Source organism: Ruegeria alba (assembly GCF_022321465.1).
Lineage (GTDB): Bacteria > Pseudomonadota > Alphaproteobacteria > Rhodobacterales > Rhodobacteraceae > Ruegeria_B > Ruegeria_B alba.
Window position 1 is genome coordinate 169314 of sequence record NZ_JAKOEM010000002.1, and the last position, 55485, is coordinate 224798.

Consider the following 55485-nt stretch of genomic DNA (forward strand, 5'->3'; position numbering starts at 1 on the left):
AGCTATCTTGAATATACGGTCAAAGCGACACCCAGCGGCCTGCGCAAGATTCTCTACATGAACTGGCCCCTGACGCTGCTGTTGATCTCGGTGGCCTCGGTCGGGTTCCTGATGCTTTATTCCGTTGCTGGCGGCTCGTTCAGCCCTTGGGCCGAACCGCAGATCAAGCGGTTCGTGGCCGGGCTGGTGGTGATGACCACGGTCGCAATGGTGCCGATCTGGTTCTGGCGCAACATGGCCGCCGTCGCCTATGGCGGATCGCTGGTGTTGCTGATCATGGTCGAGCTGTTCGGCGCCGTCGGCATGGGCGCCCAGCGCTGGATCGACCTGGGTTTCATGCGGCTGCAACCCTCGGAGCTGACCAAGATCACCCTGGTGATGGTACTGGCGGCCTATTATGATTGGCTGCCGGGCAAGAAGACCTCGCGCCCGCTCTGGGTGCTGGTGCCGGTGCTGATCATCCTGGTCCCCACCGCGCTGGTGCTGAAACAGCCCGATCTCGGCACCGCCATCCTGCTGCTGTCGGCGGGGGGCGCGCTGATGTTCCTGGCCGGGGTGCACTGGGCCTATTTCGCCGCCGTCATCGCGGCGGGCGTAGGACTGATCACAGCGGTGTTCAAAAGCCGTGGAACCGATTGGCAGTTGCTCAAGGATTATCAGTTCCGCCGCATCGACACCTTTCTGGACCCGTCCTCGGATCCGCTGGGCGCCGGCTATCACATCACCCAGTCCAAGATCGCGCTGGGTTCGGGCGGCTGGTCGGGGCGCGGTTTCATGCAGGGCACCCAGTCGCGGCTGAACTTCCTGCCCGAAAAGCATACCGACTTCATCTTTACCACGCTGGCCGAGGAATTCGGCTTTATCGGCGGCATCTCGCTGTTGTCGCTCTATGCGCTGATCATCGCGTTTTGCGTGGTCACTGCGCTCGCCACCCGCGACCGGTTCTCGTCACTGGTCACGATGGGGATCGCGGTGAACTTCTTTCTGTTTTTTGCTGTCAACATGTCGATGGTCATGGGCTTGGCCCCGGTTGTTGGCGTGCCGCTGCCGATGGTCAGCTATGGTGGCTCGGCCATGCTGGTACTGATGGTGGCCTTTGGCCTTGTGCACAGTGCCCATATCCACCGCCCCCGCTAACCCCCTGAAAGGATCCACCATGCCCGTCAATGTGCTCTTTTCCGCGCGCCCCGAGCTTTGGCCGATCTATCGACCGTTGATCGAAGGATACCTCTCAGACATGGGAGTCACCTTTGACCTGCGCAACGCATTCGCGCCGGAGGAGGTAGACTATGTCGTCTACGCGCCCAATGGCGGTCTGCACGATTTCACCCCGTTCACCCGGCTCAAGGCAGTGCTGAGCCTCTGGGCCGGAGTAGAGAGCATCGCCGACAATCCGACACTGACGGCACCCTTGGCCCGGATGGTCGATCACGGACTGACCCAGGGCATGACCGAATGGGTGGTGGGACACGTGCTGCGCTACCATCTCGGGATGGATGCCCATATCCACGGTCTGAAAGGCGACTGGCGTCAGGACGTGCCGCCACTGGCCAGCCAGCGGCAGGTGACCATCCTAGGCCTCGGCGCGCTGGGAGAGGCCGCCGCCCGCGCTCTGACTGCGCTGGGCTTCCAAGTCACGGGGTGGAGCAGATCGCCCAAGGACCTGCCCGGCATCACCTGCCTGCATGGGCCAGAGGGGCTGGACCAAGCGCTGTCGGGCGCCGAAATCCTGGTGCTGCTGCTGCCCAGCACCGCCGCAACCGAAAACACGCTCAATGCCCAAACGCTGTCCCGCCTGCCCCGGGGCGCCCGCATCATCAATCCCGGGCGCGGGCCGCTGATCGACGACGACGCTCTGCTTGCCGCGCTTGACAGCGGGCAGGTGGGCCATGCGACGCTCGATGTATTCCGCATCGAACCGCTGCCCCGGGATCATCCCTATTGGGCACATCCCAACGTCACCGTCACCCCGCATATCGCCTCGGAAACCCGCCCCGAAACGGCGGCGCAGGTGATCTGCGAGAACATCCGCCGAGGCGAAAGCAGCGAACTGTTCCTGCACCTGGTCGACCGCACTCTCGGCTACTGACACTGCGCCCCTTCATTTCGCCGAAAATACTCCCGCCGGAGGCGAGATTTTTCGTCGAAAAATCTCAGGCCGCGATCAATCCGCGGCCTTTGAGCAGGGCCTCGACCCCCGGCAGACGGCCCCGGAAGGCCAGATAAAGGTCCTCGGCCTCGCGCGACCCGCCGGTCGACAGGATATGCCGCTCCAGCGCCTCGGCCCGCTCAGGATCAAAGGCCCCGCCCGCCTCCTCGAACGCGGCAAAGGCGTCGGCATCCATCACTTCGGACCACATGTAGCTGTAATAGCCCGAGCTATAGCCGTCGCCGGCAAAGACATGGGCGAAATGCGGGGTAGCGTGCCGCATGCCGATGGCATGGGGCATGCCGAGTTCCGCCAGCACCTCGGCCTGTTTCGCCATCGGGTCAGGCGGCGCCGCCCCGTCGTGAAACGCCAGGTCCACCAGGGCCGAGGCGACATATTCCACCGTCTGGCACCCCTGATCGAAATTGGCCGCGCCCAGTACCTTTTCCAGCATCTCGGCGGACATCGGTTCCCCCGTCTCGGCATGGGTGGCAAACTCTGCCAGCACCTCGGGCACCTCCAGCCAGTGCTCGTAAAGCTGGCTGGGCAGTTCCACGAAATCGCGCGCGACGGATGTACCCGACACGCTTTCATAGGTCACATCGGACAGCATCTGGTGCAGGGCGTGACCGAATTCATGAAACAGCGTGCGCGCATCATCATAGCTCAGCAACGCCGGATCGCCCTTTGCGAAGTTGCAGACATTGATCACCACCGGCGCCTGGGGTCGCGGGAACTTCGCCTGCGCCCGCATCGCCGAACACCAGGCGCCCGAACGTTTCGAGCCACGCGCGAAATAGTCACCGATAAAGACGGCCACATGCCGACCATCCCGGGTCACCTCCCAGGCCCGGCAATCGGGGTGATAAAGCGCGATGTCGAGCGGGCGGAACTCCAGCCCGAACAGCCGGTTGGCGCAGGCAAAGGACGCCTCGATCATGCGGTCCAGTTGCAGATAAGGTTTCAGCGCCGCCTCATCCAGATCATGCTCGGCCTTGCGCCGCCGCGCCGCGTAATAGTGCCAGTCCCAGGGCTCCAGCGGCCCGTTGATCCCGTCTTCCTGCATCATCGCCGTCAGCACCTCGGCATCCTCCTCGGCCCGCGCGCGGGCGGGCGCCCAGACCTGCATCAGCAGGTCGCGCACCCTGTCGGGGCTGCGGGCCATCTCGGTCTCCAACTTGTAGGTGGCAAAACTGTCATAACCCAGGAGCGCGGCGCGCTCCTCGCGCAGCGCCAGGATCTCGGTCGCGATGGCGCGGTTGTCGGTCTTGCCGCCATTGGCCCCACGCGCCACCCAGGCGCGATAGGCCCGCTCGCGCAGATCGCGGCGCGGCGAGAATTGCAGGAAGGGCACGATCAGCGAGCGCGACAGGGTCATCACCGGCCCGGCGGCCTGTTTCTCTTGCCCTGCCGCGCGGGCGGCGGCGGTGACGAAACCGGGCAGCCCCTCCAGATCCTCCTCGGACAGGTCCATGAACCAGTCGCGCTCGTCCGCCAGCAGGTTCTGGGTGAATTCGGTACCCAGCACCGCCAACCGCGCCTTGATCTCCTTCATCCGCGCCTCGGCCTCGCCGCTGAGCGCCGCGCCCGAACGAACAAAGCCACGATGGGTCAGCATCAGTACCCGCTGCTGTTCGTCGGTCAGTTCCAGATCCTCGCGCGCATCCCACACGGCGGCGACGCGGGCGAACAGCGCCTTGTTGGCCGAAATCTCGGAGAAATGCGCCGCCAACTGGGGCGAGAACGCGCGCTGCAACTCTTCTCGCGCCGGATTGCTGTCCGCCCCCGCCACGGTAAAGAACACGCCCAAAACCCGGTCCAGTGCACCGCCCGCCGCCTCGAGCGCCTCGACAACATTGGCAAAGGTCGGCGCCTCGGGGCTGTCGGCGATGGCAGCGATCTCGGCCCTGTGTTCGGCAAGCGCCGCCTCCAGCGCCGGGGCGAAATCGCTGTCCGCGATCCGGTCGAACGGGGCGATGTCGAACGGGGTCTGCCAATCGGCAAGGATGGGGTTGGTCATGCGGCTCTCCTTTGTCCGACAAGCTAGGAGCGCGCGCGGGAATGGTCCAGAGGTGCCGGACCGAAACCGGGTTGCATCTGCGCGCCCTCCCCCTCAGGGTCGGGCGCAAGGAGGAGACACGATGAAAAAGACCAACCGCCCCGCAGGCCCGATGACCACCGCCATTCACGCCGGAGAGTCCCCGGACCCGGCAACGCTGGCCTCGGCGCCGCCGATCCACATGTCCTCGACCTATGTGTCCGAGGATGTGTTGGGCTTTTCCGCCCATGACCTGACTCCGGAAAGCCCCTATGCCTATTCACGCTGGGCCAATCCCACCGTCGCGATGCTCGAGGCCAAGATCGCCGCGATGCAGGGGACCGAGGCCTGCCTGTGTACCGCATCCGGCATGGCGGCGGCGGCGGCGATCTTCTTCACCTTCCTGTCGGCGGGCGATCATGTGATCGTGTCGGATGTCTCTTATGCGGGCGTGGCCGAACTGGCGCGCGACACGCTGCCCCGGATGGGAATCGCGGTCAGCACCGTGGACATGTCCGACCTGGCCGCAGTGTCGGCGGCGATCCGGCCCGAGACCAGGCTTATCCATACCGAGACCCCGGTGAACCCGATCGGGCGGCTGACCGATCTGGCTGCGATTTCCGCGCTGGCACGGCAGGCAGGCGCGCTGCTGAGCTGTGATGCTACCTTTGCCTCGCCGCTGGGAATGGACACCGTCGCGCTGGGTGTCGATCTGACCATGCATTCGGTGACCAAGTATATCTGCGGCCATGGTGACGCGGTGGCAGGTGCGGTCTGTGGCCGGGCCGATCTGGTCTCGCAAATGCGGGTCGAGGCGGCGATCCATCACGGCGGGGTGCTGTCGCCCTTCAACGCCTGGCTGATCGCACGCGGGGCCGCCACGCTGCCCCTGCGGATGAAGGCGCATGCGGCGGGCGCCCAGGCGGTGGCCGAATGGCTGGAGGCCGATCCGCGCGTCGGTCGGGTGATCTATCCGGGCCTCGCTTCGCATCCGCAGGCAGAGCTGGCCGCGCGGCAGATGTCGAACATGTCGGCGATGATCTCGTTCCAGGTGGGCGATGCCGCCAAGGGCGAACGTCTGGCCCGGCAGATGATCGAGCGGCTAGAGGTGATCCATTATGCCGTGTCGCTGGGCCATCACCGCAGCTTGATCTTCTGGATGGGGACCGAGGGGCTGATGGAGACCTCGTTCCGGCTGGAAGGCACCCAGCTGGAGGCCTATCGCGCCTATGCGGGCGATGGGATTTTCCGTCTGTCGGTCGGGCTCGAGGACCCCGAGGACCTGATCGCCGATCTGGATCGGGCGCTGGCCTAGACCCACGTCCCCGGTCAAAGGCGAAAACCGGCCAAATTGATCTGGGTTAAGGCAGACCCCCAACGGGTCTGCCAGACTCGGTTTGGCAACCGTGACCGGGAGAAAAAACATGGCCAAGACAGAGACGACCAAGATCACACCCGCCTCGTTCACCGAGGTGTTGAAATCCATGCAGGGGCCGGTGTCGATGACATCGCTGGTTCAGCCGCAGCTGGAACAGTTCTGGGACGCGCAGGAAAAGCTGCTGGCCGAATCCGAGCGCTTCACCCGGCACTGGTTCGAGCGCCGACACGAAGCGATCCGCACCGCGCTGGACGCCGCCCGCAGCGCCACCGCCGCTGATCCGTCCAATCCGGCCGAGGCGATGGAAACGGTAATGGACTGGCAGCGCCATTCGGTCGAACGCATGGTCGAGGATGCGCGCGAATGGTTCGACACGGTCTCGCGCTGCGCCGATTACGTGACCAAGACCGAGGCCGAAGCGGTCGAGGAAACGCTGGACGAGGCCCGCGACATCGCCCGCAAGGCGACCAAATCGGCGAAATCCGAACCGGTCTGATCCAGTCAGGGGCGGCTCCCGCCCCCGCGCAGGCATCAAGGATGCCCGCTGGTGGCGTTGGGCCCGGCGCCGGGCGCCCGATGGGTCCCCGGCGCGGTTGCGCGTTCAACCGATATCCTTGCCCACCCGCGCTGCATGGCGGTACAGCAGCATCCGGCCGCGAAATCCCAGCAGCCGGAGCAGGTATTCGTGCAGGATATCCTTGCCGCGATCGTGGTGGTCGCGAAGCGACTCGTAGGGTCGGCGGGACAGGCCGAAATGCACGATCTCGTTGCGTAGGGTGACAAGGCGGCGCAGACCGGGGCGCATCCCCATCTCGGCAAACATTTCGCGCAGCAGCGCCTCGAACCCCAGGACACGCGAGGGCTGAGCCGGGTCACGATAGCGCCCACGCCGGAACGGATAGCCGCACGCCTTGGCATGGGTCGATTTGAGGTTTTCCATGACGATGAAAAGCTGGGCCAGTTTCACCTCAAGCGGCTGCACCGGCAATTCGGCGATCAGTAGCATGTCGATCACTTCGGCCAGCTTGCGCCGCCGCCTGAGCAACCGATAGCGCGGCCAGACCGTTTCCAGATAGGTCCGCATCGCGGCGCCGTCACGAATGGGCAGGAGAGGGCGAAAATAGAGTGCCTGCCCCATTGGATGCAGAGGCTGGCGTCCGCGGCCGCCGAACCGATAGCTGAGCGGCACCACCTGCGACTGTGAGGCCAATGACAACAGGCGGCAGAGATCGTCGGTCACCCGCTCTCCCTCGCCAAAGCTGCGCACACCGGTAATGGCAAGTTGGGTGGACGGGATCAGGCCGCCGCCACGCGGGCGCTGCGCGACGATCTGGCGGTCCTGCGTCAACGCCACCCGGTAGCGGCCCAGTGTCAAACTGTGGCGGTTCCACGACCAGCCGCCATCGGGATCGTCGCTGCGCAGGTCCCCGACGCCGAGGTAATTGGCCAGTTCGGCGTAAAACAGGTTCGTGCTCATCTCGTGCTGGCTACCCCGGGTCCGGGTCACCCCTTGCCGCAGATCGGGCAATCGGCCCGGCGGCTGAGCCGGATCTTGCGGCTTTCGCCATAAAGCGCGTCATAGATCAGCATTTCACCCTTGAGCGGTGCCCCGGCGCCGGTGATCAGCTTGATCGCCTCGACCGCCATCATCGCACCCACCACACCGGGCAGGGGGCCGATCACCCCGGCCTCGGCGCATGACGGTGCCAAGCCGGGCGCGGGCGCTTCGGGAAAGATGCACTGGTAACAGGGTGTACCATCGGCAGGATGAAAGACACTCAGCTGCCCCTCCCATTGCGACAACGCCCCCGAGATCAGAGGCTTGCCCTGCGCTACCGCCACTTGGTTGGCCAGGTAGCGGGTGGTGAAATTATCGGTGCCGTCCAGGATCAGATCGTAATCGGCAAACAGGTCGGCCGCGATCTCTTTGGTCAGGCGCCGGTGATAGGGGCGCACGGTCACGGCGGGGTTCTGCGCCAGCATCGCGGCCTCGGCAGAAAACACCTTGGGCTTGCCAATATCGGCATCGCGATGGATCACCTGCCGTTGCAGATTGGCGTTCTCGACCACGTCATCGTCGATAACACCGATGGTGCCGACCCCCGCCGCCGCAAGATATTGCAACGCGGGCGCGCCCAGCCCCCCTGCGCCGATCACCAGCACCCGCGCCTGTTTCAGCCGCTTCTGCCCCGGTCCGCCCAACTCGCGCAGGACGATATGGCGGGCGTAACGGTCCAGCTCGGTCTCGGTGAAACTGCCGGGTTTTGCCGTAGCCTCGGTAGGCTGCCCCTGCGCGCGCGCCTTGAGCCAGGCAACCCCGCTGCCATAGCCAAAGGCCAGAATGCCAAAGCCGCCGATGAGCAACCAGAGCGCAGGCGACCCGCCGGTCGCCACGCGCAGGGGATGGGACGCAGGCAAGGCGACTTGCAGCAACAGAACAACGGCAAAGAGAGCGGTCAGCATCACCAGCCGGGCCCGCCGTGACACGCCCATCATATGCCCCATGGCCCAGAGACCCGCCGCAAGTGCCAGCACCAGCAGCATCAGCCGCGCCCCGTCGAGCCGAAACCGCCCGCCCCGCGCGCAGTCTCGTCCAAGCTGTCGACAAGGTCGAACCGGGCCTGCACCACCGGCGCCACCACCAGCTGGGCAATCCGCTCGCCATGGACCACCTCGAAGGGTTCGGCGCCCGCATTCAGCAGGATTACCCCAAGCGGCCCGCGATAGTCGCTGTCGATGGTGCCGGGGGTATTGGGAAGGGTGATCCCGTGTTTCAGCGCCAGACCCGAGCGGGGGCGGATCTGAATCTCGAAGCCCGCGGGGATCTCGACGCGCAGCCCGGTCGGGATCAATGCCCGTCCGCCCGGGGCCAGTGTCAGCGACCCGCGATCAGGCAGATTGGCCCGGATATCGGCCCCCGCTGCGCCCGCCGTCTCATAGGATGGCAGCGGCACGCCCGGATCCGCCTCTGCATCCCGGATCACCCGAATGGCAATCATTTCCAACCTCTCCTGTTTCTCTGCGTTGCCCGTGCGGCACGCGAGATTTTTCGACGAAAAATCTCTATCCCGCCAAGGTCTCGGCGATGCGCCGGGCCAGACGGTCGGCGACCGCGTCCTTGCCCATGCGCGGCCATTCCTCGGCCCCCTCGCCAGTGATCAGGGTCACCGCATTCTCGCGCCCGCCCATGATGCCGGTGGCCGGGCTGACATCATTGGCGACGATCCAGTCACAGCCCTTGCGCAGCCGCTTGGCGGTGGCATTCTCGAGAACGTCATTGGTCTCGGCGGCAAATCCCACGACCAGCGCCGGGCGGCCCTGTTCCATCTGGCTTACCCGTTTCAGAATGTCCGGATTCTCGGCGAATTCCAGCACCGGCAGCCCGTCCCTGGATTTCTTCAGCTTGCGGTCCGAGGCGCTGGCCACGCGCCAATCGGCAACCGCCGCCGCGAACACCCCGGCATCGACAGGCAGAGCCGCATCAACGGCGGCGTCCATCTCACGCGCACTCTGCACCCGCACCACCTCGACCCCTTCGGGCGGGGGCACGTCGGCCGGACCGGTGACAAACACCACCTCGGCACCCAGCGCCGCCAGGGCACGCGCCACCGCCGTGCCCTGCGCGCCCGAGGACCGGTTGGCGATGTAGCGCACCGGGTCGATTGGCTCGTGCGTGGGCCCCGAGGTCACCAGCACCCGCTTACCCTTGAGCGGCCCGTCGCCCAGCGCCGCCTCGATGGCGGCCACGATTTCCAGCGGTTCCGACATCCGCCCCGGCCCGAATTCGCCGCAGGCCATGTCGCCCTCGTTCGGCCCCACGAAACGGATGCCATCCGCCGCCAGCTGTGCCCGGTTGCGCTGTGTCGCCGGATGCTGCCACATCCGCACATTCATCGCCGGCGCGATCAGCACCGGGGTATCTGTCGCCATCAACAGGGTCGAGGCGAGGTCATTGGCCAAACCGGCCGTCATTTTTCCCATCAGATCGGCGGTAACCGGGGCCACCACCACCAGATCGGCCGAGCGCGACAGCTGGATATGGCCCATCTCGGCCTCGTCGGTCAGATCAAAAAGCTCGCGATAAACCTTCTCGCCCGCAAGGGCCGAGACCGAGAGCGGCGTCACAAATTCCTCGGCGGCCCGGGTCAGGACTGGCGTCACCGCCGCGCCGCGTTCGCGCAGGCGCCGGATCAGGTCCAACGACTTGTAGGCGGCGATGCCGCCGCCGATGATCAGCAGAATGCGTCTGGATGCCAGCATGGCGCGCGTCTCCGAAAACCCGGGTCGGCCCTGAACTTAGGCCCGCCGCCGGTCAAGTGCCAGCACAAAACCCCGGCTTCAGCTCTTGTCGAAAGCGGCGCAAGGGTCTTCGCGCGGGGCGGCGGGGCTGTCGATCACCGCATCGAACCGGCCCTCGATCATGCCATCCTCGGACTGGCCCAGCACATAGACGCGCAGTCCCGGCGAAATCCGGGAGAGATAGACCGGGACGCCCCGGTCGGCCCGCGCATGGCCATTTCCGGTGATCACCGCAACAGGACCGCCGGTTTCGTCCTGCGCGCGCAGAATGGCACGCGCCAGCACCGCGTCGCGCAGGCGCTGGATCGCCACCAGTTTCGGCAGCATCTCGGGCGGCATGGCGTTGCAATGGGCGGCCTGCTGATCGGCCTCGCGCGCGGCCTGCTCGGCCTCGGTCAACGGTACCGTCAGCCCAAAGCGTGCGGCATCCGCGCCCATCGCCGCGGCGGCCCCCGTCTCCATCGCGGCGCGCGCTGCGGTCCGCGTCACCAGCGCGCCATACACGGGCGCATCCGCCGCCGCGAACACCGGCAGGTACATCGCCAGCGGGGGCCAGCCCAGTTCCGCCCATTGCAGGATGCGCTCCAGTTCGTCGGGATCGTTCACGGCCTTGCGGGTCAGGCGCTGGGCGCCCTCCTCGGTCAGCATCTCCCAGACCACCGCGCCGGGGCCGATCGCGGCGACCGCCTCGGCCTGAACCAGGTGATGACGAGGGTTGTCGTGAGTCTCACCCAGGATCACCACATCGGCCTGCCGCATGGCGGCAAGGATGTCCTCCGGGATCAGCTCACCGGCAGACGCCGCCCGAAGCGGGGCGGCCAGACACAGGGCCAGCGCCAGGCCCGCGGCAAAGAAACGTTTCATACCAGGAAGTGTTGCACCTCGCGCGAGCGCGCTTCAAGGCTCTTGCGCATCTTGGCAAAGGCCGCCGCTTCCAACTGCCGCACCCGCTCCTTGCTCAGCCCCAACTCATCGCCCAGACTTTCCAGCGTGCGGGCATCCTCGCGCAGCTTGCGTTCGCGCACGATAAAGCGTTCGCGCTCGTTCAGCGCCTGCATCGCCTCGATCAGCCAATCGCGCAGTTGCTCGGTATCGTGCCGGTGCGCCACCAGTTCGGCGGCCTGCTCGCTCTCATCCTCCAGCGCTTCGATCCATTCGCGCCCCTCCTCGTCCGAGGCCTGGGTCGCATTCAACGAGAAGTCGGAACCCGAGAGCCGGCCCTCCATCATCTCGACATCGCGCAGCGGCACCCCGATTTCCGAGGCGATCATCTGGTGCAACTGATGCCGGTCCAGCGCCAGCCCATCGGTGGCGGCCTCGCGCTCCAGCCGGGCCTGCACGCGGCGCATGTTGAAGAATAGCGATTTCTGGCTCGAGGTCGAGCCGGTGCGCACCATCGACCAGTTGCGCATCACATAGTCCTGAATGCTGGCCTTGATCCACCAGACCGCATAGGTCGAAAACCGCACGCCACGATCGGGGTCGAACTTGTCGGCGGCCTTCATCAGGCCCAGACCGGCCTCCTGGATCAGGTCGTTCATCGGCGCGCCATAGCGTTTGAACTTGGCCGCCATCGATATCGCCAGCCGCATGTAAGCGGTGATCAGGCGGTGCAGCGCCGCCTCGTCGCGGTGGTCGCGCCAGGCATAGGCCAAGGCCAGCTCGGTCTCGGCATCGAGCAGTTCGGCCTTCATCGCCTGTCGGGACATGCGTTTGTCCTGCGGGTCGTCCAGTGCCATACATCTCTCCCCAAATGTCCGGCGCTCAGCTTGACTTTCCCTGAGCCGTCCTACCCATTACGCACGGATTGCACGGATGGATCACCAGAAAGGTAGGAATGCTGTATCCCAAATTCACCTTGGTTCTGGGCGGTGCGGCATCGGGCAAATCGGCTTTTGCCGAACAGATGGTTGTTTCCACTGGAAAATCCCGTGTTTATTTCGCCAGTTCACAAGTTTTTGATGCCGAGATGCAGACCAAGATCGACCGCCATCTGGCCCAGCGCGGGCCGGATTGGACCACGATCGAGGAACCGCTGGAGCCCGGACCGGCCCTCGCTGCGCTGAGCGCCGGCGATATCTGCCTGTTTGACTGCGCCACCATGTGGCTGAGCAATCACCTGCTGGCCGAGAACGATCTGGACGCCGCGCAGGAACGGCTGATGGCGGCCATCCGCCATTGTCCGGCGCCGCTGGTCATGGTCTCGAACGAGGTGGGGCACGGGATCGTGCCGGACAACGCCCTGGCGCGCCAGTTCCGCGAGGCGCAGGGGCGGCTCAACATCGCGCTGGCGGCCGAGGCCGATCTGGTCGTTATGGTGGTGGCCGGGCTGCCGCTGGTCCTGAAGGGGCAATTGCCATGACCCGCCTGCATCTGGTCCGTCATGGTCCCACTCATGCCAAATCCATGGTCGGCTGGTCCGACCTGCCCGCCGATCTGAGCGATACCGGTTTCCTGACCCGCCTTGCCGCGCACCTGCCGCAACAGGCGCTGGTCGTCTCGTCCGACCTGCGCCGCGCCGCCGATACCGCCAGCGCCATCCAGGGCGCCCGCACCCGCCTGCCGCATCGGGCCGGGCTGCGCGAGATCAATTTCGGCGCCTGGGAGCTGCGCCGCTTTGCCGAGATCGAAGCCGAGGACCCTGAGCATATCCGCGCCTATTGGGAGACCCCCGGCGATGTGCGTCCCCCCGGCGGCGAGAGCTGGAACGAGGTCTGCGCCCGTGTCGATGCCGAGATCGACGCGCTGATCGCCGCGCATCCCGGCGGTGACCTGATCGTGGTCGGCCATTTCGGCATGATCCTGACCCAGGTGCAGCGCGCCCTGCGGCTGGACGCAGATCAGGCCTTTGCCCATCGGATCGACAACCTGTCCGTGACCGAGATCACCCGCCTGCCGCAGGGGTGGGAGGTCGGGCGGATCAATCATCTGGTGTGATGCGCCGCCGCACGAAACGTCGATTTACCGGCGCTTTGCCTGACGCGTAACGTCTGCGCATGACATATGATCTTTTTATCGGCGACCGCAGTTTCTCCAGCTGGTCGCTGCGCGGTTGGCTGATGCTCGAGAAATTCGGCATCCCGTATCGCTCGCATCTGGTGGGGCTTTATTCCGGCACCATGGCCGCGGATCTGGCGCCCCTGGCCCCGGCACGGCAGGTGCCGGTGCTGCGCACGCCCGAGGGTATCGTGGTGGGTCAGAGTCTCGCCATGGCCGAGACCCTGGCCGAACTGCATCCCGAGGCCGGGCTGTGGCCCGCCGGCCCAGCTGCCCGCGCGACCGCCCGCTGGCTGTGCGCCGAAATGGTGTCGAGCTTCTCCGCCCTGCGCGGCGAATGCCCGATGCAACTTCTCTATTGTTTTGAGGGGTTTCAGCCCAGCAAGGAAACGCTGTCCGATCTGGCGCGCATCGAAACGCTCTGGTCGCATGCCAGGGCGATGTCGGGCGTTGCGACGGGGCCGCTCTTTGGTACCTATTCGCTGGCGGATGTGTTCTATGTGCCGGTCGCCGCGCGCATCGTCGGCTATGGCCTGCCGGTCAGCGCGGCGGCGCGTGACTACTGCCTGTTCCTTCTCGGCGATACTGCCGTCCGGCAATGGCGGGCGATGGGGCTGACGGTGCAATACGATCCGATGCCTTATGCGCTGGACCTGCCGACGCTTGACTGGCCTGTGGGCACGCCCAGCGCCGCGCGCGCGGTCGAAGCCGGCCCGTCGGTGAACGCCTCCTGCCCCTATTCCGGGAATCCGGTGACCGATTTCCTGGAACTCGATGGGCGCATCTGGGGATTCTGCAACGCCTTTTGCCGGGACAAGACCGTGGCCGACCCCGGCGCCTGGTCGAAATTCACCGCGATGGTGGCCAAGGGTTAACCATTCTTAAACCTGCCTCGGGATAGCAACGAAGTGTTAACCACGAGGCAGGTTCCACATGGTCGCCCGCACCCATACCGTTGCATTTCAGGGGGTCGAGGCCCGCCCGGTCGAGGTGCAATGCGCCGTCACACCGGGCCTGCCCGCCTTCTCCATCGTTGGCCTGCCGGACAAGGCGGTGTCCGAGGCGCGTGATCGGGTGCGTAGCGCGCTGAGCGGCATGGCCATCGCGCTGCCTTCGAAACGGATCACCATCAACCTGTCCCCCGCCGACCTGCCCAAGGAAGGCAGCCATTTCGACTTGCCCATCGCGCTGGCGCTGCTGGCCGCGCTGGAGATCGTGCCCGCCGATGCGGCCGAAGCGACGCTGGCACTGGGGGAACTGTCGCTTGACGGGTCGCTGGTGCCGGTGGTCGGCGCGCTGCCCGCCGCGATGACCGCGGCATCAGAGGACTGGTTGCTACTCTGCCCCGAAGCGTCGAGCGCCGAGGCCGCCTGGGTCGACGCGGCCAAGGTGATCGGCGCTCCATCCCTGGCGGCGGTGGTACGCCACTTTACCGGACAGGCTCCGATCGACGCGGCCCGGCCGGGCGAGGTCAGCGCCACCGCGTTCGAGCGCGACCTGCGCGAGGTCAAGGGACAGGAACGAGCCAAACGGGCGCTGGAGATCGCGGCGGCGGGCCGACATCACATGATCATGATCGGCACCCCCGGTTCCGGTAAATCCATGCTGGCCGCGCGCATCCCCGGCATCCTGCCACCGCTGACCCCGGTCGAGGCGCTGGAAACCTCGATGATCCATTCGCTGTGCGGCCTGCTGGACCAGGGCGGGATCAGCCGCACCCGGCCATTTCGCGAACCGCATCACACCGCCTCGATGGCCGCGATCGTGGGCGGCGGCAAAGGAGCCAAACCGGGAGAGATCAGCCTAGCCCATAACGGGGTCCTGTTCATGGACGAATTCCCAGAATTTCCGCGCACTGTGCTGGAAACCCTGCGCCAGCCGATCGAGACCGGCGAGGTGATGGTCGCCCGCGCCAACGCCCATGTAAAGTATCCCTGCCGGTTCATGCTGGTGGCGGCGGCCAATCCTTGCCGTTGCGGCTATCTCAGCGATCCGGCACGCGCCTGTGCCCGGGTGCCCACCTGCGGCGATGACTACCTGGGCCGCATTTCAGGGCCCTTGATGGATCGGTTCGACCTCAGGATCGAGGTGCCGCCAGTGGCCTTTACCGATCTCGACCTGCCGCCCAGCGCCGAAGGTTCAGCCGAGGTGGCGGCGCGCGTTGCGGCAGCGCGGGCGGTCCAGACATTGAGATTCGGTAGCCACCCGAGCTTACGGCAGAATGCCGATGCGGAGGGTAAAGCGCTGGAAGAGATCGCCACGCCCGACGCCGAGGGACGCGACCTCTTGATCACCGCCGCCGACAGGTTCGGGCTGTCCGCACGCGCTTACCACCGCATCCTGCGGGTGGCGCGCACCATCGCTGATCTTGCCGGAGAACCCGATGTTCGGCGCCCGCATATCGCCGAAGCGCTCAGCTTTCGGGTTTCGGCCAAAGCTCTGAATTGAGGGTACCGGAAAACGACACGTTTTCCGGGCCGTTTTCCGCAGCGGAAAACGGCCGCCTGCCGCTCGCTTAGAGCTTGGCCTCGATGGCCTCCCAGATACGCCCGGCAATATTCACCCCGTCAAAGCGCTCCAATTCCTGAATCCCGGTTGGCGAGGTCACGTTGATCTCGGTCAGATAGTCGCCGATCACATCGATCCCGACAAAAACCTGCCCCTTTTCCCGCAGGAGCGGGCCGATGGCAGCGCAAATCTCACGGTCGCGCTCGGTCAGCCCGATCTTTTCGGGCCGCCCGCCCACATGCATGTTCGAACGCACCTCTCCCTCAGCCGGGACCCGATTGATGGCGCCCACCGCCTCGCCATCGACCAGAATGACGCGCTTGTCGCCGTTGCGTACATCGGGCAGGTATTTCTGCACGATCAGCGGCTCGCGCGAAAAACCCACGAACAGCTCATGCAGCGAGGACAGGTTGCGATCGTTCTCGTCCAAGCGGAACACCCCGGCGCCGCCATTGCCGTAGAGCGGCTTCAGGATGATGTCGCCGTGCCGCGCCTTGAATGCGCGGATGGTCTCCAGATCGCGCGCAATGGCGGTGGGCGGGGTCAACTCGGGAAAATTCAAAACCAGAAGCTTCTCGGGATAGTTGCGCACCCAGAACGGGTCGTTGACAACAAGAGTCTGCCCCTTGAGCCGGTCCAGCAGATGCGTCGAGGTGATGTAATGCATGTCGAACGGGGGATCCTGACGCAGCCAGACCACATCGAAATCTGCCAGATCGACCTCGCGCATTGGTCCCAGAACAGCCGGGGCTCCCACCACGCGCTGCACGGTCATATCATGACCGCGCGCGGTGATCCGGCCCTCCTGATAGGCCAGTTGATCAGGACCGTAATAAAACAGTTCGTGCCCGCGCGCCTGCGCCTCTTCTGCCAGCCGAAAAGAGCTGTCAGCATTGATGTTCACGGCCCCGATCGGGTCCATCTGAAAGGCGATCTTCATGGCAAGTCCCTCTATCGATTGTCCAGATACATGGCGCAGAGGGGCAGAGGGTTCAATGGCGATCAGCCATGACCAAAGGCATTCTCGATAATTTCAAGCTGCCCGGTTCCATCGACCAGAACCACGTCAAAGCGCATCGGCGTCAGCTGCCCGGCGGGTTCCTCCGCCAGGAACTCGGCCGCGGCCGCATGCAGGCGCTCCATCTGGCGCGCACCAAGGCTTTCGGCGGCACGGGCGAAATCCCGGCTCTGCTTGACCTCGACAAAGACGACCTCGTCACCCAAGCGAGCGATCAGGTCAATCTCGCCACCCCTGCCGCGCCAGCGACGGTGAACCAGTCGATATCCGCGCCGCTCGTAATCGCGCAGCACCGAATGCTCGGCCGCTTCTCCGGCCAGGTGATTTTGTGCCCCTCGCGATGCAAGCGCCTTCATGTCATCCCTTCCCGAGCTTCAGCGCCAACTGGTAGACTGGGCGCCGGGGCACATCATGCATGCGCGCCACCAGATCGGCGGCGTCCCGGACCGAATGCTTTTCGAGTGCTGCCATGAGATCTTTTTCTAGGTCAGACTCCTTAACCGGACCTGAACGGACACGATCAACTAGCACCACAATCTCGCCCTTGACCGGCGCCTCGACCAGCGCTTCGGCCAGGCCGGCCAGCGTATCCCGGCGGGTTTCCTCGAATTTCTTCGTCAGTTCCCGGCACAGTGCAGCTGGCCGGTCACCACCCAGCACCGCGGTCATGTCCCGCAGGCTGGCCGCCAGCCGCTTGGGCGATTCGTAGAAGACCAGCGTGCCGGGCACTCCCCGCAGGGTTTCGAGCCGGGTTTTGCGCGCCGCTGCAGCATTCGGCAGAAACCCCGCAAAGAAAAACGCATCCGTCGGCAGACCCGCGAGCGTCAGCGCTGTCAGCACCGCCGACGGCCCTGGTGCGCAGGTCACCATATGCCCTGCCTCGGCGGCGGCACGGCTCAGCTCAAAGCCCGGGTCGGCGATCAGCGGCATGCCCGCCTCCGAGGCGTAAGCCACCGACTTGCCCTCGGCCAATGCTTGCAGCAACCGCGCCTGCGCCCCGGCACCGGAATGGTCGTGATAGGCAAGGACCCGCCGCCCATCGAGCGGCACGCCGTGAATATCAAGCAGATGGCGCAGCGAGCGTGTATCCTCGGCAGCGATCACCTCGGCCGAGGCGAGCACATCCAGCGCCCTGAGCGTGATGTCGCGCGCCGACCCGATCGGGGTTCCGACGAAATACAGGCCCGCAGGCAATCTGAGCTTTTGGTAATTCAACGCTGGACCCGTGTTTCATGACGTCTATTATCGCGGCTCGACCATTGAGGCGGGCTGCCGCCGGATCAAGGAGCTATTGATTAGATGTTTGCCGTTTTCAACCCCGCCCGCAAGATTGCCCTTTCCGCGATGGCCTTGGCGGCGGCTGCACTGTTATCGGCCTGCGAGCCGGTCGCCATCGGTGGCGGCGGTCCCAGCATCAATACCTCGAAACCGGTCCCCGTTGCGCTGCTGGTTCCGCGCGGCTCGGCCCAGTCGGGTGACGCGGTTCTGGCGCAAAGCCTGGAAAACGCGGCCCGGTTGGCGATTGCGGACCTGCAGAACGTACAGATCGACCTACGGGTTTATGACACCGCAGGCGATGCGGGCACTGCCGCTGCGGTTGCCAAACAGGCCGTCGGAGACGGCGCCAAGATCATCCTCGGCCCGGTCTATGCCCAGGCCGCCAACGCCGCCGGGCTGGCGGTGCTAAGCGACAACATCAACGTCTTGTCCTTCTCCAACAACGTCAACATCGCTGGTGGCAACGTGTTTGTCCTGGGGCCGACCTTCAACAACAGCGCAGACCGATTGGTCAATTTCGCAGCGCGGCAGGGTAAGGGCGATATCGTCGTGGTACATAGCAACGACGAGGCCGGGCAGCTGGGCCGGGCGGCGATCACCGACGCCATATCGCGCAGCAGCGCCAAACTGGCCGGAACGGTCGCCTATGAACGGTCGCAGCAGGGCGTGATCAACTCGATCCCGCAGGTCAAGGCAACGGTGGACGGGACCGGCGCGGACTCGATCTTTTTCACCTCGACCACGGCCGGGGCATTGCCGCTCTACACCCAGCTTTTGCCCGAGGCGGGCGTATCGTCGGCCGAGACCCAGTATATCGGCCTGACCCGCTGGGACATTCCGGCGCAGACGCTGGAACTGCCCGGCGTGCAGGGCGGCTGGTTCGCACTGCCCGACCCGTCCAAGGCACAGGCGTTCCGCGCCCGGTATCAAAGCACCTATGGCGGCGCACCGCACCCGATCGGCGGGCTGGCCTATGACGGCATTGCCGCCATCGGCGCGCTGGTGGGCGCGGGCAAGTCGGATGCGTTGACTGGCGCCGCCCTGACCCAAAGTGCTGGGTTCCAGGGTGTCGGTGGCATCTTCCGTCTGCGCCCCGACGGGACTAATGAACGGGGGCTGGCCGTGGCCACGATCCAGAACAAACAGGTGGTTGTGATTGACCCTGCCCCACAAAGCTTCTCCGGCGCCGGATTCTGATCCGACCGATACGTCCCTGCCGATCCAGCCCTGGCTGACCGGCGATCTGATCTGCGACCCGACCGAGGTGTTCGACACCCCGGCCGTGTTCGCGCGGATCAACGAGGCGGCGGCAGCAGCAGCCGACAACGCAGCGCTTCGTGGCGCGGTCGTGGCCATTCTGCGCGATGTTCAGAAATCGGGCCGGGCCGCGATCGCCGCAGGCTTTGCGGGCGACCCCTTTGCCGCGCGACCATTGACCCGCGCCTATACCTATCTGACCGACGGGCTTATCAAGACGGCGATGTATGTGGCCTCGGAAATCCTGCACCCGCTGGCCACACCCACCCAGGGCGAACGGATCGCGGTATTGGCGGTGGGCGGGTTCGGGCGCGGCGAGATGGCGCCGTTCTCCGATGTCGATCTGCTGTTTCTGACCCCCTACAAGATCACCGCCTGGGCCGAGAGCGTCATCGAATCGATGCTCTACATCCTTTGGGATCTTCGACTGAAGGTCGGGCATGCCTCGCGCACGGTAAAGGATTGCGTGCGGCTCGGGCGCGAGGATTTCACCATCCGCACCGCGATGCTGGAACACCGGTTCCTGGCCGGGCATGCGCCCCTGGCGCGGTCGCTGGATCAGCGTCTGAAAAGCGAGCTTTACAAGGATACCCAGCGCGAATTCATCGAGGCCAAGCTGGAGGAGCGCGACGCCCGCCACCGCAAGCAGGGCGAGCGGTACATGGTCGAACCGAATGTGAAGGAGGGCAAGGGCGGGCTGCGCGACCTGCAATCGCTCTATTGGATCGCCAAATATATCTATGGGGTGAAGGAAACCGCCGAACTGGTGCCGCTGGGCCTGTTCACCGCATCGGAATACCGCACCTTTGTACAGGCCGAAGAGTTCCTGTGGGCGGTGCGCGCGCATTTGCATCTGGTTACCGGGCGGGCCACTGAACAGCTGACCTTTGATCTCCAGGTCGAAGTGGCCGAGCGCATGGGCTATCAGGACCGCGCCGGGCGCCGCGCAGTCGAAGTGTTCATGCAGAAATACTTTCGCGAGGCCACGCGCGTGGGCGAACTGACGCGGATTTTCCTGACCAAGCTCGAAGCGTCGCATATGAAGGGCGCGCCGCTGCTGGAGCGCATCTTTCGCCGTCGCCGCAGGGTCAAGCAGGGGTACAAGGTGGTACATGGCCGGATCGACGTGCTCGATCCCGAGACCTTTCTGGACGACAAGCTGAACCTGCTGCGCATCTTCGAGGAGGGGTTGCGCACCGGCATGCTGATCCATCCGGATGCAATGCGGCTGGTGACCGCCAATCTGGACCTGATCGATGACGACATGCGCAACAACAAGGAGGCGCGGCGCATCTTTCTGGACCTGCTGCTGAAACACGGCAACCCCGAACGGGCGCTCAGGCGGATGAACGAATTGGGGGTGCTGTCGGCCTTCGTGCCCGAATTCGAACCCATCGTGGCGATGATGCAGTTCAACATGTATCACAGCTATACGGTGGACGAGCATACGATCCAGACCATTATCAACCTCGCCCAGATCGAAAAGGAAGAACTGGTCGAGTCGCTGCCGCTGGCCTCGTCCATCCTCAAGGCCGGGGTCAACCGCAAGGTTCTTTATGTGGCGCTGCTGTTGCACGATATCGGCAAGGGCCGGCCCGAGGATCACTCGATCCTCGGGGCCCGTATCGCCCGCCGTGTGGCGCCGCGTCTGGGCCTGTCCAAGGCCGATTGCGAAACGGTGGAATGGCTGGTGCGCTATCACCTGTTGATGTCGGACATGGCGCAGAAGCGTGACATCTCCGACCCGCGAACCGTGCGCGATTTCGCCAAGGCGGTGCAGACGGTCAAGCGGCTGGACCTGCTGACGGTGCTGACCGTCTGCGATATTCGCGGCGTCGGCCCCAACACCTGGAACAACTGGAAAGCCACGTTGTTGCGTGCCTTACATGCGGAAACCAAGCGGGCGCTGGAAATGGGGATGGAGGCACTGAACCGCGAAGGGCGCGGAAACGAGGCCAAGAAGGCGCTGCGCTCGGCCCTGTCCGACTGGCCCGCAGGCGAGATCAAGACTGAGATCGCCCGCCACTATCCGCCCTATTGGCAGGGCTTCAATGTCGAGACCCATGTCACCTTTGCCGAGATGCTGCTCCAGTTGGAACAAAGCGGCGATCCCGGCGGCATCGAAATCCGGCTCGACCCGGACGAGGACCGCGATGCCACCCGCGCCTGTTTCGCCATGGCCGATCATCCCGGTATCTTTTCACGGATGGCCGGCGCCTTGGCGCTGGTTGGCGCGAACGTGGTCGATGCCCGCAGCTATACGACCAAGGACGGCTACGTGACCGATGCCTTCTGGATCCAGGACGCCGAAGGCCACCCTTACGAGGCCGCGCGCCTGCCCCGGCTCAGCCAGATGATCCTGAAAACCCTCAAGGGCGAGGTGGTGGCCCGCGACGCGCTGAAATCCCGCGACAAGATCAAGAAGCGGGAAAAGGCATTCAACGTGCCGACCCATATCACCTTCGACAACGAAGGCTCGGACATCTACACGATCATCGAGGTCGATACCCGCGACCGGCCCGGCCTGCTTTATGATCTGGCCCGGGCAATGGCGGCGGCAAATGTCTATATCGCCAATGCGGTGATCGCGACCTATGGCGAACAGGTGGTCGACAGTTTCTATGTCAAGGACATGTTCGGACTGAAATACCATTCCGAGGCCAAGCAGCGCACGCTTGAGACAAAGCTGCGCAAGGCCATAACCGAAGGTGCAGAACGGGCTGCCGCATCATGAAGCCCGTTCGCATGATGGCCGGTTTCTTCACGGTCGGTTTCTGGACACTGGCCAGCCGCATTCTGGGTTTCGTGCGCGAGATCCTGTTGGCCGCCTATATCGGCCCCGGCCCGGTTATGGATGCCTTTGTGGCGGCCTTTCGCCTGCCCAACCTGTTCCGCCGCTTCTTTGCCGAGGGTGCGTTCAACGCGGCTTTCGTGCCGATGTTCTCGAAACGGCTAGAAGGCGGCGAGGATGCCGAGGGATTTGCCCAGCAGGCGTTCAACCTGTTGGGTACGGCGGTGCTGACGCTGGTGGCGCTGGCCATGATTTTCATGCCCGCGCTGATCTGGGTCACCGCCAGCGGCTTTGCCGGGGACGCGCGGTTCGACCTGGCGGTGGGATACGGCAAGATCGCCTTTCCCTATATCCTGTTCATGTCGCTGGCGGCGCTGTTTTCCGGCGTTCTGAACGCCACCGGGCGGTTTGCCGCCGCTGCCGCCGCGCCGGTTCTGCTGAACGTGTTCGCCTGCGCCGCGATGCTGGCCGGCTCGGCACTGGGTGGAGAAGTGATCGACTGGCTGATCTGGGTGATCCCGGTCGCGGGTGTGGCGCAGCTGGCACTGGTCTGGGTCGCGGCCGAGCGTGCGGGCATCCGACTGCGCCCCGGCCTTCCCCGGCTCAGCCCAGACATGCGGCGGCTGGTGCGGGTGGCCTTTCCCGCCGCGCTGGCGATGGGGGTGACGCAGATCAACCTGGTGGTGGGACAGCTTGTCGCCTCGCGCACCGAAAGCGCGGTCAGCTGGCTCTTTGCGGCGGACCGACTTTATCAACTGCCGCTGGGCGTGGTGGGCATCGCGGTGGGGATCGTTCTTTTGCCCGATCTGTCGCGCCGCCTGCGGGCCGGTGACGATACCGGAGCGCGCGATGCCTATTCGCGCGCGGGCGAGTTCTCGTTGATCCTGACCCTGCCCTCGGCCATGGCGCTGGTAGCGATCCCGCTGCCGTTGGTCGCGGTGCTGTTCCAGCGCGGCGCCTTTACGCCCGAGGACAGCGCCGCCACCGCTCTGGCTGTCGCGGTCTACGGGCTGGGCCTGCCCGCCTTCATGCTGCAAAAGGTGTTCCAGCCGCTGTTCTTTGCCCGCGAAGACACCAAAAGCCCGTTCCGCTATGCGGTGGTGGCCATGGTGGTAAATGCGGTGCTGGCCTTTGCGCTTTATCCGCTGCTGGGCTGGATCGCGCCCGCGATCGCCACCACCGTCGCGGGCTGGACCATGGTGGCGCAGCTTTCCCTGGGCGCTCGCCGCATGGGAGACGTGGCCCGGTTCGACACCCGCTTTCACCGTCGCGCCTGGCGTATCCTGGCGGCCTCGCTGATCATGGGGGCGGCGCTTTATGCGGTGCTGATCCCGCTCGGCTGGGTGCTGGGCCTGCCCAGCTGGCGCTATCTGGGCCTGTTGGCGCTGATCCTCTTTGCTGCTGTGGTCTATTTCGGGGTCGGCCATCTGATCGGCGCCTTTCGCCTGTCGGAATTCCGCCGCGCGTTGAGGCGGTCATGAGCGCGCTTGACTGTCCCGCCGGCACCGTCCTGTTCCGCGCCGGGCAGGATTGCCCCGGTTTCCTGCGCCTGGACGAAGGCTCGATCCGCGTCACCCTGACCGCCGCCAACGGGCGCGAGGTGGTGCTCTATCGGGTCGGGCCGGGCGATGTCTGCCTGCAAACCTTTGCCTGCCTCACCGAGGGTCGCAGCTACAGCGCCGAAGGGGTGGCCGAAACCCGGGTGCGCGGCCATCTGATGAGCCATGCAGAGTTCCGCACCGCGCTGGCCCAGAACGAGGCGTTCCGCACCGAGGTCATGCAGGCGGTGGCACGCCGGTTTGCCGATTTCGAACATCTGGTCGAGGACGTGGCCCTGACTGGGTTCGACACGCGGCTGGCGCGGGTGCTGTTGCGGTTGGCAAAAGGCGACACAGTATCCGCAACGCATGAGGCGCTGGCGGCCGAGACCGCCTCGGGCCGGGCCTTTGTCAGTCGCCGGCTGGCCGAATTCGCGCGTCAGGGCCTGGTGGAACTGGCGCGCGGACAGGTGACGCTGTGCGACCGGTCCGGGCTGGAACGGATTGCCGCAGAGGAACGGTGACACTGTCACCGACAGCGACCGCGGGATCGGCCACAAGGGGCACAGACCTCTGACCTGAAAGGATTCGCAAATGACTCGTAATGCAGGAACCCTCGACCGCGCCGCCCGTATCATTCTGGGCCTCGTCCTGTTGTCGCTGACCGTGATCGGCCCCAAGACCATGTGGGGCCTGGTCGGCCTGATCCCGCTGTTGACCGGGCTGGTGGGGTCCTGCCCGCTCTATACCATCCTGGGCCTGAACACCTGCCCGCTGAAGAAATAAACCTGCCCGGCCGGACCGCCCTAATCGTGGCGGATCCGGCCGCGCATCCGCGCCCAGCCGCCCGGCGACAGGAAGAAGGACAGCGCAAATCCGGTGGCAAAGCCCGCCAGATCGGCAACCCAGTCCAACCCGCCGCCAAACAGCAGACCGAACAGCAGCTGCGCCCCCATCAGAAAGGCGATCAGACTGAACGCCCGCGCCTGATGCTGCCCCACCAGCGACAGCTTGCGCCACAAGAGCCAGGTAAAGGCGCCGATCAACCCGTAGACGGGTGGAAACCCCCCGATCAGCGCCACCGGCGACCCGGTCATCAGTGCATATCCCAGCGCCCCGCCGATGCCCGAGACCACGAAAACCACCAGCATCGCCAGGCTGCCAAAGCTCTCGGCCACCATCTTGCCCATCGCCAGCACGAAGACACATACGAACAGCGACTGGGTGAACGAGGCGTTGACGAAGGGATAGCTGACAAACCGGATCACGTGTTCGACAGGCCAGCGCCCCGTCTCCCACATCCAGGTCAGGATATCGGGTGAGAAGGCATAGGACTGCATCGCCGCCAGCCGCCAGCCCACCGCCTGCGGCCCGCCGACGATGCCGCGCGCGCCCAGCGAGAAGGCGATCTCGATCCCCATGATGAAGAGGACCAGCGCCACCACGACGGGCGGCAGCGGATTGACCGGCGATGTATCGTTATCACTGCTCATGGGCGGGCCTTTCGCGGCTGTTGACGTCCCTTTGCCCCATGGGTAAGCGACGGGGGCCGAATTTTCCAGACGGGAGTTCCCCATCATGACCGAAACCCAGTTCACGCCGCGTGTGTTTTCCGGCATCCAGCCTTCGGGAAACCTGCATCTTGGTAACTACCTCGGTGCGCTCAAGCGATTTGTGGATATGCAGGGACCCGAGATGGAGACCGTGTATTGCATGGTCGATCTCCACGCGATTACCGTCTGGCAAGATCCCAAGGAACTTGCGCATTCCACGCGGGAACTGTGTGCAGGCTTCATCGCGGCCGGGATCGACCCGGAACAGTCGATCCTGATCAACCAATCCCAGGTACCCGAACATGCGCAACTGGCGTGGATCTTCAACTGCGTCGCCCGCATGGGCTGGATGCAGCGGATGACCCAGTGGAAGGACAAGGCGGGCAAGAACCAGCAGAACGCCTCGCTGGGCCTGTTTGCCTATCCGTCGCTGATGGCCGCCGACATCCTGATTTATCACGCCACCCATGTGCCGGTGGGCGAGGACCAGAAACAGCATCTGGAACTGACGCGCGACATCGCGATCAAGTTCAACCACGATTACGGCGTCGATTTCTTTCCCGTCACCGAACCGGTGATCGAGGGCGCGGCAACGCGGGTGATGAGCCTGCGCGACGGGTCCAAGAAGATGTCGAAATCCGACCCCTCGGACATGAGCCGGATCAACATGACCGACGATGCCGATGCCATCGCGCAAAAGATCCGCAAGGCCAAGACCGACCCCGACGCCCTGCCATCCGAGGCCGAGGGGCTGGAGGGACGCCCCGAGGCGCGCAACCTGATCAACATCTATGCCGCACTGGCGGATCAGAGCGTCGATCAGGTGCTGGCCGAGGTGGGCGGCAAACAGTTCGGAGAGTTCAAGCCGATGCTGGCGGAACTCGCGGTCGCGAAACTGTCGCCAATCTCGGCCGAGATGGCGCGGCTGATGGACGATCAGGCCGAGATCGACCGCATCCTGGCACGTGGCGCTGAACGCGCCCGCGCGATCACCGCGCCGATCCTGAAACGGACCTATGAAATCGTCGGCATGGTGTCCTGACACCCAAGTATCAAGAATAATGTGCGTCCGCGCAGGAGATCTGCGCGGGATCGACCCTTTGCCGGAACGCGGATCCATCCGATAATCGGGCAAAGGAGACGCATCATGACCTATTCCGCCCCCGCCGGCACCTGTGTCGGCCATGTCCATCTGAAAGTGTCCGATCTGGACCGGGCTATCGTGTTCTATCGCGATGTTCTGGGGTTCGAACTGCAACAGAGATACGGCGACGCCGCCGCCTTTCTGGGCGCCGGTGGCTATCACCACCATATCGGGCTGAACACCTGGCACAGCCGGGGCGGTCCGCAACCGCCCGCTCGGGCGACCGGGCTGTATCATTCGGCCTTCCTCTACCCCGACCGCAAGGCGCTGGGGGCAGTGCTGCGTCAGGTGGTCGAGGCCGGGATAGCCATCGACGGCGCTGCCGATCACGGGGTCAGCGAGGCCGTCTATCTGCGCGATCCCGACGGCAACGGGGTCGAGCTGTATCGCGACCGCGCGCCCGAGGACTGGCCGCGCGATGCCGAGGGTAATCTGGCCATGGTCAACGCGCCGCTCGATATCCCCGCGCTGCTGGCCGAGGCCGGTTAGGACCGGCCCCGGTCACGCTACTTTTAGGCAGCCTTGGCCTGCAGGATCTCGTCCACGGTCGCATCTGCCACCTCGGCCGGGCTGACCGACAGGGTGCGGGCGCGGGTCAGGATACGGTCCATGGTGTCGTCCAGCGCCGCAAGGCGGCCGGCAACCCAGGCCTCGCGCCCCGAGATCTTGAGGATCTCGGTTGCCACATTGATGATCCCGCCGCCATTGGCCACGTAATCGGGCGCGTAAAGAATGCCCAGATCGTGCAGACGGGTGGCATCCTCGGGCGTGGCCAACTGGTTGTTGGCGCCGCCCGCGACCACCCTGACCTTCAACTGCGGGATGGTCTCGGCATTCAGGATGGCACCGATGGCGCAGGGGGCAAAGATATCGGCCTCGACCCCGTAGATCGCATCGGGCGCGACGGCGGTGGCGCCGAATTCCTCAGCCACGCGGGCAACCTGGCCCGCGTCGATATCGGTGGCGATCAGTTTGGCGCCCGCGTCATGCAGATAGCCGCACAGGTAGTGACCCACATGGCCCAGCCCCTGCACCGAGACGGTGCGCCCGCGCAGATCGTCCGAGCCGAAGCGGTGCCGCGCAGCGGTACGGATCGCGTTGAAGATGCCACGCGCGGTGATCGGCGAGGGGTCGCCACTGGCGAAATCCCCATCGGCGAGACCCGCAACACAGGCGGTGCGGGTGCCGATCCGCGCCATGTCGGCAGGGGTCATGCCCATATCCTCGGCGGTCCAGTAACGGCCCGCAAGTGCCTCGACCGCAGCCCCGAAGGCGGCAAGCAGGTCCGGTGTCTTCTGGGTTGCGGGATCGGCCATGATCACCGCCTTGCCACCGCCCAGATCAAGACCCGCGGCGGCGTTCTTGTAAGTCATGCCGCGCGACAGGCGCAGCGCGTCGTTGAGCGCGTCTGCCTCTTGCGCATAGGGGCGCATCCGCACGCCGCCCGCAGCGGGACCGCGCCGGGTGGAGTGGATGGCGATAAAGCCCAGAAGCCCGCTCTCAGGGTCCGCTATTCGGACCACCTGTTCGTGTTCGGGCGCTGCGACGGGTGTAATCTGCATGGAATCCTCCGCTGAATGGCTCTCTATCTGCCACAACTGCGGCGCTGTTTTTCACCAAGATTGCGCGCGGCGTCGGGAGAGGTTAGAGATATTCACCATTACTTTTGATAATATTGGAGATATTCACCAATGGATCAGATCGACCATCGCATTGTCCGCGCCCTGCAACGTGACGGGCGCATGACCATCTCGGATCTGGCCGACAAGGTCGGGCTGTCGCCCACCCCCTGCGCCCGGCGGCTGGAACGGTTGCAGCGTGACGGCGTGATCACCGGATACAGCGCCCGGGTTGATCCGGCAAAGCTGGGGCTGGGCGTGTCGGTCTTTGTCTCGGTCGAACTGGAGCGGCAGGAGCGCGCCGCCGTCGATGCATTCGAACGGGCGATCCGCACCTGTGACGAGGTGATGGAATGCTATCTGATGACCGGCTCGCGCGATATCCTGCTGCGGGTCCTGGTAGCCGATCTGGCGGCCTTCGATGCGTTTCTGGAAAACCGGCTGATGCAGATCCCCGGCATTCGAAATTTGCGGTCCAACTTCGCCCTGCGCACCATGGTCCAGCGCGACAGCCTGCCCGCGATCCGCGGCTAGAAAGGTCTGGACCTCTGACCCAGTCAAGCCTACCCTGATACCAACCCGAGGGAGGCGATCATGGCAACCGGCAGCAATATCCGCACCTATTTCCAAGGCAGTTGGCACGAGGGCGACGCCCCGATCATCCGCGCCGCCGATCACGGCGCCTGGCTGGGATCGGGCGTCTTTGACGGTGCCCGCTATTTTGACGGAATGGCCCCCGATCTTGAGGCGCATTGCGCGCGGGTCAACCGCTCGGCCGAGGCGCTGATGCTGACCCCCACGGTGTCGACCGAAGACATGATCGAGATCGTGCGCGAGGGGCTCAAGGCCTATCGCCCGGATCAGGCGGTCTATATCCGGCCGATGTATTGGGGGATAGACGGCGATCCGACCGCGATCATCCCGATGGCCGACAGCACCGGCTTCGCCGTCTGCCTGGAAGAAATCCCGATGGCGCCCGCCACGGCCTCGGCGACGCTGACCACCACCCGGTTCCGCCGCCCGGTGCTCGAGGACGCGGTGGTCAACGCCAAGGCCGGATGCCTTTACCCCAACAACGCCCGGATGCTGCGCGAGGCGCGATCCAAGGGATTCACCAACGCGTTGGTGGCCGATGCGCTGGGCAATGTGGCCGAAACCGCCACCGCCAATATCTTCATGGTCAGGGATGGCGAGGTGTTCACACCCATCGCAAACGGCACCTTCCTGGCTGGTATCACCCGCGCGCGCCACATCAAGAACCTGCGCGACGATGGTATCGCCGTGCATGAAACGGTGCTGAGCTTTGCCGATTTCCACGCGGCCGACGAAGTGTTCATGTCCGGCAACATGAGCAAGGTGACCCCAGTCACCGCGTTGGACGACACCCAGTACCAGATCGGCCCGATCGCCCGTCGCGCGCGCGCTCTCTATTGGGACTGGGCGAAAACCAACGCGTGATCCTGCGCTTTGCAGAGCTGCGTCGGGACCTGCTGACGCTAGCGGTGGGCGCATGTGGCGCCTTGGTTGCGGCGCTGCTTCTCTTTCCCATGGCCCTGTTGGCCGGGCCCGCCGTTCTGGTATCGCTGGCGGGACTTTCGGGGCTGTCGCTTCATATCTCGCCACAGTTGCGCGACGCGGGCTTTCTCATCGTCGGCCTCAGCATCGGCTCGATGGTGAGCCCTGAAAGCATCGAGGCGATGATGCGCTGGCCGGTGGCTTTCGGCCTGCTGGCCGGACTGACGCTGGTCACGCCCTGGGCCGGACGCTGGCTGATTCCACGTCTCTTGCCCATCGACCAGGACGAAGCATTTCTCGCGGCGGCACCCGGTCACCTGAGTCTTGTCATCGCTCTGGCAGACAGTCTGCGCCTGTCGCTGACACGTCCCGTCGTGCTGGCCTCGATCCGCCTGATGGCGCTGACACTGCTGGTGCCTCTGGCGGCCACCCTGGCGGGGATCGACATTGGACCGGGCCTGCCGCAGGCCTCGGCTGTGACCCCATGGGCCTGGATTCTTGTCCAACTCGTCGCGGCCCTGCTGCTTGCCCCCTTGCTGAAAGCAGCCAGGCTGCCGGCCCATGTGCTGATTGCCGGCATCCTGGTGGCCGCCACGACGCATCTTGCGGGCTGGACGGCAGGTGGTCTGCCCGGCTGGGCCGCGCAGGCGGCGCTGGTTCTGATGGGTACGCTGATCGGAACCCGGTTTGGCGGCATGGGGTGGCGCGAGCTGCGCCAGAGCCTGACAGCGGGTCTGGCCATCGTCACCGTGACCACGGGCCTGGCGGCGCTGGTGGCGCTCCCGGCCTCTTATCTTTCCGGTCTGCCGCTGCTGGATGTGTTGCTGGGCTTTTCGCCCGGCGGCCTTGAAACCATGATCATTCTCAGCGCCGCCCTGGGCGCCGATCCCAGTTTTGTCGCGGCGGCGCATCTGTTCCGCCTGTCGGTACTGGCCGTCGTCCTGACCCTCTATGCCACCAACGTGGCGCGGAGGGCGGCAGGGAAAAGCGATGGACAGCGTTAGGCCCCTCAGGCAGATTGACCGGGATTGTGGAGGACCGAGATGCGCAAGTTTCTTGTTGTACTGGATGACAGCCGCGAGTGCCTGAACGCGATGCGGTTTGCCGCCATGCGCGCCGCGCACACAGGTGGCGGGGTGGCGATCCTGTCGATCATACCGCCGGACGAATTCAACCACTGGATCGGCGTCGGCGAAGTGATGCGCGAAGAGGCACGCGAGCGTATCCACGCGCATTTCGAGGTGTTCGCCAAATGGATGCGCGACAAGCAGGGGGTTGAGCCCGAATTGGTGATCCGCGAGGGCGAGGCCGTACCCGAGATCATCGCACAGATTCAGGAAGACCCCGAAATCGGGGTTCTTGTTCTGGGTGCTGGCACCGACAAGAAGGGACCCGGCCCGCTGGTGTCGCAAATGAGCCGCTCGTCGGGCAGCCTGCCCATTCCCATAACCATCGTGCCGGGCGACCTGAGCAAGGAAAAGCTCGAAGCGATCACCTGAGGCGGGCATGGGCAAGCGCATTTCATTCTGGTTCGAATTTGCCTCGACCTATTCCTATCTTTCGGCGATGCGGATCGAACGGGCCGCCGAAGCGTTGGGGGTCTCGGTCGACTGGGAGCCATTCCTGCTGGGGCCGATCTTTGCCGCGCAGGGCTGGACCAGTTCGCCCTTCAACCTCTATCCGGCCAAGGGGCGGTACATGTGGCGCGACATGGAGCGGCTTTGTGCCCGGCAGGGCCTGCCGCTGACGCGACCCGACCCGTTCCCTCAAAACGGGCTTCCGGCGGCACGACTGGCACTGGTGGCCCGCGAGATGGGCCACATCGCGCCCTTTGTCCGCGCCGTCTATGGCGCGCAATTCGGGCGTGGGCTGGTGATTTCGGATCCGCACGTGCTGGCCTCGTGCTGGGCCGAAGCAGGATTGCCGCCCGAGGCAATGGAGCGGGCCAAGGCGCCCGAGATCAAGGCCGCGCTGTTTGCCCAGGGCGAGCGCGCCGCCGCGCTTGACCTGTTCGGCGCCCCCAGTTTCGTGGTGGGGGAGGAGCTGTTCTGGGGCGATGATCGGCTGGACCAGGCATTGGCGCTGGCTGCCCAATCCTGATTGCCCCACGTCCTAGGCTTCGTTTTCAAACCCGTTCGCACGCGCGGTCGAGGTCAATCCGATTTTGCGCGGGCGCGATGTGACGCCACCTTGGCCCGGTTGCCGCAGACGGCCATGCTGCACCATCGGCGCCGATTGTTCTTGCTGGTATCGCGGAACCAGTAGGTGCAGGTCGGTCCGTCGCATTGACGGGTCCGGCCGGGTTCTCCCTGGCACAACAAATCGGCGATGGCGGCGGCGCACAGGCCGACCAGATCGCGGCCATTTCGAAGTCTTGGCACCTGCTGCAATTCCGGTACGCCCTCTTGTGTCACGACGATACGGTCATGCCGGCTGGTTTCGGCAAGACAGGCATTCAGACGGTCAAGGAATTCGGCCGAGGCCACGGGGACATTGTCGCAAAACGCGGCCCGCAGGTCCCGCAGGTCAGAGGCGGCGGCCTCAAGTTCCTGTGCCTCAAGCGTGTTGCGTACTGCCTCTGCCTCTTGGGCGGTGAGCAATCCGACGGACTGCATCCAACACAGCATCTCGGTACCGTTCCGCAACCAGTCCAGTTCCTCGCCATAGGGCGCCCCCATCGAGTTCAGCAACTCGACCCCTGTGTTGTCGGCAATCAGATAAGGCGGTGGAAGCGTGGTGCGCATGGATCGAATGCCCCGAGTCAGGTCACGTTGGCGTGACCCATTATGTAACCCCCTAAAATGCCCTTTACAAGTTTCCACCCTCATGTAACCGATTATCTCACTTTTAATGGTTACAAAGGAGCCCACCTATGCCAACCCTTCTTCATATCGTCGCCTCGCCCCGCGGAAGTGCATCGAAATCGAACGCGCTTGCCGAGACCTTCGTCACCGCACAACGCGCCAAGGACCCCACTCTCCAGGTGGATCGCCTTGACCTTTGGGACGAGGACCTGCCCGCCTTTGACGGCGATCCAGCCGCTGCCAAGATGACCTTTTTCGGAGTGGGCGAGATGGACCCCGCCAAGGAACAAGCCTGGTCCGAGGTTGCACGGATCACGGACCGCTTCATGGCGGCCGATCACATCGTGATCGGTGTCCCGATGTGGAACGGCGGCATCCCCTATCGGCTGAAGCACTATATCGACATCATTACCCAGCCCGGCATGCTGTTCGGCTTCGACCCTGAAGCGGGGTATTCGGGCCTTCTGCGGAACAAGAAGGCAACGGTGGTGACCACCAGCGGCGTCTGGTCCGAGGGGGCGGACGCAAAGTATGGCAGCGATTTTCACTCGACCTATCTGAAATGGTGGTTTGAGACCATCGGGATAACGGATGTGACCATCGTCAGATACCAGCCTTCGCTGCTGACGAACGATCCGCAGGCGGGGTATGACCACGCCCAAGCCACCCTGACCGCGATGTGATCACCGGTGCACGTCAACGGGTTGGCCAGATCATGGCCAACCCGAGATTTAGAATGGTTCAAAAGTTGACAAGGGGCGGGTGCCGCCTCATATCTGAGGGGAGCGATAAGGAATTCCGACCATGTTCATCCAGACCGAATCGACCCCGAACCCGGCAACGCTGAAATTCCTGCCCGGACAGACCGTTCTGGAGGCAGGCACCGCCGATTTCCCCTCGGCCGACGCCGCCGAGAAATCACCATTGGCCGCGCGCATCTTTGCTGTCTCCGGGGTGACCGGTGTTTTCTTCGGCAATGATTTCGTGACCGTGACCAAGGCCGAAGGCGTCGAGTGGGACCATATCAAACCCGCGATCCTGGGCGCGGTGATGGAGCATTACCAGTCCGGCCAGCCGGTGATGGGCGCCGATGCACAGGCCGCCTCGGGCCATGCCGAACATAGCGGCGAGGATGCAGAGGTCGTGACCCAGATCAAGGCGCTTCTGGACAGCCGGGTGCGCCCGGCGGTGGCACAGGACGGTGGCGATATCACGTTCCACGGCTTTGACCGGGGCGTGGTCTATCTCCACATGCAGGGCGCCTGTGCGGGTTGCCCCTCTTCGACGCTGACCCTGAAAATGGGGATCGAGAACCTGCTGCGCCACTACATCCCCGAAGTGACCGAGGTGCGCCCCGTTGCCGTCTGACCCGGTCATTCTGGCATTCGACACATCGGCCGCGCATTGCGCGGCCGCTTTGCTGGTGGGCGATCGGATCGTTGCCGCTACCGCCGAAGAGATGACGCGCGGCCAGGCCGAGCGGCTGATGCCCCTGCTCGAAGAGATGCTGCGAGAAGCGGGATTGGGCTGGCGCGACCTTGATGGCATCGGCGTCGGCATCGGGCCGGGCAACTTCACCGGTATCCGCATTTCCGTTTCCGCCGCGCGTGGCCTGGCACTGGGGCTCGGCATTCCCGCAGTCGGGGTCGACGGGTTCGAAGCCCGTGCGCCGCTGACGCCGTCGGGGGTCTTGCCCGCGATTCCGGCGCCGCGCGATCAGGTCTATTTGATGCCCGAAGGTGGCACGGCACAGCTCATGCCCCGGCAAGAGGCCGAGGCGTTTGGGCTGCTTCAGACCGAATACGCTCCCAAGCAGCTGGCAGAGGCCATCGCCCGGACCACCGCCACCCGCTGGCGCGATGCCACGACTCCCCCCGCCCCGCTATATGTCCGCCCGGCGGATGCGGCGCCCTCGCGCGACCGGCCTCCGGTGCTGCTCGATCCATGACACCGGCGGACCTGGCCCGGCTGCATGGCCGCGCCTTCACCCAGTCGCGCCCCTGGAGCGAGGCGGAATTCGCGACGCTGCTTGGCAACCCGTACAACCATCTGGTCGGCGATAACCGCTGCTTCGCCCTGTTTCAGCTTATCGCGGGTGAGGCCGAGCTGTTGACCATTGCCACCGACCCTGTCTACCGCCGTCAGGGGCTGGCACGCGCCTGCATGAATGAGTGGCAGATACAGGCGGCGCATGCCGGCGCCACCCGCGCCCTGCTTGACGTAGCGGACGATAACGACCCGGCCATTGCACTCTACACCGCCTGCGGCTATGCGCCCTGCGGTCTGCGCCGGGGCTATTACCGGCGTCCGAGTGGAGAGACAGCCGATGCCATCGTGATGGAGCGCCCCCTGCCCTGACGGCAAGCGCCGCATTCTCGGACCAAGCGGTCAAAAAGCGGTTGACCGGCAGGGTTGCTACCGTCCTTAATTACCAGCATCACAGCAGTTCTGCTCGCTCTGAGCGGGGTGACTGGTCCGCCACCGCCCCGGGAACAATAACCAACGGGAGTATAAGATGACCCTGATGAAATCCCTGATGGGAGCCGCCGCAGCGATGGCGTTGACCGCGGGCGCCGCCCTGGCCGAACCGGCCCTGATCTTTGATCTGGGCGGCAAGTTCGACAAGTCGTTCAACGAGGCCGCATTCAACGGCGCCCAACGCTGGGCCGAGGAAACCGGCGGCAGCTTCCGCGAGATCGAACTGCAATCGGAGGCCCAGCGCGAGCAGGCGCTGCGCCGCTTTGCCGAGGCAGGCGCCAACCCGGTCATCACCATGGGCTTTGCCATGGCCGACCCGCTGAGCGCCGTTGCTGCGGACTATCCCGACACAAAGTTCGTCGCGGTCGACGTGACCTGGCTTGACGCGCCCAATATTCGCCAGATCGGCTTTGCCGAACACGAAGGCTCGTATCTGGTCGGCATGATGGCGGCGATGGCTTCGAAATCGGGCACCGTGGGCTTTGTCGGCGGCATGGACATTCCGCTGATCCGCCACTTTGGCTGCGGCTATGCCCAGGGCGCCAAGGCGGTGAACCCCGATGTCAAGATCGTGGCCAACATGACCGGCACTACCCCGGCCGCATGGAACGACCCGGTGAAGGGCTCGGAACTGACCAAGGCGCAGATCAGCCAGGGCGCTGATGTGGTCTATGCCGCTGCTGGCGGCACCGGTGTCGGCGTGCTGCAAACCGCAGCCGACGAGGGCATCCTGTCGATCGGCGTCGACAGCAACCAGAACCACCTGCATCCCGGCAAGGTGCTGACCTCGATGCTGAAACGCGTCGACGTGGCCGTCTATGACGCGATGAAGGCCGGCGAAAACCTCGAAACCGGCGTCTTCAACATGGGCCTCGCCGAAGAGGGCGTGGGCTATGCGCTGGATGACAACAACGCCGCCCTTATCTCGGACGAGATGAAGGCCGCAGTTGATCAGGCCCGCCAGGACATCATCGACGGCAAGCTGAGCGTGGTGAGCTATTACGAGAACGACAGCTGCCCCGCACTGAAGTTCTGATCCAGATCGCGGGCCGGACCTTCCGGCCCGCATTCACCCGGCGCTCCTTCGGCCCTGCGGACCATCCTTGCGAAGACGCCCGCCCGGGCGGATGAGCGCCCTTTCGGCCATCGAGGACAAGACATGACCGTCCCCGCCATCGAGCTCAAAGGGATTTCCAAATCCTTTGGGCCAGTGCAAGCAAACAAGGACATCTCGATCAGCGTCGCCCCCGGCACCATTCACGGTATCATCGGCGAAAACGGTGCGGGCAAGTCCACCCTGATGAGTATCCTTTACGGCTTCTACAAGGCCGACAAGGGCGAGATATGGATCAACGGCAAGAAGACCGAGATCCCTGACAGCCAGGCGGCCATTGCTGCCGGGATCGGCATGGTGTTCCAGCATTTCAAGCTGGTCGAGAATTTTACCGTGCTGGAAAACATCATTCTGGGCGCCGAGGATGGCGGGTTGCTGAAACCCTCGCTGGCCAAGGCCCGCCGCACCCTGGCCGAGCTGGCCGCCGAATACGAGCTGAATGTCGACCCCGATGCGGTGATCGAAGAGATCGGCGTCGGTATGCAGCAGCGGGTCGAGATCCTCAAGGCGCTGTATCGTCAGGCCGAAATCCTGATTCTGGACGAGCCGACCGGCGTGCTGACCCCGGCCGAAGCCGATCAGCTGTTCCGCATCCTTCACCGGCTCAAGGATGAGGGTAAGACGATCATCCTGATCACCCACAAGCTGCGCGAGATCATGGAGGCGACCGATACCGTCAGCGTGATGCGGCGGGGCGAGATGACCGCCACCGTCAAGACGGCCGAGACCAGCCCCGAACATCTGGCTGAGTTGATGGTGGGCCGCAAGGTGTTGCTGCGTGTCGACAAGGTGCCCGCCAAACCCGGCAAGCCGATCCTGGAAATCGAAAACCTGCGCGTAACCGACGAAAATGGCGTCGAACGGGTCAAGGGCATCGACCTGACCGTGCGCGCGGGCGAGATCCTGGGCATCGCCGGCGTCGCAGGGAATGGGCAGTCGGAACTGCTCGAGGTGCTGGGCGGCATGCGACCGGGCAGCGGCGCGATCCGGCTGAACGGCGCCCCGCTGCCGCTGAGCGGCCCGGGATCCGACGCCCGCGCACGCCGCGCCGCGCATGTGGCCCATGTGCCCGAGGACCGCCAGCGCGAAGGGCTGATCATGGAATTCCACGCCTGGGAAAACGTGGCCTTTGGCTATCACCACGATCCGGCCTATCAATCCGGCATCTTCATGAACAACGCCGCCCTGCGCGCCGATACCGACCGCAAGATCGAGAAATTCGATGTTCGCCCCGCCGATGGCTGGCTGGCGGCCAAGAATTTCTCGGGCGGCAACCAGCAAAAGATCGTCGTGGCGCGCGAGATCGAGCGCAATCCCGACCTGTTGCTGGTCGGTCAACCGACGCGTGGCGTCGATATCGGCGCCATCGAGTTCATTCACAAGCAGATCGTCGCCCTGCGCGATCAGGGCAAGGCGGTTTTGCTCGTCTCGGTCGAACTGGAGGAGATCTTTGGCCTTGCTGACCGGATCGCGGTGATGTTCGACGGCCATATCATGGGTGAGCGCCTGCCCGACGAGACGGATGAAAAGGAACTCGGCCTGCTCATGGCCGGTGTCAACGGGGAGGCCGCCTGATGGACAAGATGCCCAAATGGGCCGATGTGGTGCTGATCCCGCTGATCAGCCTGATCCTGGCCGCGATCCTGTCGGCACTGGTGATCCTTGGCATCGGCGAGGATCCGGTGGCCGCCGTCAACATGATGGTATCGGGGGCGCTGGGGTCGACCTATGGCTGGGGCTACACGCTCTATTACGCCACCAACTTCATGTTCACCGGCCTGGCCGTGGCCGTCGCCTTTCATGCGCGCCTGTTCAATATCGGCGGTGAAGGGCAGGCGATGCTGGGCGGGCTTGGCGTGGCGATGATCTGCCTTTACATCCCCTGGCCGCATTGGACCATGGCGCTGTTGGCCGCCTGCGCGGCCTCGATGCTGTTCGGGGCCGTCTGGGCCGCGATCCCGGCCTATCTGCAAGCGCGCCGAGGCAGCCATATCGTGATCACCACGATCATGTTCAACTTCATCGCTGCGGCCTTGCTGAACTATATGCTGGTCAACGTGATGCGGCCCGACGGCTCGATGGACCCGGCCAGCGAACGCTTTCCGGCCGCCGTGCATCTGCCCACCCTGCATGAGCTGCTGGCCCCGATCGGCATCAGCTTTTCCAAGGCGGCGCCGGCAAACGTGTCGTTGCTGGTTGCGGTGCTGGCCTGTGTCGTGGTCTGGGCGCTGATCTGGCGCACCCGGCTGGGATATGAAATCCGCGCCTATGGCCATTCCGAGAGCGGCGCGCTTTATGCCGGGATCTCGCCCTTCAAGATCACCATGGTCGCCATGCTGATCTCGGGCGCACTGGCCGGGCTGATGGCCACCAACAACGTGATGGGCGAGGCCGAGCGGCTGGTCCTGAACTCGACCGAGGGCGCCGGTTTCATCGGGATCGCCGTGGCGCTGATGGGGCGCAGCCACCCGTTCGGGGTGTTTCTGGCCGCGATCCTGTTCGGCTTTCTCTATCAGGGCGGCGCTGAACTGGCTCTGTGGACCAATATCCCGCGCGAGTTGATTGTGGTGATCCAAGCCTTGGTGATCCTGTTCACCGGGGCGCTGGACAACATGGTGCGGATGCCGCTGGAGAAAGTCTTCCTGGCCCTGCGGAAAGGCAAAGCGTGATGGATTTCCTGACGATCATCCAGGTGCTCGACTCGACGATCCGCCTGTCAACGCCGCTGTTGCTCGCCTGTCTGGCCGGGCTCTATTCCGAACGGGCGGGCATTTTTGACATCGGGCTTGAGGGCAAGATGCTGATGGCCGCATTCTTTTCCGCGGCCGTTGCGGCGGTCAGCGGCTCGGTCCTGCTGGGCCTTCTTGCCGGGATCGCCTCGTCTCTGGTGCTGGCGGGGTTGCATGGACTGGCCTCGATCACCTTTCGCGGCAACCAGCTGATTTCCGGGGTCGCGATCAACTTTCTCGCCGCTGGCATGACCGTTCTGGTGGCGCAGGACTGGTTCAAGCAAGGCGGACGCACGCCGTCGCTGTTCGGTGGCGCCCGATTCGAACCGATCGACTGGCCGCTGGCCGAGACGCTGAGCGGCATCCCCGTTCTGGGTCCGATCTATGCCGAACTGCTCTCGGGCCATTCGGTGCTGGTCTATCTGGCGTTTCTGGCGGTGCCCGGCACCTGGTGGCTGCTGTATCGCACCCGTTTCGGCCTGCGCCTGCGCGCGGTGGGCGAGAACCCGGCCGCTGTCGATACTGCCGGCGTCTCGGTCGTGGGGCTGCGCTATGCGGCGGTGATGATCTGCGGCGTGCTGTGCGGCATTGCCGGCGCCTACCTGGCCACTGCACTTCAGGCCGGGTTCGTCAAGGACATGACCGCCGGGCGCGGCTTTATCGCGCTGGCAGCGTTGATCTTTGCCAAATGGCGCCCGCTGCATGCGATGTGGGCCTGTCTGCTGTTCGGGCTGCTGCAAGCCATTGCGCTCAGGTTCCAGAATATCGACCTGGGCGGCGTGGTGATCCCGGTGCAGGTGATGGACGCCCTGCCCTATATCCTGACCGTTGTGATCCTGGCCGGATTCGTCGGCAAGGCGATTCCCCCGCGCGCGGGCGGTGAGCCCTATGTGAAAGAGCGGTGATAGGGCCAGTTCCCCGGGGAATTTCGGTCCTGTTCGCTGCAAAGCGGCATTCCCCGTTGATTTGACGGGGCATGCCGGTTTAACAAAAAACATGCAGATATACCTTCCCATTGCCGAGGTTTCGGTCAACGCGTTCCTGCTGCTGGGCCTCGGCGGCATGGTCGGCATCCTGTCGGGCATGTTCGGGGTTGGTGGCGGCTTTTTGATGACGCCCTTGCTGTTCTTCATCGGCATCCCGCCCGCTGTGGCGGTGGCGACCGAAGCGAACCAGATCGTCGCCTCGTCCTTTTCGGGAGTTCTGGCGCATTTCCGAAGGCGTACGGTCGATTTCAGGATGGGAACGATCCTGCTGATCGGCGGCCTGACCGGCGCGGCGCTGGGCGTGGTCCTGTTCAACTACCTTAAGAGCCTGGGCCAGGTCGATCTGCTGGTAAAGCTCTGTTATGTCGTCTTTCTGGGTATCATCGGCGGGCTGATGTTCATCGAAAGCCTGAATGCCATCCGCAAATCCCGCAAGTCAGGTGGCACAGTGCCGAAACGGCGCCAGCGTGGCTGGATCCATGCGATGCCGTTCAAGATGCGGTTCCGCACCTCGGGCCTCTATATCTCGGTTATCCCGCCTGTGGTGGTCGGTCTGCTGGTCGGGGTGCTGTCAGCAATCATGGGGGTCGGTGGCGGCTTTATCATGGTGCCCGCGATGATCTATCTGCTGGGCATGCCGACCAAGGTCGTGGTGGGCACCTCGCTGTTCCAGATCATCTTTGTCACCGCATTCACCACCATGCTGCATGCTACCACCAACTACACGGTTGACGTGGTGCTTGCGGTGCTGCTGCTGATCGGGGGCGTGATCGGAGCTCAGATCGGAACGGTGATCGGCGCCCGGATGAAGGCCGAACAGCTGCGCATCCTGCTGGCTGGGCTGGTTCTGGCAGTCTGTGCGAAACTGGCCCTTGACCTGTTGCTGATGCCCAGCGAGCTTTTCTCGCTTGGCGCCTCGGGGGGGCACTGAGATGCGCCGCATCGTTCTTGCCACTCTGCTGGCGCTGGTGATGCCGCTGATGGCCACGGCCACCGAAGAACAAGTGGTACTTGGCCTGAGCCGTGACCGCGTTGCGATCACCGCCGACTTTGACGGTTCAGACATCCTGATCTTTGGCGCGGTGAAGCGCGAGACACCGATCCCGCAGGGCGATCCGCTTCAGGTGATCGTGGCGGTGTCGGGTCCTTCGACCCCGGTGCTGGTTCGCCGCAAAGAAAAGAAGCTGGGAATCTGGGTCAACACCGACAGCGTTCTGGTGGATTCAGCCCCCAGTTTCTATGCCGCCGCGACCAGTGCGCCGTTCAGCCAGGCCCTGAGCGATACCGAGGACCTGCGCCACAAGGTGTCCATCAAGCGGGCAATCCGCTCGGTCGGCGCCGACATGAACATCGCCGACGCGCAAGAGTTTACCCGGGCCGTTGTTCGCATTCGCCAGAACGAAGGGCTGTATTCCATCCGCGAGAACACCGTTGCCGTGGATGAACAGACCCTGTTCCGGACCGAGATCGACATGCCCGCCAACCTGACCGAGGGCGAATATGTCGCGCGTATCTTCCTGACTCGCGGCGGCAAGGTGGTTTCGAACTTCCAAACCACGATCGATGTGCGAAAGGTGGGGCTGGAACGGTTCCTGTTCAATCTGGCGCATCAGCAACCGGTTCTGTACGGGCTGATGTCTCTGGCCATTGCCATCGCCGCCGGATGGGGCGCCTCTGCCGCATTCCGGGCGCTGCGCGGAACCTAGACTCAGCCGCGCCCGACATAGGGCATCGTGGTCGCCATCACCGTCATGAACAGGACATTCGCCTCGGGCGGCAGGGTCGCCATATGCAGAACCGAGCGGGCCGCATCCATGACCGCCATCGACGGATCGGGCGTGCGGCCTTCGGCCAGCGCCCTTTCGTTCAGGCCCCGCACCATATCGGTCTGGGCATTGCCGATGTCGATCTGTCCCGCCGCGATGCCAAAGGCGCGGCCATCCAGTGACAAGCTGCGGGTCAGACCGGTGATCGCATGCTTTGTCGTGGTGTAGTGGATCGAGTTCGGCCGAGGTGCATGGGCCGCAATGGACCCGTTATTGATGATCCGACCACCCTGTGGCGCCTGCCCTCGCATCCAGGCAAAAGCGGCTCGGGCGCAAAGGAACATGCCGTTCAGGTTCACATTGACGGTTGTGAACCAGTCATCGAGAGCGATTTCGTCTATGGTGCCGCCCGGCGCAAAAATGCCCGCATTGTTGAACAGCACGTCGAGCCGCCCGACCCTGCCCTGAAACCGGTCAAAGGCACGCTCGACCAACTGCGGATCGGTCACATCTGCCACCAGTGGAACCGCGCGGTCGTGACCCGCCGCGATTTCCTCCAGCATCTCGCCACGCCGAGCCAGCAATCCCACGGTCCACCCTTCGCCAAGGAACAGCTCGGCGGTGGCGCGCCCGATGCCGGAACTGGCACCGGTGATCAGGATGGTTCTCATGCCTCTTGCTCCTCTTCCAGTGTCAGCACCGGCGCGGCGGCCTGCCGCAGATCATCGACCCGCAGCGGATAGGTCGGTTTCGACAGGCGATTGCGCACCACCCAGATCAGCCGTTCCTGCGCACGGGTGATTGCCACATAGGCCAGTCGTTTCCAGAGGGGTTGCCCCGCCTCGACGCGTCCGGCGCGGGCGGCGGCATAGATGTCAGGGGCAAAGACCTGCACCGTCTCCCATTGCGACCCCTGCGCCTTGTGGATGGTCACCGCCGCCCCGTGCAGGAACGTCGCGCCCATGCGGGCCGCGAAAGGGATGAACGGCTCCTCTTCATCAGGCTTCTCGATCTTGACGATCGAGGCGGCGCTGACTTGCGGATCCTCGGCGCCCATCACATGCAGGCGCGAGAATCCCGGTTTGCGACCGGGGCCCAGATAGATCACCTGTGCCCCCTTGATCAGGCCCCGCGCTTCGAGGTCGAGCCGTTTCTTTCGGTGTTTGAGCGGCAACTCGATCCCGTCGCAGATCAGCGGTTCACCCTCCAGAAGTTCGGTCTCGGGCGCCCCGTGGACCGAGCGAAAGGCGTTGATCAGGCGAATCCGAGTGGCGTTACGCCAGACCAGGACCGGACTGCGGGCCATCAGGTCGACCTCGACCCTGCCGCCCCAGACGACGCGGTCGTCCTGACGGGCCTTGTCCTCGACCATGCGCTCGAAGGCCTCGAAATCGACTGCCGGATCGGCCAGGGCATGGGCCAGATCCAGGATCGGGCTGTCGGCCTCTTGCCGGTGAATGCGGCTGAGCGTCAGCTTGCGCGGTTCGGGCAATGCATCGAACACCATCGATCCGGACTGGTTGACCGGTGCCAGCTGCGCCGGGTCACCGAACAGGATCAGGGTGGGAAAGATCTCTTTCAAATCCTCGAACTGGCGGTCGTCCAGCATCGACGCCTCGTCGATGAATCCGATATCCAGAGGTTCCTCACGGCGCTTCCAGCCGGTGATGAAATCCGACCCGCGCAGCCCCGCCGCTGCTAGCGCGCCGGGAATCGATGTGTTGCGCGCGTAAAACGCCGCCGCCCGGTCCAGCGCTGCATCGCTCAGTCCCTCGATCTCGGGCCGTTCACCATTGCCGGCCAGCCATTCGGCGATACGCTCGTAATCAGGGTCATAGACCGGGGTATAGAGGATACGATGGATCGTGGTCGCCGGGACCCCGCGCAGGCGTAGAACACTGGCGGCCTTGTTGGTCGGGGCCAGTATCGCGAGCGTGCGCCGGTCCTTGCTTTTGCGTCCCTCGTAGTCGCCCGAAACGACCTGTACCCCGGCTTCGGTCAGCGCCTTGCAGAGTTCGGCCAGCAACAGGGTTTTGCCCGAACCCGCCTTGCCGATCACCGCCATCACCCCGGTCTTGCCCACGCCGGGCGGGCGCAGCAGCGCATCATCGTCCAGATCGACCCCGGCCGCGCGCAGCAGCTCGGCTATGGCGTCAAAGGCATTGGCCTGATCATCGGAGTAGGTAACAGCATTTGTGGTCATGGCGCGACCCTACAGTCGGGGGCCGCGCCGTGCCAGAGAGGACCGGTCCGTGACGGGAATTATCCCGCCCGGGCAAAGCGGCGACGGTTCACCTTGCCAAAGGCGCGATTGAACCAGAGCCGCGAGAGTTCGCGCGGGACACCCGCCCGTTCGGCTACCCGCGCACAATCGGCGGGCGAAAACGGCCATAGACCTACCGAAACCCGGTCGCGGCCTTCGCCCTCGCTGCCCAGTATCTCGGGCGACGAGCCGATCAATCGATAAATTCGGATCATTCGCTCATCAAAGACACCGGCGATATGCGTCAGGCCGAAACCCTCCATCACCTCGCCCCCACTGAGCATGATCGCGCCAGCAACGCGCGAACTGGCCCTCCGCGAGAGACAGAAGCGCGTGACTTCCCAGATCATCGGGCTGCAGATCGGGCTACCCCCGGTCAGGTGACCAAACACATCGTTGATCATCACAGGGCCAGTCGTAGGCAGAAACCGCATGGAGCCTCCATGGCTTCCATCGGGTTCCTCCCAGATGACATAGAGCGGGTTAAGCTCGTCGTACTGATCGCGCTCTTCCCCATCTTCGTTGACATGTACATCCCATCCAAGGCGCGTCTTGAACTGGTCCGCGCGATCCAAAAACATGGATTTCGCTAGTTTCGGGTATTGGTGCAATTCATCCGCATACAAATAGCGCAGCATTTGTTTGTTCCCTTGCCGTCCGATATGGAACAAAAGGGGTACGTACAAATGGTTAAAATCTGGTCAGTAGTGCGAGCGCCGTTCAAACTACAATAAGACCGCGACTCATTGCGGTAGCTATCGCGTGGGTTGTGTTAAGTGCCCCAAGTTTGAAACGAGCACTTTCGATATAGACCCGCAATGTATGTTCCGAGATTGACAATGAATGCGCCACCTGCGCTCGGCTATAGCCCAGTGCCAGCAAAGTCATCGCATCGACTTCACGCGGAGACAGGTTGCGGAGCTGGTCCGGTTGGCGCGATCTCTCGAACTCCAGCGCCTTGCGGTTGAAAAAATGAGCGATAAGGATCAGATCGCGCCCGTACGTTTCGGTAAACTCGGACCAGACCGCGTCATCGCAGACATGGTTCACGGTAAAGAGGGCGAACTGCCCGTTTGGACCTCGGATCGGAATCGAGTAACCCTGATTTCCAACCCCGTGTTCCAGCGCATCCTGCAAGAACGCTTTGGCAACCTTGCCTGACCAGTCGAGCCGCTTCCAGTCTACCGGGTGAAACCTTTGAAAACATCCCAGAATCACCGGGTCTATCCGGTGATAGTTCTTTTCCAGGTACCGTTCCTGCCAGGCTTGAGGATAGGTTGCACATCCATATTGATCGCCAGCGCTGTCAACCCAGTGATAGACGATGTGGTCAATTTCGAGCGTATCGCGCAGTTTGACGGTAACCCTTTCGAGGTCTTCAAGCGCGCTGGTGGCGTCCAAGTCCTCCAAAATCGGGTTCAGGTTGACCTTTCTGCCCATGGGTCGGTGACAGCGCCTCTTCTCTCTTGGACGCGATCTCGGCCGCAGCAACGATCTTGGTGTCGTCGAGCTGCTCGGCCAGGGCACTCAAGCCATTCGCGTTGGCGAAGGTTTTGAGGTCCGACAGGACGTCCAGTATCCACTCAGTTTGCGGCATCAGAGTCTCTCCGAAACGGTTAACGAAAGGTTAACACAACTATAGCATGTGCGGCTTGTGGGTGAAAATTCACTGCTTTCCACTCCCCAAAAGTAGCGAGGTGGCAATTTCTAACCTCCTGATACCCCGTGGCCGTGTCCCGCAAACGCAAATGGCCCGCGAACCATAGCGGTGATTCGCAGGCCATGATGTCAGCCAGTTCTGTCGGTTGGGTTAATCGCGGGCGTCCAGCACCTCTTCCAACGTGCGCAGACCGGTGCGGGGCGATTGCACCAGCACCGACATGTTGCCGGGTTTGTGCTCGTTGCGCAGCATCTTCATATGCGCCTCGGGCAGGTCGGCCCAGGTGAAAACCTCGGACATGCAAGGATCAAGCCGACGCTCCAGCATCAGCCGGTTGGCGGCGGCTGCCTGCTTGAGATGGGCAAAGTGTGAACCTTGCAGGCGCTTCTGGTGCATCCACATATACCGCACGTCGAAAGTGCAGTTGAACCCGCTGGTGCCGGCACAGATCACCACCATGCCACCCTTTTTCACCACCAGCGACGACACCGGGAAGGTCGCCTCGCCAGGGTGTTCAAAGACCATGTCGACACTCACACCCTTGCCGGTGATGTCCCAGATCGCCTTGCCGAACTTGCGCGCCTCTTTTAGCCAAGCGGCATATTCGGGCGTGTTGACCGTGGGCAACTGGCCCCAGCAGTTGAAGTCCTTGCGATTGATCACGCCCTTGGCGCCCAGTCCCATGACGAAGTCGCGCTTGTCCTCGTCCGAGATCACACCGATCGCATTGGCGCCAGCGGTGTTGATCAACTGGATCGCATAGGACCCCAGACCGCCCGATGCGCCCCAGACCAGCACGTTCTGGCCCGGTTGCAGGTCATGCGGCGGGTGGCCGAACAGCATCCGGTAGGCGGTTGCGAGGGTCAGGGTGTAACAGGCGCTTTCTTCCCAGGTCAGATGCTTGGGGCGCGGCATCAGCTGCTGTGCCTGCACACGGGTGAACTGGGCAAACGACCCATCCGGGGTCTCGTAGCCCCAGATCCGCTGGCTGGGCGAGTACATCGGATCGCCACCGTTGCATTCCTCGTCGTCGCCATCATCCTGGTTGCAGTGGATCACGACTTCGTCGCCGACCTTCCAGCGCTTGACCTTGTCGCCCACCGCCCAGACGATGCCCGAGGCATCCGAACCGGCAATGTGATAGGGCTGCCCATGGCCGTCGAACGGGCTGATGGGCTTGCCCAGCGCCGCCCAGACGCCGTTGTAGTTGACGCCCGCGGCCATCACCAGAACCAGCACATCGTGGCTGTCAAGCTCGGGGATATCGACCACTTCCTGCTGCATGGCGGAGTTGGGCTCGCCATGGCGCTCGCGACGGATCGCCCATGCATACATCTTCTTGGGCACATATCCCAGCGGCGGGATCTCACCCATCTCATAGAGGTCTTTTTCGGGCGCCTCGTAAGACGCGATACCGCTGTCGGTGTCCAAAGCCATGGTGGCCTCCTTTTACGATCTCTTTGCCGCAACGCAGAATCGCGGCCCTCAGCATGACCTACAAACGGTCACGCAACATTGCAATAGCAATTGACCAATGTTTTGAAATTTTATGACCCTGCAATCGCAGAAAGTTCTGCTGCATATGCAGCGCCGCCATCCATCAGATGTGCAATCGAGGCCGCGTAATATGCCAACAGGTCCTGCCGCTCGGTGCCCGGACCGAAGCGGCCATCACTCTCGACCAGGATGCGCCGCTCGATCAACTGCCGCAGCCCCACTTCAATCGCATAGTGGCGGTCGTCGCGCGGCATATGGATATGTGCATGCGGCAACGCAGCAAGGGCATGATCGAACCCTGCGGCCAAAGCACTACGGGTCATCGGCCCGTTTTGCTGGATCAGCCAGGCCACCAGCGGCACCGGAAGCACCGGTACAACAGCCCCGATACGCGCCATCAGTTCGCGTGCCAGCGGTACTGTCGGGTCTCCCTTGGCCTTGGTTCGAAACCCGGACAAAGACAGAGGCCTGCCGAAACTGACAGCCGCATAGCCAAAGCGGTGAAACCGTCCGGTGATCCGCCACCAGAACTGCTTGAGAAACCAGATCGTGATCACGCCAATCCGCGCGCGAAAACGGCGCTCTCCGCGGCTGGCGGCGGCTGTCAGGATCGTGTCCTCGAGCACGCGGTCATAGTTGATCGACACCGGAACAAAGACCACATCGCGCCCAGCCGGGTCGGCGCCGTCTACGATGTATTTCAGCAGACCCAACTTGGGCCGCCCCAACCCGCCCGACAGGCTGAGCCCGCCTTCGGGAAACATTGCCTGTGTCACGCCCGCCTCGGTCGCATGGCGGACATAGGCGGCCAGCACCTTGCGGTAGAGGTCGCTGCGCGATCTACGGCGGATGAAATAGGCGCCCATCGCCCGGATCAGCCGGCTGAGCGGCCAGACCCGCGCCCATTCGCCCACCGCATAGCTGAGCGCGGATTGCTCGGCGGCAAGATAGGTGACCAGAACGTAATCCATGTTGCTGCGATGATTCATCACAAAAACAACAGTCGCCTCGGGGTCGATGCCGCGCAGCGCCTCGGCGTCCACATGGCCCAGCCGGACGCGATAAAGCGCGTTCGAGAGAAAGCGTGCCAACCGGATTGCAAAACTGAAATAGGTAAAGGCCGAAAAGCCCGGAACGATCTCGCGCGCATAGCGTCGCGCCTGCTCGAACGCCACCGCCTCGGGGATACCTTCGTCGCGAGCCTGGTCACGCACGGCACGCGCCACCTCTGGATCGTAGATCAGCCGCTGGATCATGTCGTGACGGCGGGCCAGCTTGAAGGGTTGGATCGGTCGGGCCAACCGCGTGTTCAACCGGGCAACCGCGCGTTCCAGCCTGCGGCGGAAAAACCAGCGGACTGATGGGAAAAGAAAGTGCGAGGCGAAGGTGACCGCGGCAAACAGCACGATCAGCACGAATAGCCAAAGCGGGAGTTCCACGGTCTGCGTCATTCCGGCACACTGCCACCAATCGCGGCCCCTCACAATCGAATGATGCGAGATGGCTTCGCCGCAATGCAGCGAATTGACATGTCCCGAAAATTGCGATTTAGAACCCTCTAGCGAAACTTTGTTACCGAAGCAGAATCGAGAGGCCGTCCATGTCGCAGATGCAAAAAGACCGTCAGACTGCAAACTCCGACCGCAAGGCGGACCGTCCCTGGCTGATCCGCACCTATGCCGGCCATTCGACCGCCAAGGCCTCGAACACGCTCTATCGCAACAACCTGTCCAAGGGGCAGACCGGCCTTTCGGTGGCCTTCGACCTGCCGACGCAGACCGGCTATGACAGCGACCACGTGCTGGCGCGTGGCGAGGTGGGCAAGGTCGGTGTGCCGATCTGCCACCTGGGCGACATGCGGGTGCTGTTTGACCAGATCCCGTTGGAACAGATGAATACCTCGATGACGATCAACGCCACGGCGCCTTGGCTGCTGGCGCTCTATATCGCGGTGGCCGAAGAACAGGGCGCGGATGTCTCGAAACTGCAAGGTACGGTTCAGAACGACCTGATCAAAGAGTATCTCTCGCGCGGCACCTATGTGTGTCCGCCGAAACCGTCGCTCAAGATGATCGCGGATGTGGCCGAATATTGCTACACCAACGTGCCGAAATGGAACCCGATGAACGTGTGTTCCTATCACCTGCAAGAGGCGGGCGCGACACCGGAACAGGAACTGGCCTATGCGCTGGCCACCGCCATCGCGGTACTCGACGAGTTGAAACCGCGTGTCCCGGCCGAAGACTTCCCGGCACTGTGTGGCCGCATCTCATTCTTTGTGAATGCAGGCATCCGCTTTGTCACCGAGATGTGCAAGATGCGCGCCTTTGTCGATCTGTGGGACGAGATTTTGGAAAGCCGCTATGGCGTCAACGACCCGAAGTTCCGCCGTTTTCGCTATGGGGTGCAGGTGAACTCGCTGGGCCTGACCGAGCAGCAGCCGGAAAACAACGTCTACCGCATCCTGATCGAAATGCTGGCCGTGACCCTGTCGAAGAAGGCCCGCGCGCGCGCCGTGCAGCTGCCCGCCTGGAACGAGGCACTGGGCCTGCCCCGCCCCTGGGACCAGCAATGGTCGATGCGGATGCAGCAAATTCTGGCCTACGAAACCGACCTGCTGGAATATGGCGACCTCTTTGACGGCAACCCGGTCGTGGATGCCAAGGTCGAAGAATTGAAAGCGGGCGCGCGCGCCGAATTGGCCAACCTCGACTCGATGGGCGGTGCGGTTGCCTCGATCGAATACATGAAATCGCGTCTGGTCGATTCCAATGCCGAACGCCTGAACCGGATTGAGCGCAACGAAACCGTAGTGGTTGGCGTCAACCGCTGGACCGAAGGCGAACCCTCGCCCCTGCAGACCGAGGATGGCGGTATCATGGTCGTCGATCCGGCGGTCGAACAGGAACAGATCGCGCGGCTGGATAGCTGGCGAGCCGAACGGGACGATGCGGCGGTTGCTGCGGCACTGGAGGCGCTGCGCGCCGCGGCCCGGAGCGGAGCGAACGTGATGGAACCCTCGATCGCGGCGGCGCGGGCCGGGGTCACCACCGGCGAATGGGCCGAAGAAATGCGCAAGGCCTATGGCACCTATCGCGGCCCCACCGGTGTATCCGGATCGGTCTCGAACAAGACCGAAGGCTTGGAAGACCTGCGCGCGGCGGTGGACGCGGTCAGCGACCGGTTGGGCCGTCGCCTGAAATTCCTTGTGGGCAAGCCGGGGCTGGACGGTCATTCCAACGGCGCCGAGCAGATTGCCTTTCGCGCCCGCGACTGTGGCATGGATATCAGCTATGACGGTATCCGCCTCACGCCCGAGGAACTGGTCACCTCGGCGCTCGAGCAACAGGCCCATGTAGTCGGCCTGTCGATCCTGTCGGGCAGCCATCTGCCGCTGGTCGAAGAGGTGATGGATCGCATGCGCCTCGCCGGTCTGGCACATATCCCGGTAATCGTTGGCGGCATTATCCCTGACGAGGACGCCCAAAAATTGCGCGCAATGGGGGTCTCCAAGGTCTATACACCCAAGGATTTCGAATTGAACGGAATTATGGGTGATATCGTGACGCTGGTGAGAGACACCGAAATAGCAGCGGAATAAATTCGCCGCTCTAATAAAATGATGCTGAAACGCGTCTTTGTCTGTGCTTAACGTGGCGCGATTAGCGCCACTTTTTTTGCGCTCAATAGAACTCAAAAGGAACACAGGATGGGACACGATCTTAGCGGCATGACGCGTAAGGAACTGATCAACCTAAGGGACAAGGTTGATGCAGCCATCAAAACCGCCGAACAACGCGAACGTCAGGAAGCCCTGAAAGCGGCGGAAAAGGCGGCAGCCGAGTTCGGCTTTTCATTGGCCGAATTGTCCGGTGAAACACGCAAATCGACCAAGGGGACCAAGGCCCAGCCCAAATACCGTAATCCCGCCAATCCGGAACAGACCTGGTCGGGACGCGGACGCAAACCGCAATGGGTGCATGATGCCATTCAGAGCGGCGCAGATATCTCCGATCTGGAAATCTGAGCGGATTCTGGGGAAATGACGATCCATATTGGCGCCAAGGCTGGCGAAATTGCGGAAACCGTTCTTTTACCCGGCGATCCCTATCGCGCGAAATGGGCGGCCGAAACGTTCCTGGATAATCCGGTTCTGATAAATGAGGTTCGGGGCATGTTGGGGTTTACCGGCATGTGGCGCGGAAATCGGGTAACCATTCATGGGTCCGGGATGGGCATGCCATCGCTGTCGATCTATGCCAACGAGCTGATCCGCGATTATGGGGCAAAAACGCTGATCCGGATTGGCTCCTGCGGGGGGATGCAGGACAGTGTCGAGGTGCGGGACGTGATCCTGGCGATGACAGCCTCGACGCTTGGCACGCCGTCACGCGGCATCTTTCGCGAGTTGAACTTTGCCCCCTGCGCCGATTGGTCCCTGCTGCACGCAGCGGCGCGTGCCGCCGAAACAAAAGGCGTGCGGACCCATGTGGGCGGCATCTATTCGTCGGACGTGTTCTATGACGAGCGGCCCGATCTGAACGAACAGATGGTGCGCCACGGCGTGCTGGGGGTCGAGATGGAGGCGGCAGAGCTGTACATTCTGGCGGCACGGCATAAATGCCGGGCGCTGGCGGTGCTGACGGTTTCCGACCATTTGCTGACCGGGGCCGCCCTGCCCAGCGCAGAGCGCGAGACCAGCTTTGGCGACATGGTCGAGATCGCGCTGCACGCGGCCTTTCCCGACGCCTGAACCCAAAAGAAAAACGCGGCTCTCAGGGGCCGCGTTTTTCCTGCGCTCATCCCGCCCTGTCGGGCTGTTTTCGCACAAGCCTATCGCCCGTGGCTACGATCATAGCCATTGACCGACGGACTGGTCCAGTCGCCAAGCGCGCCCTCTGCTGGCGTGAAGATCTCTACCAGGAGCGGGTGACAGGTTGCCGTGTCCGAGGAATGCTCGGACGAACAATCGCCGCCGGGACAGGCGCTGAGATTGCCCAACAGGTCGATCTCGGCAAAGAATTCCAGATAATCCCCCGGTCGCACCGGCGAAGCCTTCATGAAATACTGCCCTGTATCGCGGGTGAAGCCGGTACACATGAACACGTTCAGAACGTCATGTACCAGCATCTCGGCATCGTGCAGCGGTAGCCCGGTATGGTCGGCCAGGGCGCGCGTCAGGTTCGAATGGCAGCAATGATGGTAGTGGTCGCCGGCCAGCAAATTGCCGGTATAGGGATCGCAGCGGGTGCCGATCACATCATGGACAGAACCACCAAATTGGTCGATCCCGTACCAGCCCAGGGTATCTTCGATGATCGTCGCCATCGGTCGCAGGTAGGGCAGATTCGACCACAACCGTTCACCGGTGGTAACGTGGGTACCGTGCAGGGCGCGTGTCTTGCCCGAGAAGAACCGCTCGCTCAGGTCATGCAGGTTGTGCAGGTTCAAGTCCCCCACCTGCGGCCCCTCGACGGAGCTGATGCGAAAGACCTGACCCGCCTTGACCTCGAAGCACCGCCCCTCGCGCGGCGGGACCAGCACCTCGTCCGTCTTGCGGGCAGACGCGCGCGCGGCGCGATAGAGATCCAGGTCGGGGCGAGGAAGACTGTCGTTGGGATAACAGATCACCGGCTTTACGGCGCGGCGAGCATCGGCATCGGCGGGGGCATCGGTCATCGGGCGGTCACCTGTCTGTTTGCCACCCCATAAAGCCGTCGGAACGGAGACGGCGCAAGACCGTCTCCGACAGCAGTGTCTCAGATCGCGACAACGTCAAGCGGTGGGAAACCGTTGAAACCGACGCTGGCATAGGTCGAGGTATAGGCTCCGCAGTTGCGGATCACGATGCGGTCGCCATCGCGCAGGCCCAGCGGCAGATGCACCATCTTCTTTTCATAGAGAACATCAGCACTGTCGCAGGAGGGACCGGCAAGAATACAGGGACCGGTCGGCTCGTGCTCGCGCTCGGTGAGGAACTGATAGCGGATCGCCTCGTCCATGGTTTCGGCCAGACCCGAGAACTTGCCGATATCCAGGTAAACCCAGCGGTGCAGGTCATTGGTGGATTTGCGCGAGACCAGCAGCACCTCGGCAGCAATCGCACCGGCTTCGGCCACCATGCCGCGGCCCGGCTCGGCCATGATCTGGGGCACGTCGCCGAACCGTTCGCTGATCAGTCGGATCACCTCGGCGGCGTAGAGTTCGGGCGCATCGACCTCCTGACCATAGAAGGCCGGGAAACCACCGCCGATATTGAGCAGGCTCAGTTCATGCCCTGCGGCGCTGGCGGCATGCCAGACAGCGGCCACCTGATCCAGCACCGGCACCCACATCTCGGCTCGCCGGGTTTGCGAGCCGACGTGGAAGGACAGGCCAACCGGGTCGAGGCCGACAGAGCGCGCGTAGTCGAGGACAGCGATGGCCTTGTCCGGCGCACAGCCGAATTTCCGGCTGAGCGGCCAGTCGGCCTCACAGGCCTCGACGATCATGCGGACATAGACCTGCGCGCCCGGCGCATGGGCTGCGATCTTGTTCAATTCGTCTTCCGCATCCGCGGCAAACAGAGTGATCCCCGCCGCATGCGCCCAGACTATATCGGCCGGTTTCTTGACCGTGTTGCCAAAGGAAATGCGGTCAGCCGAGGCCCCGGCGGCCAAGCACAGCTCGATCTCGGCGCGCGAGGCGGCGTCGAAATTGCTGCCCAAGCGGGCCAGCGTCGACAGGATTTCCGGCAGCGGGTTCGCCTTGACCGCGTAGTGGATACGCGCGCGGCCAAGCCCTTGGGCCAGCGCGGCGAACTGGCGGGCGACGGCTTGGGTGTCGATCACCAGCGTCGGGCGATCGAAACGGTTGGACAGGATAAAGGTTTCGGCGCGGGACAGAGTCGCGCTTTCACAGGCCAGGGGCCCGGTTACAACTGCGTTCAAGGTCATCTCCAACAGACGCGGCAAAGCCGTGCGGCAAAAGTGGAGACGTTACCGTCGCTGCGTAACCATAGGGTGCGTCCCTTACGACAGAGGCGCGTGCGTTGGCGTCTTGAATCGCGATATCGTTCTAATGATGAGTCGTTTCAAGAGGAATTTCCAAAGCACGCAAATTTCTTCCTAGTCGGCTCTATTTGCTGTTTCAACGCAACAGGTTGGTGGCTTATCCACAGACCCCGAAACCTGACCTCCGCAATAGGCGCAAGTCCAGATTTCGCGATTTCGGTCAAACCGCCAGCGGCAGTTTCGGGTCAGAGTGGTGCTGCGGGCGCGCCAGAAGAAATAGGCGAAGACAACCAACGCCAAAAACAGAAGAAGGACGGGCATGACCCCGTCCTATCTTGTCAGTACCGCTTAGGCAATCTGCCCTCAGGCGGCATTGGCATATTGGAAGAGGTCGGGTTGCTCTTCCTTTGCAATCATGACTGGTTCGGGCACGTAGTAAGCCCAAGCCTGGTTAAGCAGGTCCAGCGCCTCTTGCGCGGGGATATGGGGTCTGGCGGGTTTGTTCGCGGTGTTCATGGGCGTAATCCTTTGCATCAGATTTGGCCCCTCCCTGCCGATCAAGCTAAGCGCAAAGCACAGCGGATGCATCGGACAGTTGTGCAGACTGGCCATGCAGAAAGGGCAACACTTAATAGATCACCAAAAAAATTCGTGCCCGCCAAAGGAGGGCCCGCTGTTACCATGGGTATTGAACCGATCAGACCGTGCGTTCGACCATCATTTTCTTGATCTCGGCAATCGCCTTGGCCGGGTTCAGCCCCTTGGGGCAGGTCTTGGCGCAGTTCATGATCGTGTGACAGCGGTACAGCTTGAACGGGTCTTCGAGGTTGTCCAGGCGTTCGCCCGTGGCCTCGTCCCGGCTGTCGATGATCCAGCGGTAGGCGTGCAGCAGCGCGGCGGGCCCCAGATAGCGGTCGCCGTTCCACCAATAGCTGGGGCACGAGGTCGAGCAACTCGCGCACATCACACATTCATAAAGGCCATCCAGCTTCTTGCGATCCTCGATGGATTGCTTCCACTCCTTGGCCGGGCGGTTGGTCTTGGTCTCCAGCCAGGGCATGATCGAGGCGTGCTGAGCATAGAAATGTGTGAGATCCGGGATCAGGTCCTTGACCACCGGCATATGCGGCAGCGGATAGATTTTCACGTCGCCCTTGATCTCGTCCATGCCGTAAATGCAGGCCAGCGTGTTGATCCCGTCGATGTTCATCGCACAGGATCCGCAGATCCCTTCGCGGCAGGACCGGCGGAAGGTCAGCGTCGCATCGACCTTGTTCTTGATATAGATGAGTGCGTCCAGAACCATCGGCCCGCAATCGCCCATATCGACGAAATAGGTATCGACGCGCGGGTTCTGCCCATCGTCCGGATTCCAGCGATAGATCTGGAACTTGCGCAGATTGGTCGCGCCGTCCGGCTTGGGCCAGGTCTTGCCGGTGGTGATCCGGGAATTCTTGGGCAGGGTCAGTTGAACCATGTCAATCCTCCATTCGGCACTGGGCCGCCATTCAGCCTGTTTTGACCCGCTTGGGGGCCTTTTGATTGTAATGCCCCCAATGGGCGAGGTTTACGTCGAAATCCGGCGCGAGCCAATTGACCACGGCTCGCGGATCATCGCGGTCGATGTCGAAATACATGAATTGGGGGTTGCCCGCGAAATAACCCATGACCTCGGCATGATGTACGTCGTACATCTGCGCCCAACCCGACTTGACCTCGTCTTCGTCCTGGCCGTTGGCTTTGCAGCAGCGCTCCAAATAGGAGCCATCGGCATGTTGTGCCCTAGAGGCAAGCCAATCATCCTTGTCGCGGGTATTCAGCAGGAAATAAGCGTCGGGATACGCCTGATGCAGTTCGCGAAATAAGCGTGCGCAGTCCAGCATCATCCGGTGGCTGACAAACGCCATATCAGTAAAGGCACGCACCTCCCCGAAACCGTCCAGCGGTTTTCGACCCATCGCGATATTGGTCATCATCCTGAGGGCGATATTCTTGCCTTTACCATCCTGCCAGTGCACCGCCGGAATGCCGCTGTTTTGAAACAGCTTGTAGAATGTGGTGGTGGCGCACCGGTTGAGACCAATCAGGATGATCTTTGGGTCAGTCATCACAGC

General features: G+C 63.6%; 59 protein-coding genes (2 of these 59 running past the window's edge). 34 read left to right on the forward strand and 25 right to left on the reverse strand.

What is annotated here, in order from left to right:
* Position 1 carries a 1-nt sliver of a penicillin-binding protein 2 gene (gene mrdA, locus MB818_RS04510; RefSeq protein ID WP_439653274.1) on the forward strand. Its footprint begins 1925 nt before the window's first position, so just 1 of its 1926 coding nucleotides falls inside the window; its start codon lies off the left edge, out of view; its stop codon straddles the left edge of the window (only 1 of its three bases is visible, at position 1).
* Positions 1 to 1137 carry the 3' portion of a rod shape-determining protein RodA gene (gene rodA, locus MB818_RS04515; RefSeq protein WP_234137310.1) on the forward strand. 3 nt of this gene lie to the left of the window's left edge, so only the last 1137 of its 1140 coding nucleotides appear in the window; its start codon lies beyond the left edge, outside the window; its stop codon occupies positions 1135 to 1137. The genes mrdA and rodA overlap by 4 nt, the downstream gene beginning before the upstream one ends.
* A gap of 19 nt (positions 1138 to 1156) precedes the next feature.
* On the forward strand, positions 1157 to 2089 hold the full coding sequence (locus MB818_RS04520; RefSeq protein WP_238904130.1) for a 2-hydroxyacid dehydrogenase: 933 nt from the start codon (positions 1157 to 1159) through the stop codon (positions 2087 to 2089).
* Positions 2090 to 2153: 64 nt separating this feature from the next.
* Here MB818_RS04520 and MB818_RS04525 read toward each other — a convergent pair whose 3' ends face one another.
* Entirely contained in the window at positions 2154 to 4169 is a 2016-nt protein-coding gene (locus tag MB818_RS04525; protein WP_238904132.1) for a M3 family metallopeptidase, read from the reverse strand.
* 121 nt (positions 4170 to 4290) lie between these two features.
* Here MB818_RS04525 and MB818_RS04530 point away from each other — a divergent pair, with 121 nt between their 5' ends.
* Positions 4291 to 5502, forward strand: a complete 1212-nt coding sequence (locus tag MB818_RS04530) for a trans-sulfuration enzyme family protein (protein ID WP_238904134.1) — start codon at positions 4291 to 4293, stop codon at positions 5500 to 5502.
* A 109-nt stretch (positions 5503 to 5611) separates the two neighbouring features.
* A complete protein-coding gene (locus MB818_RS04535) occupies positions 5612 to 6061 on the forward strand; it encodes a phasin family protein (RefSeq protein WP_234172355.1) in 450 nt (149 codons plus the stop codon).
* Positions 6062 to 6166: 105 nt separating this feature from the next.
* Here the strand turns inward: MB818_RS04535 and MB818_RS04540 are convergent, their stop codons facing one another.
* The 6 genes from MB818_RS04540 to MB818_RS04565 form a co-directional block, all read right to left on the reverse strand.
* Positions 6167 to 7042 carry a hypothetical protein gene (locus MB818_RS04540; protein WP_238904135.1) on the reverse strand — a complete coding sequence of 292 codons (876 nt, stop codon included), beginning with the start codon at positions 7040 to 7042 and terminating at the stop codon, positions 6167 to 6169.
* A 26-nt stretch (positions 7043 to 7068) separates the two neighbouring features.
* Entirely contained in the window at positions 7069 to 8109 is a 1041-nt protein-coding gene (locus MB818_RS04545; protein WP_234176353.1) for a HesA/MoeB/ThiF family protein, read from the reverse strand.
* Positions 8109 to 8564, reverse strand: coding sequence for a dUTP diphosphatase (gene dut, locus MB818_RS04550; RefSeq protein ID WP_234137303.1), 456 nt, complete (start codon positions 8562 to 8564; stop codon positions 8109 to 8111). Before dut ends, MB818_RS04545 begins: the two co-directional genes overlap by 1 nt.
* Positions 8565 to 8628: 64 nt before the next feature.
* Positions 8629 to 9825, reverse strand: coding sequence for a bifunctional phosphopantothenoylcysteine decarboxylase/phosphopantothenate--cysteine ligase CoaBC (coaBC, locus tag MB818_RS04555; protein WP_238904137.1), 1197 nt, complete (start codon positions 9823 to 9825; stop codon positions 8629 to 8631).
* Positions 9826 to 9903: 78 nt separating this feature from the next.
* Positions 9904 to 10728 (reverse strand): ChaN family lipoprotein, encoded by an 825-nt coding sequence (locus MB818_RS04560; protein WP_234137301.1) that lies wholly within the window; start codon positions 10726 to 10728, stop codon positions 9904 to 9906.
* Entirely contained in the window at positions 10725 to 11603 is an 879-nt protein-coding gene (locus MB818_RS04565; RefSeq protein ID WP_234142617.1) for an RNA polymerase factor sigma-32, read from the reverse strand. Before MB818_RS04565 ends, MB818_RS04560 begins: the two co-directional genes overlap by 4 nt.
* Before the next feature lie 98 nt (positions 11604 to 11701).
* Here MB818_RS04565 and cobU point away from each other — a divergent pair, with 98 nt between their 5' ends.
* From cobU to MB818_RS04585, 4 genes are read left to right on the forward strand one after another with little or no spacing between them, the layout of a single operon-like run.
* Positions 11702 to 12226, forward strand: a complete 525-nt coding sequence (gene cobU / locus MB818_RS04570; RefSeq protein ID WP_234172361.1) for a bifunctional adenosylcobinamide kinase/adenosylcobinamide-phosphate guanylyltransferase — start codon at positions 11702 to 11704, stop codon at positions 12224 to 12226.
* Positions 12223 to 12801 carry a histidine phosphatase family protein gene (locus MB818_RS04575; protein ID WP_234142614.1) on the forward strand — a complete coding sequence of 193 codons (579 nt, stop codon included), beginning with the start codon at positions 12223 to 12225 and terminating at the stop codon, positions 12799 to 12801. Before cobU ends, MB818_RS04575 begins: the two co-directional genes overlap by 4 nt.
* A 59-nt stretch (positions 12802 to 12860) precedes the next feature.
* Positions 12861 to 13736, forward strand: a complete 876-nt coding sequence (locus MB818_RS04580) for a glutathione S-transferase (protein ID WP_238904139.1) — start codon at positions 12861 to 12863, stop codon at positions 13734 to 13736.
* A gap of 58 nt (positions 13737 to 13794) precedes the next feature.
* Positions 13795 to 15309 (forward strand): YifB family Mg chelatase-like AAA ATPase, encoded by a 1515-nt coding sequence (locus tag MB818_RS04585; RefSeq protein ID WP_238904141.1) that lies wholly within the window; start codon positions 13795 to 13797, stop codon positions 15307 to 15309.
* A gap of 67 nt (positions 15310 to 15376) precedes the next feature.
* Here the strand turns inward: MB818_RS04585 and gshB are convergent, their stop codons facing one another.
* From gshB to rsmI, 3 genes are all read right to left on the reverse strand, one after another.
* Positions 15377 to 16309 carry a glutathione synthase gene (gshB, locus tag MB818_RS04590; RefSeq protein ID WP_234137295.1) on the reverse strand — a complete coding sequence of 311 codons (933 nt, stop codon included), beginning with the start codon at positions 16307 to 16309 and terminating at the stop codon, positions 15377 to 15379.
* Positions 16310 to 16371: 62 nt separating this feature from the next.
* Entirely contained in the window at positions 16372 to 16743 is a 372-nt protein-coding gene (locus tag MB818_RS04595; RefSeq protein ID WP_234165644.1) for a YraN family protein, read from the reverse strand.
* A gap of 1 nt (position 16744) precedes the next feature.
* Positions 16745 to 17602, reverse strand: a complete 858-nt coding sequence (gene rsmI / locus MB818_RS04600; RefSeq protein WP_238904143.1) for a 16S rRNA (cytidine(1402)-2'-O)-methyltransferase — start codon at positions 17600 to 17602, stop codon at positions 16745 to 16747.
* Between the two features lie 84 nt (positions 17603 to 17686).
* On the opposite strand from rsmI, the gene MB818_RS04605 reads away from it, so the two are divergent.
* From MB818_RS04605 to MB818_RS04625, 5 genes are all read left to right on the forward strand, one after another.
* Entirely contained in the window at positions 17687 to 18862 is a 1176-nt protein-coding gene (locus MB818_RS04605; protein ID WP_234216079.1) for a penicillin-binding protein activator, read from the forward strand.
* Positions 18822 to 21656: a [protein-PII] uridylyltransferase gene (locus tag MB818_RS04610; protein WP_439653275.1), complete on the forward strand. Its 2835-nt coding sequence runs from the start codon at positions 18822 to 18824 to the stop codon at positions 21654 to 21656. Before MB818_RS04605 ends, MB818_RS04610 begins: the two co-directional genes overlap by 41 nt.
* Positions 21653 to 23194, forward strand: coding sequence for a murein biosynthesis integral membrane protein MurJ (gene murJ, locus MB818_RS04615; protein ID WP_234137291.1), 1542 nt, complete (start codon positions 21653 to 21655; stop codon positions 23192 to 23194). Before MB818_RS04610 ends, murJ begins: the two co-directional genes overlap by 4 nt.
* Positions 23191 to 23775, forward strand: coding sequence for a Crp/Fnr family transcriptional regulator (locus MB818_RS04620; protein ID WP_234137290.1), 585 nt, complete (start codon positions 23191 to 23193; stop codon positions 23773 to 23775). Before murJ ends, MB818_RS04620 begins: the two co-directional genes overlap by 4 nt.
* 70 nt (positions 23776 to 23845) lie before the next feature.
* The gene (locus tag MB818_RS04625; RefSeq protein ID WP_234137289.1) at positions 23846 to 24037 is read left to right on the forward strand and encodes a YgaP family membrane protein; all 192 of its coding nucleotides are present in this window, start codon (positions 23846 to 23848) and stop codon (positions 24035 to 24037) included.
* 20 nt (positions 24038 to 24057) lie between these two features.
* Here the strand turns inward: MB818_RS04625 and MB818_RS04630 are convergent, their stop codons facing one another.
* Positions 24058 to 24744, reverse strand: a complete 687-nt coding sequence (locus MB818_RS04630) for a rhomboid family intramembrane serine protease (RefSeq protein WP_234137288.1) — start codon at positions 24742 to 24744, stop codon at positions 24058 to 24060.
* Positions 24745 to 24829: 85 nt separating this feature from the next.
* Between MB818_RS04630 and trpS the strand changes: the two genes are divergently transcribed.
* Together trpS and MB818_RS04640 are read left to right on the forward strand one after the other, a co-directional pair.
* The gene (gene trpS / locus MB818_RS04635) at positions 24830 to 25846 is read left to right on the forward strand and encodes a tryptophan--tRNA ligase (RefSeq protein ID WP_234142602.1); all 1017 of its coding nucleotides are present in this window, start codon (positions 24830 to 24832) and stop codon (positions 25844 to 25846) included.
* A 105-nt stretch (positions 25847 to 25951) separates the two neighbouring features.
* Entirely contained in the window at positions 25952 to 26437 is a 486-nt protein-coding gene (locus MB818_RS04640; protein ID WP_234137286.1) for a VOC family protein, read from the forward strand.
* 23 nt (positions 26438 to 26460) lie between these two features.
* On the opposite strand, the gene MB818_RS04645 is transcribed toward MB818_RS04640, so the two are convergent.
* Entirely contained in the window at positions 26461 to 27510 is a 1050-nt protein-coding gene (locus tag MB818_RS04645; protein ID WP_238904145.1) for a Leu/Phe/Val dehydrogenase, read from the reverse strand.
* A 129-nt stretch (positions 27511 to 27639) separates the two neighbouring features.
* Between MB818_RS04645 and MB818_RS04650 the strand changes: the two genes are divergently transcribed.
* The 5 genes from MB818_RS04650 to MB818_RS04670 are packed head-to-tail and all read left to right on the forward strand — an operon-like array spanning position 27640 to position 31182.
* Entirely contained in the window at positions 27640 to 28101 is a 462-nt protein-coding gene (locus MB818_RS04650; protein ID WP_234142598.1) for an Lrp/AsnC family transcriptional regulator, read from the forward strand.
* Positions 28102 to 28161: 60 nt separating this feature from the next.
* A complete protein-coding gene (locus MB818_RS04655) occupies positions 28162 to 29025 on the forward strand; it encodes a branched-chain amino acid aminotransferase (protein ID WP_234216083.1) in 864 nt (287 codons plus the stop codon).
* Positions 29022 to 30086 (forward strand): AbrB family transcriptional regulator, encoded by a 1065-nt coding sequence (locus tag MB818_RS04660; protein ID WP_238904147.1) that lies wholly within the window; start codon positions 29022 to 29024, stop codon positions 30084 to 30086. Before MB818_RS04655 ends, MB818_RS04660 begins: the two co-directional genes overlap by 4 nt.
* A gap of 39 nt (positions 30087 to 30125) precedes the next feature.
* Positions 30126 to 30581, forward strand: coding sequence for a universal stress protein (locus MB818_RS04665; RefSeq protein ID WP_234137281.1), 456 nt, complete (start codon positions 30126 to 30128; stop codon positions 30579 to 30581).
* A gap of 7 nt (positions 30582 to 30588) precedes the next feature.
* The gene (locus tag MB818_RS04670) at positions 30589 to 31182 is read left to right on the forward strand and encodes a 2-hydroxychromene-2-carboxylate isomerase (protein WP_234216085.1); all 594 of its coding nucleotides are present in this window, start codon (positions 30589 to 30591) and stop codon (positions 31180 to 31182) included.
* A gap of 53 nt (positions 31183 to 31235) precedes the next feature.
* Here the strand turns inward: MB818_RS04670 and MB818_RS04675 are convergent, their stop codons facing one another.
* A complete protein-coding gene (locus MB818_RS04675) occupies positions 31236 to 31826 on the reverse strand; it encodes a CGNR zinc finger domain-containing protein (protein ID WP_238904149.1) in 591 nt (196 codons plus the stop codon).
* 128 nt (positions 31827 to 31954) lie between these two features.
* Here MB818_RS04675 and MB818_RS04680 point away from each other — a divergent pair, with 128 nt between their 5' ends.
* From MB818_RS04680 to MB818_RS04725, 10 genes are all read left to right on the forward strand, one after another.
* Positions 31955 to 32569 (forward strand): FMN-dependent NADH-azoreductase, encoded by a 615-nt coding sequence (locus MB818_RS04680; RefSeq protein WP_234142591.1) that lies wholly within the window; start codon positions 31955 to 31957, stop codon positions 32567 to 32569.
* Between the two features lie 121 nt (positions 32570 to 32690).
* Entirely contained in the window at positions 32691 to 33254 is a 564-nt protein-coding gene (locus MB818_RS04685; protein WP_234137277.1) for a NifU family protein, read from the forward strand.
* Entirely contained in the window at positions 33244 to 33834 is a 591-nt protein-coding gene (gene tsaB / locus MB818_RS04690) for a tRNA (adenosine(37)-N6)-threonylcarbamoyltransferase complex dimerization subunit type 1 TsaB (protein WP_238904151.1), read from the forward strand. Before MB818_RS04685 ends, tsaB begins: the two co-directional genes overlap by 11 nt.
* Positions 33831 to 34244: a GNAT family N-acetyltransferase gene (locus MB818_RS04695; RefSeq protein WP_238904153.1), complete on the forward strand. Its 414-nt coding sequence runs from the start codon at positions 33831 to 33833 to the stop codon at positions 34242 to 34244. Before tsaB ends, MB818_RS04695 begins: the two co-directional genes overlap by 4 nt.
* Positions 34245 to 34401: 157 nt before the next feature.
* Entirely contained in the window at positions 34402 to 35400 is a 999-nt protein-coding gene (locus MB818_RS04700; RefSeq protein WP_234137274.1) for a BMP family lipoprotein, read from the forward strand.
* A 123-nt stretch (positions 35401 to 35523) separates the two neighbouring features.
* Positions 35524 to 37053 carry an ABC transporter ATP-binding protein gene (locus tag MB818_RS04705; protein WP_238904155.1) on the forward strand — a complete coding sequence of 510 codons (1530 nt, stop codon included), beginning with the start codon at positions 35524 to 35526 and terminating at the stop codon, positions 37051 to 37053.
* A complete protein-coding gene (locus tag MB818_RS04710) occupies positions 37053 to 38147 on the forward strand; it encodes an ABC transporter permease (protein ID WP_234142587.1) in 1095 nt (364 codons plus the stop codon). Before MB818_RS04705 ends, MB818_RS04710 begins: the two co-directional genes overlap by 1 nt.
* Positions 38147 to 39112: an ABC transporter permease gene (locus MB818_RS04715; protein ID WP_234137271.1), complete on the forward strand. Its 966-nt coding sequence runs from the start codon at positions 38147 to 38149 to the stop codon at positions 39110 to 39112. Before MB818_RS04710 ends, MB818_RS04715 begins: the two co-directional genes overlap by 1 nt.
* Before the next feature lie 91 nt (positions 39113 to 39203).
* Positions 39204 to 40124, forward strand: a complete 921-nt coding sequence (locus MB818_RS04720) for a sulfite exporter TauE/SafE family protein (protein WP_234137270.1) — start codon at positions 39204 to 39206, stop codon at positions 40122 to 40124.
* Between the two features lies 1 nt (position 40125).
* Positions 40126 to 40899, forward strand: a complete 774-nt coding sequence (locus tag MB818_RS04725) for a TIGR02186 family protein (protein ID WP_234162790.1) — start codon at positions 40126 to 40128, stop codon at positions 40897 to 40899.
* 2 nt (positions 40900 to 40901) lie between these two features.
* Here MB818_RS04725 and MB818_RS04730 read toward each other — a convergent pair whose 3' ends face one another.
* The 7 genes from MB818_RS04730 to MB818_RS04760 all read right to left on the reverse strand — a co-directional run bounded on the left by MB818_RS04730 (position 40902) and on the right by MB818_RS04760 (position 47830).
* Positions 40902 to 41630: an SDR family oxidoreductase gene (locus MB818_RS04730; RefSeq protein ID WP_234142584.1), complete on the reverse strand. Its 729-nt coding sequence runs from the start codon at positions 41628 to 41630 to the stop codon at positions 40902 to 40904.
* Complete coding sequence (locus MB818_RS04735) at positions 41627 to 43162, reverse strand: ATP-dependent DNA helicase (RefSeq protein ID WP_238904157.1); 1536 nt, start codon at positions 43160 to 43162, stop codon at positions 41627 to 41629. The genes MB818_RS04730 and MB818_RS04735 overlap by 4 nt, the downstream gene beginning before the upstream one ends.
* Before the next feature lie 59 nt (positions 43163 to 43221).
* Positions 43222 to 43860, reverse strand: coding sequence for an acyl-homoserine-lactone synthase (locus MB818_RS04740; protein ID WP_234137542.1), 639 nt, complete (start codon positions 43858 to 43860; stop codon positions 43222 to 43224).
* A gap of 82 nt (positions 43861 to 43942) precedes the next feature.
* Positions 43943 to 44662 carry a helix-turn-helix transcriptional regulator gene (locus tag MB818_RS04745; protein WP_234162791.1) on the reverse strand — a complete coding sequence of 240 codons (720 nt, stop codon included), beginning with the start codon at positions 44660 to 44662 and terminating at the stop codon, positions 43943 to 43945.
* Positions 44601 to 44819, reverse strand: a complete 219-nt coding sequence (locus tag MB818_RS04750; RefSeq protein ID WP_234137265.1) for a hypothetical protein — start codon at positions 44817 to 44819, stop codon at positions 44601 to 44603. Before MB818_RS04750 ends, MB818_RS04745 begins: the two co-directional genes overlap by 62 nt.
* 213 nt (positions 44820 to 45032) lie before the next feature.
* Entirely contained in the window at positions 45033 to 46319 is a 1287-nt protein-coding gene (ccrA, locus tag MB818_RS04755) for a crotonyl-CoA carboxylase/reductase (RefSeq protein WP_234137264.1), read from the reverse strand.
* A 110-nt stretch (positions 46320 to 46429) separates the two neighbouring features.
* A complete protein-coding gene (locus MB818_RS04760) occupies positions 46430 to 47830 on the reverse strand; it encodes a 1-acyl-sn-glycerol-3-phosphate acyltransferase (RefSeq protein WP_234137263.1) in 1401 nt (466 codons plus the stop codon).
* Between the two features lie 149 nt (positions 47831 to 47979).
* Here MB818_RS04760 and MB818_RS04765 point away from each other — a divergent pair, with 149 nt between their 5' ends.
* The 3 genes from MB818_RS04765 (at position 47980) to deoD (ending at position 51132) form a co-directional block, all read left to right on the forward strand.
* The gene (locus tag MB818_RS04765) at positions 47980 to 49980 is read left to right on the forward strand and encodes a protein meaA (RefSeq protein ID WP_234137262.1); all 2001 of its coding nucleotides are present in this window, start codon (positions 47980 to 47982) and stop codon (positions 49978 to 49980) included.
* Positions 49981 to 50088: 108 nt separating this feature from the next.
* On the forward strand, positions 50089 to 50406 hold the full coding sequence (locus MB818_RS04770; RefSeq protein WP_234137261.1) for an H-NS histone family protein: 318 nt from the start codon (positions 50089 to 50091) through the stop codon (positions 50404 to 50406).
* 15 nt (positions 50407 to 50421) lie between these two features.
* Positions 50422 to 51132, forward strand: a complete 711-nt coding sequence (gene deoD, locus MB818_RS04775) for a purine-nucleoside phosphorylase (protein ID WP_234137260.1) — start codon at positions 50422 to 50424, stop codon at positions 51130 to 51132.
* Between the two features lie 80 nt (positions 51133 to 51212).
* Here the strand turns inward: deoD and MB818_RS04780 are convergent, their stop codons facing one another.
* From MB818_RS04780 to MB818_RS04800, 5 genes are all read right to left on the reverse strand, one after another.
* Positions 51213 to 52058 (reverse strand): urea carboxylase-associated family protein, encoded by an 846-nt coding sequence (locus MB818_RS04780; RefSeq protein WP_238904159.1) that lies wholly within the window; start codon positions 52056 to 52058, stop codon positions 51213 to 51215.
* An 80-nt stretch (positions 52059 to 52138) separates the two neighbouring features.
* Positions 52139 to 53314, reverse strand: coding sequence for a type III PLP-dependent enzyme (locus tag MB818_RS04785; protein ID WP_238904161.1), 1176 nt, complete (start codon positions 53312 to 53314; stop codon positions 52139 to 52141).
* Between the two features lie 420 nt (positions 53315 to 53734).
* Positions 53735 to 53887 carry a hypothetical protein gene (locus MB818_RS04790; RefSeq protein ID WP_238904163.1) on the reverse strand — a complete coding sequence of 51 codons (153 nt, stop codon included), beginning with the start codon at positions 53885 to 53887 and terminating at the stop codon, positions 53735 to 53737.
* A gap of 181 nt (positions 53888 to 54068) precedes the next feature.
* Positions 54069 to 54848: a succinate dehydrogenase iron-sulfur subunit gene (locus MB818_RS04795; protein ID WP_234216092.1), complete on the reverse strand. Its 780-nt coding sequence runs from the start codon at positions 54846 to 54848 to the stop codon at positions 54069 to 54071.
* A 31-nt stretch (positions 54849 to 54879) separates the two neighbouring features.
* Positions 54880 to 55479: a sulfotransferase gene (locus MB818_RS04800; RefSeq protein ID WP_234165622.1), complete on the reverse strand. Its 600-nt coding sequence runs from the start codon at positions 55477 to 55479 to the stop codon at positions 54880 to 54882.
* Positions 55480 to 55485 lie beyond the last annotated feature (6 nt).

What these genes read in the sequence shown, in the direction of transcription:
- MB818_RS04565 (WP_234142617.1), bottom strand. Translation starts at nt 11,603, where the DNA reads ATGGCACTGGACGACCCGCAGGACAAACGCATGTCCCGACAGGCGATG.
- MB818_RS04580 (WP_238904139.1), top strand. Translation starts at nt 12,861, where the DNA reads ATGACATATGATCTTTTTATCGGCGACCGCAGTTTCTCCAGCTGGTCG.
- MB818_RS04560 (WP_234137301.1), bottom strand. Translation starts at nt 10,728, where the DNA reads ATGAAACGTTTCTTTGCCGCGGGCCTGGCGCTGGCCCTGTGTCTGGCC.
- MB818_RS04745 (WP_234162791.1), bottom strand. Translation starts at nt 44,662, where the DNA reads ATGGGCAGAAAGGTCAACCTGAACCCGATTTTGGAGGACTTGGACGCC.
- MB818_RS04585 (WP_238904141.1), top strand. Translation starts at nt 13,795, where the DNA reads ATGGTCGCCCGCACCCATACCGTTGCATTTCAGGGGGTCGAGGCCCGC.
- MB818_RS04645 (WP_238904145.1), bottom strand. Translation starts at nt 27,510, where the DNA reads ATGCAGATTACACCCGTCGCAGCGCCCGAACACGAACAGGTGGTCCGA.
- MB818_RS04525 (WP_238904132.1), bottom strand. Translation starts at nt 4,169, where the DNA reads ATGACCAACCCCATCCTTGCCGATTGGCAGACCCCGTTCGACATCGCC.
- MB818_RS04790 (WP_238904163.1), bottom strand. Translation starts at nt 53,887, where the DNA reads ATGAACACCGCGAACAAACCCGCCAGACCCCATATCCCCGCGCAAGAG.
- MB818_RS04715 (WP_234137271.1), top strand. Translation starts at nt 38,147, where the DNA reads ATGGATTTCCTGACGATCATCCAGGTGCTCGACTCGACGATCCGCCTG.
- MB818_RS04765 (WP_234137262.1), top strand. Translation starts at nt 47,980, where the DNA reads ATGTCGCAGATGCAAAAAGACCGTCAGACTGCAAACTCCGACCGCAAG.
- MB818_RS04535 (WP_234172355.1), top strand. Translation starts at nt 5,612, where the DNA reads ATGGCCAAGACAGAGACGACCAAGATCACACCCGCCTCGTTCACCGAG.
- MB818_RS04710 (WP_234142587.1), top strand. Translation starts at nt 37,053, where the DNA reads ATGGACAAGATGCCCAAATGGGCCGATGTGGTGCTGATCCCGCTGATC.
- cobU (WP_234172361.1), top strand. Translation starts at nt 11,702, where the DNA reads ATGCTGTATCCCAAATTCACCTTGGTTCTGGGCGGTGCGGCATCGGGC.
- trpS (WP_234142602.1), top strand. Translation starts at nt 24,830, where the DNA reads ATGACCGAAACCCAGTTCACGCCGCGTGTGTTTTCCGGCATCCAGCCT.
- MB818_RS04680 (WP_234142591.1), top strand. Translation starts at nt 31,955, where the DNA reads ATGCCAACCCTTCTTCATATCGTCGCCTCGCCCCGCGGAAGTGCATCG.
- MB818_RS04800 (WP_234165622.1), bottom strand. Translation starts at nt 55,479, where the DNA reads ATGACTGACCCAAAGATCATCCTGATTGGTCTCAACCGGTGCGCCACC.
- MB818_RS04545 (WP_234176353.1), bottom strand. Translation starts at nt 8,109, where the DNA reads ATGCTGCTGGTGCTGGCACTTGCGGCGGGTCTCTGGGCCATGGGGCAT.
- MB818_RS04655 (WP_234216083.1), top strand. Translation starts at nt 28,162, where the DNA reads ATGGCAACCGGCAGCAATATCCGCACCTATTTCCAAGGCAGTTGGCAC.
- MB818_RS04605 (WP_234216079.1), top strand. Translation starts at nt 17,687, where the DNA reads ATGTTTGCCGTTTTCAACCCCGCCCGCAAGATTGCCCTTTCCGCGATG.
- MB818_RS04695 (WP_238904153.1), top strand. Translation starts at nt 33,831, where the DNA reads ATGACACCGGCGGACCTGGCCCGGCTGCATGGCCGCGCCTTCACCCAG.
- MB818_RS04730 (WP_234142584.1), bottom strand. Translation starts at nt 41,630, where the DNA reads ATGAGAACCATCCTGATCACCGGTGCCAGTTCCGGCATCGGGCGCGCC.
- MB818_RS04595 (WP_234165644.1), bottom strand. Translation starts at nt 16,743, where the DNA reads ATGAAGGCGCTTGCATCGCGAGGGGCACAAAATCACCTGGCCGGAGAA.
- MB818_RS04750 (WP_234137265.1), bottom strand. Translation starts at nt 44,819, where the DNA reads ATGCCGCAAACTGAGTGGATACTGGACGTCCTGTCGGACCTCAAAACC.
- MB818_RS04795 (WP_234216092.1), bottom strand. Translation starts at nt 54,848, where the DNA reads ATGGTTCAACTGACCCTGCCCAAGAATTCCCGGATCACCACCGGCAAG.
- MB818_RS04665 (WP_234137281.1), top strand. Translation starts at nt 30,126, where the DNA reads ATGCGCAAGTTTCTTGTTGTACTGGATGACAGCCGCGAGTGCCTGAAC.
- MB818_RS04725 (WP_234162790.1), top strand. Translation starts at nt 40,126, where the DNA reads ATGCGCCGCATCGTTCTTGCCACTCTGCTGGCGCTGGTGATGCCGCTG.
- ccrA (WP_234137264.1), bottom strand. Translation starts at nt 46,319, where the DNA reads ATGGCTTTGGACACCGACAGCGGTATCGCGTCTTACGAGGCGCCCGAA.
- MB818_RS04620 (WP_234137290.1), top strand. Translation starts at nt 23,191, where the DNA reads ATGAGCGCGCTTGACTGTCCCGCCGGCACCGTCCTGTTCCGCGCCGGG.
- MB818_RS04700 (WP_234137274.1), top strand. Translation starts at nt 34,402, where the DNA reads ATGACCCTGATGAAATCCCTGATGGGAGCCGCCGCAGCGATGGCGTTG.
- MB818_RS04760 (WP_234137263.1), bottom strand. Translation starts at nt 47,830, where the DNA reads ATGACGCAGACCGTGGAACTCCCGCTTTGGCTATTCGTGCTGATCGTG.
- MB818_RS04685 (WP_234137277.1), top strand. Translation starts at nt 32,691, where the DNA reads ATGTTCATCCAGACCGAATCGACCCCGAACCCGGCAACGCTGAAATTC.
- MB818_RS04675 (WP_238904149.1), bottom strand. Translation starts at nt 31,826, where the DNA reads ATGCGCACCACGCTTCCACCGCCTTATCTGATTGCCGACAACACAGGG.
- MB818_RS04735 (WP_238904157.1), bottom strand. Translation starts at nt 43,162, where the DNA reads ATGACCACAAATGCTGTTACCTACTCCGATGATCAGGCCAATGCCTTT.
- MB818_RS04780 (WP_238904159.1), bottom strand. Translation starts at nt 52,058, where the DNA reads ATGACCGATGCCCCCGCCGATGCCGATGCTCGCCGCGCCGTAAAGCCG.
- murJ (WP_234137291.1), top strand. Translation starts at nt 21,653, where the DNA reads ATGAAGCCCGTTCGCATGATGGCCGGTTTCTTCACGGTCGGTTTCTGG.
- dut (WP_234137303.1), bottom strand. Translation starts at nt 8,564, where the DNA reads ATGATTGCCATTCGGGTGATCCGGGATGCAGAGGCGGATCCGGGCGTG.
- MB818_RS04670 (WP_234216085.1), top strand. Translation starts at nt 30,589, where the DNA reads ATGGGCAAGCGCATTTCATTCTGGTTCGAATTTGCCTCGACCTATTCC.
- MB818_RS04520 (WP_238904130.1), top strand. Translation starts at nt 1,157, where the DNA reads ATGCCCGTCAATGTGCTCTTTTCCGCGCGCCCCGAGCTTTGGCCGATC.
- MB818_RS04630 (WP_234137288.1), bottom strand. Translation starts at nt 24,744, where the DNA reads ATGAGCAGTGATAACGATACATCGCCGGTCAATCCGCTGCCGCCCGTC.
- MB818_RS04705 (WP_238904155.1), top strand. Translation starts at nt 35,524, where the DNA reads ATGACCGTCCCCGCCATCGAGCTCAAAGGGATTTCCAAATCCTTTGGG.
- MB818_RS04530 (WP_238904134.1), top strand. Translation starts at nt 4,291, where the DNA reads ATGAAAAAGACCAACCGCCCCGCAGGCCCGATGACCACCGCCATTCAC.
- MB818_RS04540 (WP_238904135.1), bottom strand. Translation starts at nt 7,042, where the DNA reads ATGAGCACGAACCTGTTTTACGCCGAACTGGCCAATTACCTCGGCGTC.
- MB818_RS04640 (WP_234137286.1), top strand. Translation starts at nt 25,952, where the DNA reads ATGACCTATTCCGCCCCCGCCGGCACCTGTGTCGGCCATGTCCATCTG.
- MB818_RS04720 (WP_234137270.1), top strand. Translation starts at nt 39,204, where the DNA reads ATGCAGATATACCTTCCCATTGCCGAGGTTTCGGTCAACGCGTTCCTG.
- MB818_RS04770 (WP_234137261.1), top strand. Translation starts at nt 50,089, where the DNA reads ATGGGACACGATCTTAGCGGCATGACGCGTAAGGAACTGATCAACCTA.
- gshB (WP_234137295.1), bottom strand. Translation starts at nt 16,309, where the DNA reads ATGAAGATCGCCTTTCAGATGGACCCGATCGGGGCCGTGAACATCAAT.
- MB818_RS04740 (WP_234137542.1), bottom strand. Translation starts at nt 43,860, where the DNA reads ATGCTGCGCTATTTGTATGCGGATGAATTGCACCAATACCCGAAACTA.
- MB818_RS04650 (WP_234142598.1), top strand. Translation starts at nt 27,640, where the DNA reads ATGGATCAGATCGACCATCGCATTGTCCGCGCCCTGCAACGTGACGGG.
- MB818_RS04575 (WP_234142614.1), top strand. Translation starts at nt 12,223, where the DNA reads ATGACCCGCCTGCATCTGGTCCGTCATGGTCCCACTCATGCCAAATCC.
- coaBC (WP_238904137.1), bottom strand. Translation starts at nt 9,825, where the DNA reads ATGCTGGCATCCAGACGCATTCTGCTGATCATCGGCGGCGGCATCGCC.
- deoD (WP_234137260.1), top strand. Translation starts at nt 50,422, where the DNA reads ATGACGATCCATATTGGCGCCAAGGCTGGCGAAATTGCGGAAACCGTT.
- MB818_RS04625 (WP_234137289.1), top strand. Translation starts at nt 23,846, where the DNA reads ATGACTCGTAATGCAGGAACCCTCGACCGCGCCGCCCGTATCATTCTG.
- MB818_RS04785 (WP_238904161.1), bottom strand. Translation starts at nt 53,314, where the DNA reads ATGACCTTGAACGCAGTTGTAACCGGGCCCCTGGCCTGTGAAAGCGCG.